The organism is Limosilactobacillus viscerum (genome assembly GCF_947387525.1).
Lineage (GTDB): Bacteria > Bacillota > Bacilli > Lactobacillales > Lactobacillaceae > Limosilactobacillus > Limosilactobacillus viscerum.
On the sequence record NZ_CANDNW010000010.1, the window covers coordinates 1 to 50711 of the forward strand.

At 44.8% G+C, this 50711-nt stretch carries 50 protein-coding genes, 6 tRNA genes, 1 rRNA gene and 2 pseudogenes; 50 read left to right on the forward strand and 9 right to left on the reverse strand.

Features of this window, described 5'->3' with window-relative positions:
* Positions 1–132: 132 nt before the first annotated feature.
* The 9 genes from rrf (at position 133) to tpx (ending at position 4871) form a co-directional block, all read left to right on the forward strand.
* Positions 133–249: ribosomal RNA gene (gene rrf, locus QOS07_RS04210) — 5S ribosomal RNA — on the forward strand.
* A gap of 5 nt (positions 250–254) precedes the next feature.
* Positions 255–327 (forward strand) — tRNA-Asn (locus QOS07_RS04215).
* Positions 328–372: 45 nt separating this feature from the next.
* A tRNA-Thr gene (locus QOS07_RS04220) sits at positions 373–445 on the forward strand.
* A 156-nt stretch (positions 446–601) separates the two neighbouring features.
* Positions 602–766 carry a transposase domain-containing protein gene (locus tag QOS07_RS04225; RefSeq protein ID WP_283587807.1) on the forward strand — a complete coding sequence of 55 codons (165 nt, stop codon included), beginning with the start codon at positions 602–604 and terminating at the stop codon, positions 764–766.
* Between the two features lie 111 nt (positions 767–877).
* Positions 878–1135, forward strand: coding sequence for a PhzF family phenazine biosynthesis protein (locus QOS07_RS04230; RefSeq protein WP_283587760.1), 258 nt, complete (start codon positions 878–880; stop codon positions 1133–1135).
* Positions 1136–1140: 5 nt separating this feature from the next.
* Positions 1141–1743, forward strand: coding sequence for a sugar O-acetyltransferase (locus QOS07_RS04235; protein ID WP_283587761.1), 603 nt, complete (start codon positions 1141–1143; stop codon positions 1741–1743).
* 214 nt (positions 1744–1957) lie between these two features.
* The gene (locus QOS07_RS04240; RefSeq protein ID WP_283587762.1) at positions 1958–3220 is read left to right on the forward strand and encodes a M20 family metallopeptidase; all 1263 of its coding nucleotides are present in this window, start codon (positions 1958–1960) and stop codon (positions 3218–3220) included.
* Positions 3221–3379: 159 nt separating this feature from the next.
* Positions 3380–4177, forward strand: coding sequence for a PhzF family phenazine biosynthesis protein (locus QOS07_RS04245; RefSeq protein WP_283587763.1), 798 nt, complete (start codon positions 3380–3382; stop codon positions 4175–4177).
* A 199-nt stretch (positions 4178–4376) separates the two neighbouring features.
* Entirely contained in the window at positions 4377–4871 is a 495-nt protein-coding gene (gene tpx, locus QOS07_RS04250) for a thiol peroxidase (RefSeq protein WP_283587764.1), read from the forward strand.
* A 98-nt stretch (positions 4872–4969) separates the two neighbouring features.
* Here tpx and arsC read toward each other — a convergent pair whose 3' ends face one another.
* Positions 4970–5371 (reverse strand): arsenate reductase (thioredoxin), encoded by a 402-nt coding sequence (gene arsC, locus QOS07_RS04255; protein ID WP_283587765.1) that lies wholly within the window; start codon positions 5369–5371, stop codon positions 4970–4972.
* Between the two features lie 90 nt (positions 5372–5461).
* Between arsC and QOS07_RS04260 the strand changes: the two genes are divergently transcribed.
* From QOS07_RS04260 to QOS07_RS04285, 6 genes and pseudogenes are all read left to right on the forward strand, one after another.
* Complete coding sequence (locus QOS07_RS04260; protein ID WP_283587766.1) at positions 5462–6256, forward strand: Abi family protein; 795 nt, start codon at positions 5462–5464, stop codon at positions 6254–6256.
* Positions 6257–6306: 50 nt separating this feature from the next.
* Positions 6307–6594, forward strand: coding sequence for a cupredoxin domain-containing protein (locus QOS07_RS04265; protein ID WP_283587767.1), 288 nt, complete (start codon positions 6307–6309; stop codon positions 6592–6594).
* 97 nt (positions 6595–6691) lie between these two features.
* Positions 6692–6961 (forward strand): annotated as a pseudogene (locus QOS07_RS04270) (MerR family transcriptional regulator); the annotation flags it as partial.
* A 14-nt stretch (positions 6962–6975) separates the two neighbouring features.
* On the forward strand, positions 6976–7302 hold the full coding sequence (locus QOS07_RS04275; protein ID WP_283587768.1) for a putative quinol monooxygenase: 327 nt from the start codon (positions 6976–6978) through the stop codon (positions 7300–7302).
* A gap of 102 nt (positions 7303–7404) precedes the next feature.
* Positions 7405–8154, forward strand: coding sequence for a DUF3642 domain-containing protein (locus QOS07_RS04280; protein ID WP_283587769.1), 750 nt, complete (start codon positions 7405–7407; stop codon positions 8152–8154).
* A gap of 155 nt (positions 8155–8309) precedes the next feature.
* A pseudogene (locus QOS07_RS04285) lies at positions 8310–8744 on the forward strand (GNAT family N-acetyltransferase).
* A 58-nt stretch (positions 8745–8802) separates the two neighbouring features.
* Here QOS07_RS04285 and QOS07_RS04290 read toward each other — a convergent pair.
* Both QOS07_RS04290 and QOS07_RS04295 read right to left on the reverse strand, forming a co-directional pair.
* On the reverse strand, positions 8803–9942 hold the full coding sequence (locus tag QOS07_RS04290; protein WP_283587770.1) for an iron-sulfur cluster-binding domain-containing protein: 1140 nt from the start codon (positions 9940–9942) through the stop codon (positions 8803–8805).
* Positions 9943–10006: 64 nt separating this feature from the next.
* A complete protein-coding gene (locus QOS07_RS04295) occupies positions 10007–11377 on the reverse strand; it encodes a GHKL domain-containing protein (RefSeq protein WP_283587771.1) in 1371 nt (456 codons plus the stop codon).
* Between the two features lie 33 nt (positions 11378–11410).
* Between QOS07_RS04295 and QOS07_RS04300 the strand changes: the two genes are divergently transcribed.
* The gene (locus QOS07_RS04300; protein ID WP_283587772.1) at positions 11411–11983 is read left to right on the forward strand and encodes a zinc ribbon domain-containing protein; all 573 of its coding nucleotides are present in this window, start codon (positions 11411–11413) and stop codon (positions 11981–11983) included.
* Here the strand turns inward: QOS07_RS04300 and QOS07_RS04305 are convergent.
* Positions 11976–12728 carry a response regulator transcription factor gene (locus QOS07_RS04305; RefSeq protein WP_283587773.1) on the reverse strand — a complete coding sequence of 251 codons (753 nt, stop codon included), beginning with the start codon at positions 12726–12728 and terminating at the stop codon, positions 11976–11978. The two genes, QOS07_RS04300 and QOS07_RS04305, sit on opposite strands and share 8 nt — an antisense overlap.
* A gap of 194 nt (positions 12729–12922) precedes the next feature.
* Between QOS07_RS04305 and QOS07_RS04310 the strand changes: the two genes are divergently transcribed.
* The 10 genes from QOS07_RS04310 (at position 12923) to QOS07_RS04355 (ending at position 21963) form a co-directional block, all read left to right on the forward strand.
* Positions 12923–12995, forward strand: a tRNA-Asn gene (locus QOS07_RS04310).
* A gap of 326 nt (positions 12996–13321) precedes the next feature.
* Entirely contained in the window at positions 13322–14821 is a 1500-nt protein-coding gene (locus tag QOS07_RS04315) for a peptide MFS transporter (RefSeq protein WP_283587774.1), read from the forward strand.
* Positions 14822–15008: 187 nt separating this feature from the next.
* Positions 15009–15091: transfer RNA gene (locus QOS07_RS04320), tRNA-Tyr, on the forward strand.
* 11 nt (positions 15092–15102) lie between these two features.
* A tRNA-Gln gene (locus QOS07_RS04325) sits at positions 15103–15174 on the forward strand.
* A 57-nt stretch (positions 15175–15231) separates the two neighbouring features.
* Positions 15232–15858 carry a histidine phosphatase family protein gene (locus tag QOS07_RS04330; RefSeq protein WP_283587775.1) on the forward strand — a complete coding sequence of 209 codons (627 nt, stop codon included), beginning with the start codon at positions 15232–15234 and terminating at the stop codon, positions 15856–15858.
* A gap of 45 nt (positions 15859–15903) precedes the next feature.
* Positions 15904–16551: a hypothetical protein gene (locus QOS07_RS04335; RefSeq protein WP_283587776.1), complete on the forward strand. Its 648-nt coding sequence runs from the start codon at positions 15904–15906 to the stop codon at positions 16549–16551.
* A 103-nt stretch (positions 16552–16654) separates the two neighbouring features.
* Positions 16655–18055: a DHA2 family efflux MFS transporter permease subunit gene (locus QOS07_RS04340; RefSeq protein ID WP_283587777.1), complete on the forward strand. Its 1401-nt coding sequence runs from the start codon at positions 16655–16657 to the stop codon at positions 18053–18055.
* A gap of 67 nt (positions 18056–18122) precedes the next feature.
* Positions 18123–19367, forward strand: coding sequence for a carboxylate--amine ligase (locus QOS07_RS04345; RefSeq protein WP_283587778.1), 1245 nt, complete (start codon positions 18123–18125; stop codon positions 19365–19367).
* A gap of 198 nt (positions 19368–19565) precedes the next feature.
* Positions 19566–21215, forward strand: coding sequence for an aspartate-alanine antiporter-like transporter (locus tag QOS07_RS04350; protein WP_283587779.1), 1650 nt, complete (start codon positions 19566–19568; stop codon positions 21213–21215).
* 25 nt (positions 21216–21240) lie between these two features.
* Positions 21241–21963 carry an aspartate/glutamate racemase family protein gene (locus QOS07_RS04355; protein WP_283587780.1) on the forward strand — a complete coding sequence of 241 codons (723 nt, stop codon included), beginning with the start codon at positions 21241–21243 and terminating at the stop codon, positions 21961–21963.
* A gap of 14 nt (positions 21964–21977) precedes the next feature.
* Here QOS07_RS04355 and QOS07_RS09600 read toward each other — a convergent pair whose 3' ends face one another.
* Complete coding sequence (locus QOS07_RS09600) at positions 21978–22046, reverse strand: four-helix bundle copper-binding protein (protein ID WP_408613310.1); 69 nt, start codon at positions 22044–22046, stop codon at positions 21978–21980.
* An 88-nt stretch (positions 22047–22134) separates the two neighbouring features.
* Between QOS07_RS09600 and QOS07_RS04360 the strand changes: the two genes are divergently transcribed.
* The 9 genes from QOS07_RS04360 to QOS07_RS04400 all read left to right on the forward strand — a co-directional run bounded on the left by QOS07_RS04360 (position 22135) and on the right by QOS07_RS04400 (position 33684).
* On the forward strand, positions 22135–22836 hold the full coding sequence (locus QOS07_RS04360; RefSeq protein WP_283587781.1) for a GntR family transcriptional regulator: 702 nt from the start codon (positions 22135–22137) through the stop codon (positions 22834–22836).
* An 84-nt stretch (positions 22837–22920) separates the two neighbouring features.
* Positions 22921–24387: a nicotinate phosphoribosyltransferase gene (locus tag QOS07_RS04365; protein ID WP_283587782.1), complete on the forward strand. Its 1467-nt coding sequence runs from the start codon at positions 22921–22923 to the stop codon at positions 24385–24387.
* 12 nt (positions 24388–24399) lie between these two features.
* Entirely contained in the window at positions 24400–25227 is an 828-nt protein-coding gene (nadE, locus tag QOS07_RS04370) for an ammonia-dependent NAD(+) synthetase (protein ID WP_283587783.1), read from the forward strand.
* Between the two features lie 18 nt (positions 25228–25245).
* Positions 25246–27420, forward strand: a complete 2175-nt coding sequence (locus QOS07_RS04375; RefSeq protein WP_283587784.1) for a Tex family protein — start codon at positions 25246–25248, stop codon at positions 27418–27420.
* Positions 27413–27865, forward strand: coding sequence for a SprT family protein (locus tag QOS07_RS04380; RefSeq protein ID WP_283587785.1), 453 nt, complete (start codon positions 27413–27415; stop codon positions 27863–27865). The genes QOS07_RS04375 and QOS07_RS04380 overlap by 8 nt, the downstream gene beginning before the upstream one ends.
* A gap of 51 nt (positions 27866–27916) precedes the next feature.
* Positions 27917–28002, forward strand: a tRNA-Leu gene (locus QOS07_RS04385).
* 143 nt (positions 28003–28145) lie between these two features.
* Positions 28146–30095 (forward strand): glycoside hydrolase family 2 TIM barrel-domain containing protein, encoded by a 1950-nt coding sequence (locus tag QOS07_RS04390; RefSeq protein ID WP_283587786.1) that lies wholly within the window; start codon positions 28146–28148, stop codon positions 30093–30095.
* The gene (locus QOS07_RS04395) at positions 30079–31029 is read left to right on the forward strand and encodes a beta-galactosidase small subunit (protein ID WP_283587787.1); all 951 of its coding nucleotides are present in this window, start codon (positions 30079–30081) and stop codon (positions 31027–31029) included. Before QOS07_RS04390 ends, QOS07_RS04395 begins: the two co-directional genes overlap by 17 nt.
* 204 nt (positions 31030–31233) lie before the next feature.
* Positions 31234–33684 carry an MMPL family transporter gene (locus QOS07_RS04400; RefSeq protein WP_283587788.1) on the forward strand — a complete coding sequence of 817 codons (2451 nt, stop codon included), beginning with the start codon at positions 31234–31236 and terminating at the stop codon, positions 33682–33684.
* Between the two features lie 50 nt (positions 33685–33734).
* On the opposite strand, the gene QOS07_RS04405 is transcribed toward QOS07_RS04400, so the two are convergent.
* The gene (locus tag QOS07_RS04405; RefSeq protein ID WP_326521327.1) at positions 33735–35498 is read right to left on the reverse strand and encodes a cell division protein; all 1764 of its coding nucleotides are present in this window, start codon (positions 35496–35498) and stop codon (positions 33735–33737) included.
* A gap of 183 nt (positions 35499–35681) precedes the next feature.
* On the opposite strand from QOS07_RS04405, the gene QOS07_RS04410 reads away from it, so the two are divergent.
* The 3 genes from QOS07_RS04410 to QOS07_RS04420 all read left to right on the forward strand — a co-directional run bounded on the left by QOS07_RS04410 (position 35682) and on the right by QOS07_RS04420 (position 38249).
* On the forward strand, positions 35682–36632 hold the full coding sequence (locus tag QOS07_RS04410) for an AEC family transporter (protein WP_283587790.1): 951 nt from the start codon (positions 35682–35684) through the stop codon (positions 36630–36632).
* 65 nt (positions 36633–36697) lie between these two features.
* Complete coding sequence (locus QOS07_RS04415; RefSeq protein WP_283587791.1) at positions 36698–37381, forward strand: 2,3-bisphosphoglycerate-dependent phosphoglycerate mutase; 684 nt, start codon at positions 36698–36700, stop codon at positions 37379–37381.
* Between the two features lies 1 nt (position 37382).
* Positions 37383–38249: an alpha/beta hydrolase gene (locus tag QOS07_RS04420; protein ID WP_283587792.1), complete on the forward strand. Its 867-nt coding sequence runs from the start codon at positions 37383–37385 to the stop codon at positions 38247–38249.
* Positions 38250–38337: 88 nt separating this feature from the next.
* On the opposite strand, the gene QOS07_RS04425 is transcribed toward QOS07_RS04420, so the two are convergent.
* The 3 genes from QOS07_RS04425 to QOS07_RS04435 form a co-directional block, all read right to left on the reverse strand.
* Positions 38338–39678 carry a C1 family peptidase gene (locus QOS07_RS04425; RefSeq protein ID WP_283587793.1) on the reverse strand — a complete coding sequence of 447 codons (1341 nt, stop codon included), beginning with the start codon at positions 39676–39678 and terminating at the stop codon, positions 38338–38340.
* A gap of 226 nt (positions 39679–39904) precedes the next feature.
* Complete coding sequence (gene rpiA / locus QOS07_RS04430) at positions 39905–40588, reverse strand: ribose-5-phosphate isomerase RpiA (protein WP_283587794.1); 684 nt, start codon at positions 40586–40588, stop codon at positions 39905–39907.
* A 16-nt stretch (positions 40589–40604) separates the two neighbouring features.
* Positions 40605–40895 (reverse strand): GNAT family N-acetyltransferase, encoded by a 291-nt coding sequence (locus QOS07_RS04435; protein ID WP_283587795.1) that lies wholly within the window; start codon positions 40893–40895, stop codon positions 40605–40607.
* A gap of 129 nt (positions 40896–41024) precedes the next feature.
* On the opposite strand from QOS07_RS04435, the gene QOS07_RS04440 reads away from it, so the two are divergent.
* The 12 genes from QOS07_RS04440 (at position 41025) to rplA (ending at position 50593) form a co-directional block, all read left to right on the forward strand.
* Positions 41025–41561, forward strand: a complete 537-nt coding sequence (locus QOS07_RS04440) for a dCTP deaminase/dUTPase family protein (protein ID WP_283587796.1) — start codon at positions 41025–41027, stop codon at positions 41559–41561.
* A 14-nt stretch (positions 41562–41575) separates the two neighbouring features.
* Positions 41576–42949 carry a DNA repair protein RadA gene (radA, locus tag QOS07_RS04445; protein WP_283587797.1) on the forward strand — a complete coding sequence of 458 codons (1374 nt, stop codon included), beginning with the start codon at positions 41576–41578 and terminating at the stop codon, positions 42947–42949.
* A 26-nt stretch (positions 42950–42975) separates the two neighbouring features.
* The gene (locus QOS07_RS04450) at positions 42976–44124 is read left to right on the forward strand and encodes a PIN/TRAM domain-containing protein (protein WP_283587798.1); all 1149 of its coding nucleotides are present in this window, start codon (positions 42976–42978) and stop codon (positions 44122–44124) included.
* Positions 44125–44699: 575 nt separating this feature from the next.
* On the forward strand, positions 44700–46112 hold the full coding sequence (cysS, locus tag QOS07_RS04455) for a cysteine--tRNA ligase (protein ID WP_283587799.1): 1413 nt from the start codon (positions 44700–44702) through the stop codon (positions 46110–46112).
* Between the two features lie 13 nt (positions 46113–46125).
* On the forward strand, positions 46126–46539 hold the full coding sequence (locus QOS07_RS04460; protein ID WP_283587800.1) for a Mini-ribonuclease 3: 414 nt from the start codon (positions 46126–46128) through the stop codon (positions 46537–46539).
* Complete coding sequence (gene rlmB, locus QOS07_RS04465) at positions 46529–47275, forward strand: 23S rRNA (guanosine(2251)-2'-O)-methyltransferase RlmB (protein ID WP_283587801.1); 747 nt, start codon at positions 46529–46531, stop codon at positions 47273–47275. The genes QOS07_RS04460 and rlmB overlap by 11 nt, the downstream gene beginning before the upstream one ends.
* Positions 47276–47615: 340 nt before the next feature.
* Entirely contained in the window at positions 47616–48194 is a 579-nt protein-coding gene (locus QOS07_RS04470) for an RNA polymerase sigma factor (protein ID WP_283587802.1), read from the forward strand.
* Positions 48195–48267: 73 nt separating this feature from the next.
* Positions 48268–48417 carry a 50S ribosomal protein L33 gene (gene rpmG, locus QOS07_RS04475; RefSeq protein ID WP_283587803.1) on the forward strand — a complete coding sequence of 50 codons (150 nt, stop codon included), beginning with the start codon at positions 48268–48270 and terminating at the stop codon, positions 48415–48417.
* 12 nt (positions 48418–48429) lie between these two features.
* Positions 48430–48606, forward strand: coding sequence for a preprotein translocase subunit SecE (secE, locus tag QOS07_RS04480; protein ID WP_283587804.1), 177 nt, complete (start codon positions 48430–48432; stop codon positions 48604–48606).
* A gap of 103 nt (positions 48607–48709) precedes the next feature.
* Entirely contained in the window at positions 48710–49255 is a 546-nt protein-coding gene (gene nusG / locus QOS07_RS04485; protein ID WP_283587805.1) for a transcription termination/antitermination protein NusG, read from the forward strand.
* A 122-nt stretch (positions 49256–49377) separates the two neighbouring features.
* Complete coding sequence (gene rplK / locus QOS07_RS04490; protein WP_222258981.1) at positions 49378–49803, forward strand: 50S ribosomal protein L11; 426 nt, start codon at positions 49378–49380, stop codon at positions 49801–49803.
* A gap of 94 nt (positions 49804–49897) precedes the next feature.
* Complete coding sequence (gene rplA / locus QOS07_RS04495; RefSeq protein WP_283587806.1) at positions 49898–50593, forward strand: 50S ribosomal protein L1; 696 nt, start codon at positions 49898–49900, stop codon at positions 50591–50593.
* Positions 50594–50711 lie beyond the last annotated feature (118 nt).

A 50711-nucleotide genomic window follows, 5' to 3' on the forward strand; every position in this document is an offset into this window, starting at 1 on the left:
TGCAGTGATGCATGGAGCGGACCATTACTAATCGGTCGAGGACTTAACCAAGGCAAAGCGGTTAGGTTTGTTGGTGGGATTAGATATTGTTTAGTTTTGAGAGCGCAAGCTCTCGTCTCAAGCGAGACGAAGTGTGGTGATGATGGCTTGAAGGATACACCTGTTCCCATGCCGAACACAGAAGTTAAGCTTCAACACGCCGAAAGTAGTTGGGGGATCGCTCCCTGCGAGGATAGGACGTTGCCACGCGTTATTCCGGCATAGCTCAGTTGGTAGAGCACCTGACTGTTAATCAGGTTGTCGTCAGTTCGAGTCTGACTGCCGGAGTTGTTGAAGCTGTTGACTGGTTCAGTTAGCAGCTTTTCTTTTTATGCCGACATAGCTCAGCTGGTAGAGCATCTCCCTCGTAAAGAGAAGGTCGGAGGTTCGACTCCTCTTGTCGGCATTCTTTATTTTCATGCTTTTGTATCGATTTAAATCGTTGATATAAAAGCATTTTTATTTTCCTTAAAACATTAAAAACGTATTTAATGTAAGCAACCAGTAACAACTCGTCTAGCCTAAACGGTCACTGCAGTGCCTCCTATACTGAGATTATCCAATCAGTGCGGTTTTCTATACTTTAGTAGCAACGGCTAAAATGAATCAGTTAAATCCTTATCGCTACTTCAAATATTTATTTGAGGAGCTACCCAACCGCAAGACGGTAAGTCTTGAGGCTTATTTGCCATGGGCAAAAGTAATTCAAGAGAATTGTCACCAATAAGTAGGGCGATCGTGATCCAAGCTTGAGGATCACGACCGCCTTTTTCAATACGTGTCGTTATGGTGTGCTTACAGTAAATTAGTAAAACTGGATGGTCTCTTGCAGCATGCAATGGCACGCAGTCAAAAGGACGATTGTGTTTCCCGGTCCTTTGCGCCGAAGCTATCTGTTGCTGAAGACCCAGTTTGCGGAAGCGGTCATTGTCATATTATCCCGTACTGGGCACAACAACTAGGTAAAAATCACCTTGTTGCTTACCAGGCCTCACAACGTGGTGGAGTTCTCTATTGTGATTGCTGGGGTAAACAAGCCACGCTCGCTAGTAAGGCAGTCCTGTATTCAGAAGGAAAGTTAAATATCAAGGAGTAATTGTAATGAAGTTAGCAGAAAAATTTGCCTATATGGCAACGGGGAAACCCTATAATGACCTGGACCCACTATTGGTGCAGGCCCGTGACCAGGCAACTGTAAATACTAATGCAATTAATAATGAAAGTGATCCGGCCAAAAAGGAACAGCTGATTAGGCGATTATTTGGCAGTACGGGTAAAGCACCATTTGTAAATCCAAACTTCCGCTGTGAGTTTGGTCGTAATATTCATGTTGGTGATCATTTCTATGCCAACTATGATTGTACGATCCTGGATGGTGCTCCGGTAGAAATCGGTGATAACGTTTTATTTGGTCCGAAGGTTGGGTTGTATACCAGTAACCACCTTTTTGATGCCGGTGAACGAGAACGTGGTGGCTGTATTGCAAAATCAATTAAAATTGGTAACCGTTGTTGGCTGGGAGCTAATGTTTCTGTTACCCCGGGGACAACAATTGGGGATAATACAATCATCGGTGCCGGAAGCGTAGTCACTCATGATATTCCGGCAAACGTCATTGCGGCTGGTGTACCCGCTAAAGTGATCCGGGCAATTACTGATAAGGATAAGACCGGCTTTGATCCCAATAATCCACTGTATTTGTAATGAAGATCGCTATCCATTAATTTAGGGCTGTTAAGCACTTCTTGAGTTAATCTGTGATTGGACTGATGATAGAAGTCCCGGTAATGATCTTGCTAGTTGATGTTGCATCATGAATTAAGCAAATCCATACTGGTTCTTGCAATAAAAAAATTGATTTGCTAACCTGTGGATAGTCATGACGAATACTATTAAAACCGGTTGTTTGGAGTATCCGATGCAAAATCAAATTAATGATTTTCTTGAAGCTAACCGTCAACAAATAATCAACCTTACTTCTGAATTAATCAAAAGCCATAACCCCCACAATCTTGAAGATACCCGACCAAGCATGAAACTCGTTCAGGACTATTTAGCGTGTTACCAGCTTTCCTTTACGTCCCTTGCTAAACAAGCAACGATGCCTAACTTGGTTACCACTCTTAATCCGACCAGAAGTGGGCGCAAACTACTTTTCAATGGACACCTTGACTGCCTACCTGTTGGCAATCATGAAGCTTGGTCTCCCGAACCTTTTAGCGGTGCCATTAAGGACGGCAAGATCTTTGGCCGTGGATCGGCGGATATGAAAGCTGGAGTAGTTGCAATGTTAGTGGCCTACACATATCTTTCATCAATTCCGGACCGGCTTAACGGCCAATTAAGCTTGATGCTAGTTTCAGATGAAGAAACTGGTTGGGGGCGGGGAAGTTATTATGTCCGGCAGCAAATGCCTGAATTAAAAGGTGTCGATGGGGTATTGCTAGCTGAGCCAACTCATCCTGAAACAATTGCCTTCTCTTCTAAGGGGTATACAGAAATCAAGATAACGGTTAACACTTCAGGAGCAATCGCTGGTTACGAAAATCTCGGAACCAATGCAATTGTTGTAGCATCTAACATTATTCAACGCCTGCAAAGCTTTCCAGCAATCGCTGTTCAATTACCAAGTCCTGTTCAGAAAGTTATTAATACACCTGAACGTAGAAAGTGGTATGAGAAACGAGTCGGTTCTGGAATGGCAAATCAGCTAAAGAAGACCACCCTTACTGTTAGCAAGTTCCAAGCTGGCGATTCTACGAGTATGATCCCATCTAACGCCACTTTTAAGCTTATGATGGTAACACCGCAAAACGTAAATCGGCAGAATATCTTAGCTCGACTACGCAGAATAATAAATAAGTATCCTGGCGCTAAGATGAACGTTATCGGTGGGGATGATGCAGATATCAGTGTACCCGGCGGAAAACTTTATAATGATTTACACGATGCAATTCTGTCAGTTTCCCAAATCGATGCTCAACCAGTTCCAGAAATTGCCATATCAGATGCTCGCTATTGGAGATGGGATGGAATTCCAGCATTTTGGTACGGTTTCAATGGTGAAACTGTGGGAATGGCAAATGAGTATATTGAGATTGACCAATTATTTAAGCTAATCAAAATTTACATATTAACAGCCATAAATTTTCTGAAGGGTAATGAAGACATTGAAAAATAGGGATAGCGGCTATTCGCAATAAGTAACTACTTTTTAATTTTTTGTAGGAATAATGGCTATAATTAAAGTTAATCTAACTAAGCAGAGAGAAGGAGTTCTATGTCAATAAAATTCAGTCAAGCTGATGTTTTTACTGGAGTACCTTATTAAGGAAACCCAGTGGCGGTAATCATTGATGGGGACCAATTAACAGACTCAGAAATGCAGAAAATTGCTAATTGGACGCACCTTTCAGAAACTACCTTTATTTGTTCCCCAACTAATCCGGAAGCAGATTATCGTTTACGAATTTTTACTCCTCATGAAGAATTACCATTTGCTGGGCACCCAACTGTCGGTTCTGCCCGAGTAGCGCTTAATAACGGCATTAAGCCTGCTCATGAGGGCTACTTAGTTCAGGATTGTGGTAAGGGACTCGTTAAGATTTACATTGACGGTGATCAGCTTTCCTTTGCTTTACCAACGCCCAAGATTACCTCTGTAACAGATGAATTAAATGAACAGGTTGCAAAAGCACTTGGTTTAAGCAATACGTCAAAGGTCACATTAACTGAAATGGTTGATGTTGGGGCAATTTGGCTAACAATGGGACTAAAGTCTGCTCAAGACGTTTTAAGCCTGGATCCTCAAGATGAACAACTAGTTAAATTGCTACCTACCGGAACTACTGGTGTGACTGTATTTGCACCGCAAGAATCAGCAGACAGTGATTTTGAAGTTCGCTCATTTGCACCAGTAGAGGGAGTGCATGAAGATCCTGTTTGCGGAAGCGGTAATGGTGCGGTGGCAGCTTTAATTAAAAGCCATCATTTGTTAAATAAGCAAAAGTACATTGCTCATCAAGGGCAAAAGATGGGCCGAAACGGTATTATTAACGTTAACTTAAATGGTAATAACCCAATTCTCGTCGGTGGTCAGGCGGTCGAATGTATCACTGGTCAGCTTCGCCATTCATAATAGAGCACCGCATCATCAGTAGTGTGAAAGAAGCCTTGTTGATCCATCATTATTGCCTCCATAATACTTTTATTCTCTATTATATCTGTGGGCTAAAGAATTGTCGTGACTTTTCTAAAATCATGGGCTTAAGCAGTGATTTTTGATGGTGTTTTGGTTATACTAGACCTAATCAAATTTAGCAAAGGAGTGGCTAAGCATGGAAATCACGATTAATGGTGAAAAACGGCAACTAGTAGGTAACCCACCGGAAGTCGGTGATGAATTCCCACATTTCAAGGTTTTTGATAAGAACGGTGCTAAGATTAAGACCCGCCAATTACTTGGTAAGGTTACTCTCTTAAGCGTTGTTCCCGATATCAACACTCCAGTATGTAGTATTCAAACCCAGCGTTTTAATTCAACGATGGACCAGTTCCCAGATGTAAACTTCTTGACTATTTCAACCAACACCACTGAAGACCAGCAGAAGTGGTGCGCCGCTGAAGGAGTTAAGAACATGGAACTGGTTTCTGATAAGGAAGAATCATTCGGTTATGAATCAAAGCTACTGATTCCCGATGAGGGCGTTCTCGCACGGTCAGTCTGGATTCTTGATCAAGATGGCAAGGTTGTCTACCGGCAAATCGTAAGTGAGTTGGTTGATGAACCGGATTACGAAAAGGCAATTGCCGAATTAAAGAAGTTAATGTAAAAGAGAACAAGAGGTCCAGAGTTCGTTTATGAGCTCTGGACCTCTATTTGTGTACCGTGTTGGTTGCTTTTGATCGATAGAAAGACTTACACCAATTTTTAACGCAATTCTAAAATCCGCTGCTTAATCTCATCCCTAACCTGGCGAAAGGTCACTAACCGTTCCGCTAAGCTGCCGGTTGCCTGTGCGGGGTCAGGGAGGGGCCAATGAATTCCCATTGCTTGTGGTGGCAGGACTGGGCAGCGGTCACGGGCATCACCACAGAGCGTGATAATTAAGTCGGCATTGTTAAAAAAGGTCGGGTCAATTAGCGTCGACCGTTGCTTGCTAATATCGATCCCATCTTCGGCCATCACCCTAACTGCTAGCGGGTTTAGACCATGGACTTCGACACCCGCACTCCGTACATCGTAATGGTTGCCGAGTAAGGTCTTGGCATACCCCTCGGCCATTTGGCTCCGGCACGAATTCCCAGTGCAGAGAAAGTAAATCTTTTTCATTTGCGCAACCTCCTAACGCTATTTTCACTTACTAGCCAGGCAGGAGTCAAGCCGGCTTGGTATAATTAACTGAAAAGGGTGGCGAAGGTAATGGATAATAATGTTGAAGCACAAGTTAAGCAATTGAATACCCGCGGCATCACGGTTAATGACCTAGAATACTTTGCCCGACAAAGCCAGGCTTATGGTTACCACGAAATTGTTGACCAGTATTTACCACACTTTGCAGGGCAAAAACGGTCGATCGACTTTAACGACATTGCCGACCTTTACCACTTAGACCAGCAACTAAAAAATGTGATGATGGTCAGCCTGCAATTATTTGAGCAATCCTTTAAGGTGGCTTTAGCCGCTGCTCTTCCTGCAATGCGGCATGGTGAAATTTTCAAGGAAGCATACCGGTTGGAGGATGGCCGGGTGATCCGGCGCGGCGACCTTAAAGCCCGTATCCGCCGGATCAAACAGCACTACTTAGAACCCTTCGCTGGCTACCGGCAAGCATATAACGGTGAAATTACTCCTTGGGTCCTGGTTAAGGAAATGTCGTTTGGGGTGGCAACGAACGCCTTCTTTTTATTGGGGAGCCAGGTCCAGACCCAGGTCCTCGCGCGTGTGTTTAAGGCACCATTATCGGTGGAAGGGTTTGACAAACTACTTGCGGATGTCCGGCTGTTTCGCCGCCGGGCGGCCCATAATTATCCCTTGCTCGGCATTAAGTCTGCTAATGGTCGGTCCTTTTACCGGTTAATGTTAGCCGACCTGGCCTTATTAAAAAATCAGGCGCCATTTCGATATGCAAAGGAAGACTTTCAAGCGATTAGCACCCGCTACTTAGGCGACCACCCGACAGAACGTGACTTTTTGCGATCAAATATAGAGCCATAGTTATTACTGCGAGTTATACCAATATAAAAATGCAAAAAGGAGTGAAGATCATGAGTCTATTTTCAAACAAGCAAAGCAAAAAAGTTGTTGTTGCCGCTGCTAATGGCGGGTACAAGCCGGCAGTTGTGAAGTTTAAGACGGGCAAACCCGCCGCAATTGATTTTGTACCCAAGGGTGACATGGGGTGCATGAACGAGGTTGTTTTCAAGGACCTCGACATTGACGTGAAGTTAGATGGCAAAAAGCGGGTGACCGTTGATATCCCAACCGACCAACCGGGCACTTATAACTACGCCTGCGGAATGGATATGTTCCACGGAAAGGTGATCGTCGAATAGGTCAGTTAAGCAACGATCCAACTTTCCGGTGTATTCATTCCTATGCCAAGCTCGAGGCAGGCAATTTTACCGTTTTGGTAGGTCACAATAAACTTGGCAAAAGTGGGTTGAGATGATCATCTGTCTACGGCATTCTGGGGTATCGGTGGAGAAGTTAGTTGAATATGTGGAGCTGTTGAAGCAAGGGGATGCAACCCTGCAGGCTCGGGAGAACCTGTTGGTGGAACAACGTGACTTGCTGCTAGAGAAGCAACGCAACCTTCAGCGGTCGATTGACCGACTCTCCCATAAAATTTCTCTCTACCAATCTGGTGAGATCAGACAGAACAAAAATTACTTTGAAGAATATCGGATTATGGACGATTAAGAAGGAGCCTAAAAATGAGTTTAACCATTAACCTTTACTACACTGGCAAGAATGGCAGTGCCCGGCGCTTCATGGAAGAAATGGAGAGCAGTGGGATTGCGGACCGGATCCGTCAAGAAGAGGGCAACGAGCGGTACGATTACTTCTTCCCAGCAAACAATCCCGAGACGGTTCTATTAATTGACCGTTGGGCGGACCAAGCGGCAATTGACCGTCACCATGCTTCGCCGATGATGCAGGAACTGGCCCAGTTACGGGAAAAGTATGACTTACACATGAAAGTGGAACGGTATATTTCAGCAGATGAGCCTAGCAGCGATGATAAGTTTATTCGTAAATAATTACCGACGATGAAAAATTAAGCAGTTTATAGAAAATTAATAACCTTCCGCGGGAAAACTATATAATAAGAGGTGGATTTTAGGAAAAGAAGGTTATTAGTAATGAAAAAGTATCAACGGCTTGCCAGTCTGGTCGCGGTCGCTTTAGTTGCAACATCATTGACAGCGTGTGCTGCAAAGCAGTCCTGTCAATCGTCATCTAACAGTTCATCGACGGCAACAAGCCAAAAGACGGCAGATGGAATTGTCGGCTCCTTCCAAAATACGGGGAAGGGGACCGCAATTAACCTATATGCTAACGGGACTGGCCGTTATGTTTATGCCGACCCGGTTAACAGCGACACCAATGACCAGTTAACCTGGCAAAAGACTGGCGATAACGACTATACACTTAAGTTTGATGACAGTGATGTCACCAGCCCAATCACTGCCCACCTTGATGGTAACCGGCTAACCTTAACTGGGGACAGCAACTGGTCGACCGACACGATGACCCGGGCTAATGGTAGTATTAACCTCGATAAGTACCTGTCTGACCACCATGGCGGTAGTGGTAATAGTAGTCAAGGCAATTCCTCAGTTGATCCAAAGCGGGTCGGTGCGATGGCCTTCCAAGCAACCTACGACGGGATGCCCGGCCGGGAAACCTTCAGCTTCTCATCTAATGGTGATACCTATTCCTTTGGTGAAGGACCATCAGCTGACGGGGCAATCGAATACAAGATTAAGGGGAATAACGTTACTTACTGGAAGGCTAGCGACCCAAGCAATAAGACTACGACAACAGTTAGTGCCTTAGAAAGTCAGACCGATGCTGAACAGATTAGTGGCATTGTTTCGCATACCAATTAGTACAGACGTTAAATTACTTACAAATTAATAACGCTCGCTTGCAGTCCCCGGATTGTGAGCAAATGAGTTGGGCATCAACCATCTTCTACTAGGGCCTGCCAGAAATGGGGCATGAGGAAGCTGGTTGGTGCCCATTATTTTTAGGAGTTTTTCAGATGAAGGTTGAAGTTAAAACATTAGCCGAGTTATCAAGCCAGGAGTTCTGCCGAATTGTTGAGGAACGGGTCTGCGTTTTTGTTGTGGAACAACAATGTCCCTACCAGGAAGTGGACGACCAGGATTATGGTGCCCACCACCTCTTATTAAAAAATGATCGCGGTCAGCTGGTTGACTACACCCGGATTATGGATAAGGATGCTGACCGGGCAACTTTTGGCCGGGTCCTGGTTCCAAAGCAGTTTCGTGGTCACCAGTATGGCCGTCAGCTGGTTCAAACAACGATTGACCATACTAAACGGCTATATCCGGGCAAGAAAATCCAGATTTAGGCCCAAGGCCATTTACAAAAGTTCTATGAATCGTTTGGCTTCAAGCCGGTCTCTGCAGTCTATTTAGAGGATGGTATTCCCCACCTTGATATGGTGAAATAATAAAGGAGCACCAACGTCCAGAAACTAGAACGGTGGTGCTCCCTATTTATATTAAATTTTAGCCAAATTGGTTGGCGTAGTCATGAACCGGAACTTCAAGTGTGAGGTCACTAATCGGGTAGGAAACGCAGGTGTTGAGGTAGCCAAACTCTGCATCAGCAGCCCGCCGGTGGTCAAATTCAGCAGGAATAAATGCCTTTCCGCTAACGAGGCGTGAACGGCAGGCCGAACAGACACCGGACCGGCACATGGATGGAGCAACGATACCAGCCCGTTCTAAAGCAACGAGTAGTGATTCATTGGCTGCCGCTTTAATCGTGGTCAATTGGTCACGGGTGATGACAGTGAGCTTAAAGTTCTTATCCTTAGCAGCGGCTGGGTAGTCAGCAAAGTCATAGGGACTAGCGTTATTCCCATTTAACTCATGCCGAACACGCCCCGGAGCCAGGTGAAGCTGATCTACTTCCTTCATTGCAAACTGGTACATAACCGATGGACCACTGATGAAGATTGAGTAGTTGCCGGCTGGTGCATACTTTTTAATCAATTCCTTGGTGATAAAACCGTGCTCATAGCCGGTCACATCTTCGTCACTGAGAATATTTACCAGCTTAACCTTGCTAGTTTGGTCAGCAATCTTTTGCAGTTCGTCCCCCAGTAGGATATTATCGTGGGTCCGACTACCGTATAGGATTGTCAGGTTAGCATCAATTGTTCCATCAAGGATAGCACCCGCCATGGAATAGAAGGGGGTAATCCCACTACCACCGGCGAGGGCCACGATATTTTCTTTATCCCGGATAGGCTCGTAGAATAGTTGACCAGCTGGTCCAGAGGCAACAACGCTGGTTCCAACGTGCCAGTTTTTCCAGATAAATGGTGTCACAAAGCCGGTTGGCACTAGCTTCATGGTAACAATATATTCTCCGCGAAGTGCTTGGACTGGCGTTGAACGAATGGCGTATGGTCGTGTGACATAGCTGCCATTAATGTGGAGGCGCAATGAAATGTATTGCCCTGCTTGGAAATAGGCCAGCTTGGTAGTTCCCTTGTTAGTGTCAGGAACCAGCACGAAGCTTTTAGCATTTGGACCGTGGTTGATAATTTCCTTAATTTTAAGATACTGGGTTTCTGGATGTAACGCTTTTGCTAAATGAAAAAATTTCCTGATAACCATTAAATAAAAAATGAGGTTCAAAGTTCATTTCCGAACTTTGGACCTCATTGGTATAGGAGGAAGAAACCATTATTACGGCTTCTTTTTATTGCTTTTTCGGTAAAATAATTCGTTGTTCAAACCAGTGCTTATCAGAGCTCCGGTCATTGACTGCTTGGGGATACTTGCCCAGAATAATCCGTAAATTACGTAGGCCAATATGGTGGCTAGCACCAAGGTTAAAGTTAACCGAATTGATATCTAGGCGGTCGAGGTCAATGCGGTTTTCCTTCGTTGAATTACCAACCACAATGAACTGAGCGTTGTCATTTTCGTATAAACAAAGGTCGACTTTCTTTTCCGCTGATTCTGCAGCTGCATTAATCGCGTTATCAAGCAGGATAGAGAGGATTCGAATTGCGTCAATTTGCGCTAATGTTTCAGTGAGGTCAATTGGCTCAACCACTTCGAGAATTGGTGATAATTGCTTATTGATGGCCTGGTTGATTTTACCGTATACTACCGACTTAATTCCGGAATTCTTAATGTTCTTGAGGTTGCCAAGTAAGTGCGTCGGGAGGTTGATGATTGAATCGGTCGAATCAGTTAGCCGCTCCAATTCGGCTTTGGCATAGTCAAGGTTGTCGGTATCCAATGCACTCTTCAAACTGTAAAGTACGTTCTTATAGTCATGCTTGAAGCGCCGCATATCATCGTACATTACTTCAAGCTGGCTGGTATAACTCGCCAGGTTATTTAGTCGGACTTGCGCATAATGCAATTCTTCGCGGCCTTGCAGCAGTCTTCCGACCACATACAAGATTGTCAGTACCAGTATGTAATATAGGGTGGCCGAGATAATAGCAAAGAGGTTGATATTCTTGACGTGCAAGGCCCCACTAATCATTGCCGGGTTGTACTGGAAAAGGTAGAAAAAGTAACTAAGTGGGACAAACAGTAAACTCAGAAGATACTTTAACCCACTGTATTGATAGTAAACAATTTTAAAATACGGTACGAAAAAACGCCGGGATAACTGTATAATTAACAGGGCGATTAGGTATATGATTGGTACCAAGAAGAAAAAGAGGAGTGCACTGAATTGGGGAAAATTAGTGATAACCAGCCTGGCTCCAACTAAGCCAACAAACGAGGCAAAGTAGTAAACGACCAGTGAGAAGCCAAACTGGGCAACTACCGTTGAAAAGCGCTCTTCGTTAGGGTTGTTAAAGTAAAAAATACCAAGTGCTGAAACAACGGTAAAAAGTATGTCATTGAGAAAAAGATTGGGCTGTAAGAAAATTAGGACGATCCCAAAGATTAGGTAGTAATACAATGGGACCCGCGTCTTAGTAACATGGCGAAAAACACCCCAAAATAAGAGCGGGTAAAAGATGATCGTCTTAATTAAAAAGGTGATTAGGTAACTGGTGTTTGGTGCCTGGATAAATGGATTGTTAATGTTGAAAAAAGTCATTTGCTCAAATCCCCAGTAAGAAAGGTACAAATAATGAAAAAACAAATTAGTAAGACTTGCCCTAAATGCGGCAAACTGAATTCAATTCACGAAGGATATTGTACTAATTGTGGGGCTAAATTACCAGCAATTGGTGATAAGACGGTCGGCTATACGCAGCGAAAGTCGCGAAAACAACCGATGATTGTTTTTTCGTTACTAGCCTTGTTCCTAGTTGCTGGAATCGTGTTGTTTTCGATCCAGCAAAATCAAAAGGTCCTGCGCACTTCATCCGTTAACGTAATCCCAATCAAAATTGAATTTTTCAACCAGCATAACCGGCAAGTAATGGTTCGCTATATTAAAGGAAAGACTAGAAAATCCCGTAACGGTTACGCGAGCGGGACGTTGGTGGTATCAAAGAAGCTAAAGCATGACCATGGGCAGGAAGCCAGCTTCTTTGATAGCCGGGCCCGAAAGTCACTCGTGATTAACTCCCAACCAAAGATGACGTTCTATTATAAGAACCGTTACGGGAAATTTAATGACTATGGAAATTGTAAGGTAGCGGGGATGCCGGAGATTCGTCAGTTTCGGATGATTAAGATGGATTCTGGTGCTAATTAATTTTGGTGTCAGCAACTTCCGCTAGCTGGTTCAAGAGTTTGGTGTTCTTCAAGCGGGAGAGTGGACACGGCTTGCTGACACCCTTTAATAGGACGGTGTGGTTATGGGTGTTAATTTCAGTAACCTTTGAAATATTAATTAGGCACCGTCGATGACTACGGAACAGCATTGGCGATTCCTTTTCAAGGGTTGTCAACGAACCATGAACGGTAATTCGCTGGTTGTTTGCTAGTTGCAAAAATGACTGGTGTGAATTCTGGGGATTAGGAGTGAAGTAGAGAATATCTTCAAGACTAATCCTGGTGTACCCAGTGCCAATTTTTAGCAGGATGGTTGGACGGGCAAACCGCCGCAACTTGCTGTGGATAGTCTTGAATGCCCGTACTAGGTGTTCCTTTACATCATCTTTATCCTTAGCGATAAAATCGAGCGCCTCGGATTGGTATTTGTAAGTAACGGGGAGAAACTCATCGTGCACCGTAATAAAGATGATTGTGGCGTACAGGTCATGTTTTCTAATTGTCTGACTAAGTTTTAAGCCTGCTTCCTTGTCGCCATCGATTTCAAGGTCGAGGAGGAAGACGTTATCAACACTGGGGGATGGGAGACTACCTGCTAACTCATTAACCTTGGAGTAAGATTTGAGAGTTGAAATAGTTATTCCTTGTTCCTTTGCAATTTCATTAACCATTTTTTCGAGGTTAACTTGTTCAATCCACTTATCTTCAAGAATAAAAAGGTTCAAATTGGGCACCCCCAGGAGAATTTTAATTATTAATCTGATAATAATTAAAATTAGCCCTTAAGACCATAGCATTTAACCGCTAAATTAATAAAAACGCATTTTAATGAACTTTTAGTTCTTTGACAGATAATCACTGAAAAGATCTTGACGACGAAGGGTTACTTTCGATATAATCATAATTGTTGATTAGTTATTCCGGCATAGCTCAGTTGGTAGAGCACCTGACTGTTAATCAGGTTGTCGTCAGTTCGAGTCTGACTGCCGGAGTTTACTGAGGCGCTGGCCTGAGGGCTGGCGTTTTGTTTTTTAAACGACTGGGATAAAATGTTGTTTTAAATTGTTAACCACTGGTGATTGCTTTGCTTTATTAAGTTAAACACGGCAGTCACCTTTTTTATTAAAGCAAAGCGTGAAAACTTAACGAAAAACTTATGCAAATCCGTCTTTTTTCTCATCAAAATCTTATCTTTTGATTGACTGCTGAAACCGACACGATTATAATTAATTTATTCTGAAATTTTAAAAGATAAATTTAATTTTTGGAATGAGTATGTAACATAATTAATTCATTACAAGGATTTTGGAGGAATTATATGAGCAAAGAGAGAAATGTGGATACAGCATTCTTTGGCCAACCTCGAGGTCTCTCTACTCTGTTCTTCACCGAAATGTGGGAACGGTTTAGTTACTACGGAATGCGTGCCATCCTGCTATTCTACATGTATTATGCAGTTACCAAGGGTGGTCTGGGAATGGACCAAACCACCGCTGCATCAATCATGTCAATTTACGGATCATTAGTTTACTTGTCCGGGGTTGTCGGTGGTTGGCTGTCAGACCGTGTTTGGGGTTCACGTCGGACCGTCTTTATCGGTGGTGTCTTGATCATGTTTGGTCACATCGCCCTGTCACTGCCATTTGGTGTTTCTGCACTTTACGTATCAATTGCTTTAATCGTTATTGGTACTGGTTTGTTAAAGCCAAACGTTTCTGAAATGGTTGGTGGCTTGTACAGCCCAGAAGACCGGCGTCGTGATTCCGGTTTCAGTATGTTCGTCTTCGGTATCAACTTAGGTGCCGCCGTTGCACCATGGGCTGTTCCGTGGGCTGCTAATGGCTTCGGAATGAATCTCTTCCATGGCGAAATGAACTTCCACGCCGGGTTCTCACTTGCGGCTATCGGGATGTTCTTCGGCTTGATCCAGTACGTTATTGGTGGGCGGAAGTACCTTTCTAAGGATAGTCTTTACCCTGAAGACCCAATTGAAAAAGATGACTTACGGCCAGTTATTATTTGGTCATTAGTTGGTGTCGTTGCCATTATTATTATCCTGGGTCTGTTGGCTGCACTTGGTCAATTAAACATCAACAACATTATTACGTTGATCACTATTATTGCCATTGCACTGCCAATCTACTACTTCATTATGATGTTAAATTCCAAGAAGGTTACTAAGGTTGAAAAGTCACGGGTTATTGCCTACATCCCACTGTTCATCGCTGCTGTTATCTTCTGGGGAATTGAAGAATCAGGTTCTGTTGTTTTGGCACTGTTCGCCCAACAACGGACAATCTTGCACATTGGTGGTTGGCACTTTGCGGCCGCTAATTTCCAGACATTGAACCCATTATTCATCATGATCCTGACACCGGTATTCGTTACCCTGTGGGACCACTGGAAGAACCAACCAAGTGCACCTGGTAAGTTTGCTGCTGGTCTGGTTTTCGCTGGTTTATCGTACGCCTTCATGGCATTACCAGCATTGATTCACGGTACTACTGCTGGTCGGGTTTCACCATTCTGGCTGGTTGGTTCCTGGTTCATCGTTGAAATTGGTGAAATGCTGATTTCACCAATTGGCCTGGCCGTTACTACCCGGTTAGCACCAAACGCCTTTAAGTCACAAATGATGAGTATGTGGTTTATGGCCGATGCCGCTGGTCAAGCGGTTAACGCCCAAATCGTTAAGTACTACTCATCATCAACAGAAGTTCCATACTTCCTGACGATTGGTTTGGTAAGTATCATCTTCGGTATCATCCTGATGTTCTTTGTAAAGAAGATCCATGGATTGATGGGCGGCGTTGATTAATTATCTAAGAGGTTGAGTTTAGCTCAGCCTCTTTTTTGTTTTAAAGGCATAAGTAAATTAGCGATGGGTGAACTGACACCTGGCTAATTGTACTTTTTAAATTTTAAATAAAAAAGTACTTGCAATTGGGACGGATATTCGGTATTATAATAAACGTTGATTGATGACATATCAGTTTAACGTTGATGGAGGAGTAGCGAAGTCTGGTTAAACGCGACGGTCTGTAAAACCGTTCCTTCGGGTTCGGCGGTTCGAATCCACCCTCCTCCATATTTTATTATTGGGCTATAGCCAAGCGGTAAGGCAACGGTTTTTGGTACCGTCATGCGCTGGTTCGAATCCAGCTAGCCCAACTGGCAAGAGGTTATCAGGTTTTCCTGATAACCTCTTTTGTTTTTAGGAGCGATATGATGACTGAAATATACTTAATCCGACACGGACAAACCATTGCCAATAAAATGGGACTAAAACAAGGAACTATTGATGACGAACGAACGTACTTAACGGCAACCGGTAAGCAAGAGGCTGCTGTATTAGCAGAAAAACTTAACCTGGGAAATAATTTGACGGCGCTATATGTTTCACCGCTACATCGAGCGCAGCAAACCGCACAAATCTTAAACCATCAGCTTAACTTACCGCTAATTATTGATGATCGATTGCGGGAAATTTCTTATGGTGATTGGGATGGTCAGAAAAATACGGACCTAAAGCAGAAATACCCGGAGCTATTTTATCCCTTGGCAGGAGTAGTACGGCCAGAGTATGTTTCTATTTCCCATGGTGAAAGCTTCCAGCAGGTTGAGACACGGGTTCGTTCCTTTACCAAGGAGTTAACTACTAAGTATCCTCACGGGCGAATAGTAGTTGTTACGCATGGCTTTACAGTCCGTTCATTTGCGGCAATCGTGACGGGTGCGTGTGGAATGGATATCTTGGAGCCAGATAACTGTAGCGTTTCAAAAATAGTAGTCGAACCGGCAAAAATGAAAATGCACTTGGTTTACTATAACCGGGTAGTTAACAGCCACTTTTGATTAGTTGTGCTAGCATTAAGGAAAAAGTAAAGAGGAGTAATTTAGATGCCAAAACAGGGTCAGTTTGCCAAGTCAGCACGCCTTAAACAACTTAATAATTTTAAAGCAAAGCGTCACCAGGGGAAGGGCAACACGATTAATAATGACCAGCTAACTGACTACTTAGTTGTTCGTTTCGCGCTAACAGCCAAGAGACGGGTCCCACAGTCGGCTCAGGAAACCACCCAACGGTTCTTGATTGAAATTGCGGACCAGTTGGTTGCAAAACAAGGGAAACTGGCTAAAATAGTCCCAGAACTAGTGAATCGGCTAAACGCCCAAGTTCCTTGGCAGTTTTTTAAGCAGGTGACGGATAACTGGAACTTGCTGCAAAAGTTTCTGGTAAAGGAAGTCCCAGCAGTCCCATTAGCCAGCAGGGTACGGATTAGTGACCAGGTTACACCAGCAGAGCTCAACCAGCTAGTCGCTACGGTCCTAGCAGAAAAAGGGGCAATGTCAACCTTGCTTAACCAGACTAAGATTGACCCGGCAAAGAAGAAGCAGACAACTCAACTACTGTTACTGACCCTGTATCAAGGGGGACAAATTGACTGGCCAAAAGTTGCTGCATTATTATCACCGCTACCATATCAGCCAGATTCCTCGCTGGACCAGGTAACTCAGGACTGGTTACGTACCTTGAGCAAGCAATAAGTTCTTGACGCGCTTTCAATAGATTTGGTATAACTAAAACGATAACCAGGCTGTGGTGGAGCAATCACCATGGCCCTTTTTTAGTGAAAAGGGGGAAATTTGTGTGGCTGAAAAAAGTAAACATACATACTTAGCAATTATTTCATTAGCGTTATTAACCTTTATCGGAATTCTAAACGAAACCTCGATGAACGTTACCTATCCAGAACTTTCCCGGGAGCTGGGTGTTTCACTAGATACCATCCAGTGGATTACGACGGGTTACCTGTTAATGGTGACGGTGACGATGGGGACAACTGCCTATCTTCTGCGGCAGTTTGCGGCACGGAAGCTACAGTTGACCGCGGTCTTAGCCTTTATTATTGGCGACCTAATGTGTGCCTTAACGCCGGACTTTGCTATGCTGCTAACTGGCCGGCTAATTCAGGCCATTGCCACCGGCCTATCAACGCCAATCCTCTTCCACCTGATCTTTACGGAAATTCCCCGGGAACGGCTGGGTTCCATGACCGGCTTTGCGGGAATGGTGATTTCCTTTGCACCGGCATTGGGACCAACGTATGGTGGCTGGATTTCGGCGATAACCTCCTGGCGAATGATCTTTTGGATTTTACTGCCTTTTGTCCTGGTGAGCTTGGTGCTTGGTCAGCTATTTATTCGTAACCAACCACTGGGTAATGATAAGCGGTTTAGCTATGGGAGCTTGCTGAGCCTAGCAGTGGCATTGTTCTCAGTTGTTTATGGCTTTTCAACGATTGGAAAACAGGGACCTAGCTGGCGGCTAGTACTGTGGCTAATCATTGCGGTGGCTTCCTTTAGTGTCTTTGTCTATGTTAATAACCATGGCAAGTCGCAGTTATTTGACCTTCGTGTTTTCAAGAGCAAGTCACTACGCCTGTCGACTTTGACCTATTTCAACTTGCAATTTATCAACATTGGAATTTCACTAGTAATTCCCTTGTATGCCCAGTATGTTCTGGGGGCCTCATCAACGATTGCTGGTTTAGTCCTCTTACCTGGGTCGGTGTTTGGTGCCTTCATTGCGCCATTTGCAGGTCGGCTCGCCGACCTGCAGGGCTTTGCTAAGCCGGTAACCTTTGGTGGCTGTTTACTGCTAGTAGGGACGCTATGTTTTTCCCTCTTCCAACGCCAGCTAACACCTTTCCTGGTGATGCTTTTCTTCGTAATTCTCCGGATTGGGTTTAACTTTGCTTTCGGGAACACGATTTCTAATGCTTCAATCCTGGTTGATGCTAAGAATAGTGCGGACGTTAATTCAATCTTTAACATGGTTCAACAATTTGCCGGTTCATTGGGGACGGGCTTCTTAGCCGCAGTTCTGGCAGTCTTTCAAAATAGTGGAAGCGGTAGTATGCGGACCCGTACTTATACTGGTGGACGGGTTGACTACCTCTTCTTACTGGCAATGGCGGTAATTGTCGTGCTCGCAATTATTACTAATTACCGGATGCAAAAGCTGGCCAAAGTTCGAGCAAGTAAATAAAGTATGGTAGAATAAGAGCTTGTAATAAGGAGCGTTGTGCTTAGTTTAATAGAAGGAGTGAGACAAAATGAGCGAACAACCATTTGTTCCGCTGATTTTAGGAAGCGACTTTAATGCCTATGGAATGGCCCGGTCAATGTATGAAAAGTATGGGGTGAAGTCCCACCTGTATGCCCGTGCTGAATTGGCACCAACCCGGTTTTCGAAGATCGTCGACCTGCACTTTGATGCAAACCTACAAAATCCGGAAGTATTTACGAAGACCCTGGTTAATGCGGCCAAGCAGTATATTAACCAGGGGAAGAAGGTTGTTTTAATTAGCTGTGGGGATGACTACACTGAGCTGGTCAGCAAGAATCGTGCAGAATTAGCTAAGTACATGGCAATCCCATATGCCGACTATGAATCAGTATCAAAGCTGACGAACAAGGAAGAGTTTTACAATATCTGTGAAAAGTATGGTCTGCCATACCCAAAGACTGATATTTTGAAGCCAGATACGGATTACAAGAATTACAAGTCACCATTTGAATTTCCGGTTGCACTGAAAGCAGCGGATGCGGTTGAGTGGCATAAGGGGAACTTTGAAGGATACGAAAAGGCCTACATTATTAACGATGCCGACCGCCTGCAAAAGGTTTTAGAAACTATTTATGAGCATAGCCCGTATAAGGGTGACTTGATCCTTCAAGAATTCATCCCGGGTGACGATAGCAACATGCGGACAATTAACTGCTATGTTGGTAAGGACCACCAGGTTAAACTGATGAGCCTGGGGCACCCGCTCTTGGAAGAATGTGAACCGGCAAACGTGGGCAATTATGTAGCAATTATGCCGGCGTACGACAAGCAAATTTACCAAAACATTAAGAGCTTCCTGGAAAATGTTGATTTCACCGGTTTTGTCAACTTCGATTTGAAGTATGACCGGCGGGATGGCCAGTTTAAGGTATTTGACCTCAACCCCCGGCAGGGACGGAGCAGTTTCTTTGTTTCGCTGAATGGTCACCAGCTAGCAACGTTCCCGGTTGAGGATTATGTGTTTGATAGTCTAAAGGACCAGGATACAATTTATGCAAACCAGGATCCGGCAAAGTACCAGTTATGGTTGAGTGTATCGAAGAAGACCTTCCTGGAATATGCAAAGGATAATGAGATCAAGAAGGAAGCGGAAAAGCTGATTAAGGAAGGCCGGTATGGCACGACTTACAGCTATTCCAAGGATATGAACCTGATGCGCTGGATTCTAGGGAAGCGGATCGATTCAGTTTCACAGAAGAACTTTGAAAAGTATTTTGTGATGAAAAAATAGTACTAAACGGACCAAGTTAGGTCTGTCTGTGGAAAAGGACTAGCGCGAAGATACGTTAGTCCTTTTTTTAACGTCAACATTGCATCCTAGTTGCGGTTTATTAACATTCAATGACAAGTCGTTAATGATTGTTGAATTGGCTACCCGGCAATGTGATAATATGGCTGGAATTATTAAATACGAAAGAGATTAAGGTTGATGACAGATACAATCATTCATTTTATGGTTGAGAACCAGACCTTCACATTGTTCATTTGTGTTGCGCTTGGTTTCGCCATTGGGAGTTACAAAATTGCGGGACGGTTTAACATCGGAGCTACTGTTGGTACGCTGGTAGTAACTTTAATTGTCGGCCAAATCGGTGCCTTTCCCCGGAATGAAATGCTAGGGACTATCTTCTTTGGTGCCTTCATGTTCTCAGTTGGTTACCGGATCGGCCCCCAGCTGCTAGTCAGCTTAAAGCTATTTGGGGTACGGATAATAATTGCCAGTCTTTTCTGGATGCTGGTTGCTTTCTTCGTATCCTGGGGACTTTTCGTTGCCTTCAAGATTGGCCCAGGTGTTGCCGCCGGGGTTATTTCCGGTTCGTTGACCCAGTCTGCAACCGTGGCTAGTTCGTTACAGACAATTGGCTCATTACCGGTTAGCAAGGCGGTAAAAGCCACGTATGAGGCCCAATTGCCGGTTGCTTACGCCCTGACCTACGTTTTTGGTACGCTAGGTGTCATTATTTTCTTACGGGACATCGCACCAAAAATGATGGGGATCAAGATTGAAGAACAGGGACCACTGATGGCACGGAAATACCACTTCCACGCCAAGAACCCTAACCCGACTTGGCGACGGACCTACCTGGTTTCTGAGGGATCACCACTGGTTGGCAAAACGATTGTTCAGTTTAACCGCTGGTCTAACTACCACCTGATTGCGCTGGCTGTTTTCCATGACCACCAGATGACTGACCACCTGGAATATGAGATTAAACCAGGGGACTTAGTTACAGTGATTGGTTATGCGGTTCACTTTGACCGCCTACATGGTATTCCCAAGATCAAGGAAGTTTTGACGCCAACGAATGCGCCAAAAGAACGAAAATTTGTCCTGGGAAAGAAGTTTAAACCGGTTCAGTTAGCAATCCTTCGCCAACACGGGGTCTTTATTAACATCCAGGACCCTAACACGGGAAATGAACAGCTGATTAACCAGTTGCGGCCGGGAAATGTTATTTCAATTACTGGTAATACCTCCCGGACGGCATATATCCTTGAAAAAATGGGGCAGTGGCACACTAGTGAGAATGCAGTTAACTATACCCTGTTTGCACTTGGAATTGGTGGTGCTTCCCTTTTAGGGATTGTTGGATTAAAATTAAATGGTATCCCACTCCAACTTGGTAACGGGACGGCGGCGTTAATTATGGGACTAGTCCTTAGTTCCTGGATCAACCGTCACCACGATTACAAGTCAATCCCTGAAACCGTTACTTCATTTTGCCAAAGTGTCGGCCTGACGATCTTTGTGGGAACGGTTGGGCTACAGTCCGCGCAGGCGTTTACCTCGGCGGTCCAGTCACTTGGTATTGGGGTCTTAGTAGTTGGAGCGATTATCACGATTGCGCCGCACCTTTTGACGCTGCTTTTCGGCCGTTATGTTTTACGGATGGAACCATTAGCTTTAATTGGTGCCCTGTCTGGTGTCGGGACGAGTGCTGCTTCAATGAGTGAAGATGTTCAAAAGGCCGGACCAGAGGGTGGTGCGTACTTTGCCGCAGCATTTACGCCTGCATTCGTGGTTGGTAACATTGGTATTACCCTATTAGGGCCGATCTTCGTGGCACTGTTGGCCTGAAGATGGGAGAAAGGCGGATTAATTCATGAAAAAGTTCTTTACAGTTCTTGGTGGAATGGGGACGTTAGCGACGGAAAGTTACGTCCGGATTTTGGATAAGCGGACCCCCATTCACTGTGACCAAGACTACCTTGACTACATTGTGGTGAACCACGCAAGCGTCCCCGACCGGACAACCTGGATTCTGAATCACAGTAAGCCCAACTACAACCTAGACTTGATTGAAGATATCAAGCAGCAGAGCTTGTTAAAGCCGGCTTTCTTTGTGCTAATTTGTAACACAGCCCACTATGCTTATGACCAACTGCAAGCAGCAACCGACATTCCGATCCTTAACATGCTGGAAGAGACGGTTAAGGAAATCAAGCGGATTAAGCCTGATGCTAAGAAGGTTGGCTTGCTAGCAACTCGTGGGACAGTGGAATCTGGCCTGTACGATGGTTACATTAAGAAGGCAGGATACGAGGAAATTAAGCCAACACCAGAGCTTGTCGATATGACGGAGGACTTAATTTACCATGATATAAAGGAAAAGGGTCATTCTGACGGCAAGAAATTCCATGAATTGGTTCGGAAGATGGTTGAAGAAAAGGGCGCCGATGTGGTAATCCTTGGTTGCACAGAATTGTCATACGCCCAGGAAATGAATCCCGAAACCGAGTTCCCAGTTGCTGACTCACAGTCGATTATTGTCGACCGGTCCCTGGAGAAGGGAATGGAACTTGAAGGTCGGACTAATAACAAATAGATAGATGATGAAAATTAACACTCACGGCATGCTTTAATGCACAGCCGTGAGTGTTTTTGTTTGATAATTGAACTACTGGTCAGATGATTGGTCTAGTCAATTTGAAACGTGTTAAAATAAAGCTGTATATGTTACCGCACAGTTCTTATTGCTATCAAGGAGGAAAAACTTATGGGTTCACCGGTCTATATTCAAATCCATAATCAGCTAAGGGAAAACATTGAAGATGGAAAATGGCATGTTGGCCAGAAAATTCCCGCTGAACGTGAATTAGCAAGCCACTTTAACGTTAGTCGGATGACCCTTCGCCAAGCTATTCAAGCACTGGTTGACGAGGGAATCTTAGAGCGCCGGGTTGGTTCTGGTACCTTTGTTGCCAACCGGAAAGTTCAAGAAAAAATGGCGGGGGTCACTAGTTTCACTGACCTGATGTTAGCAGCGGGGAAAACCCCTTCGAGCAAAACCATTTCGTACCACTTAACAGTCCCGTCACAAACGGAAATTGAAAAATTAAAATTGCCAGCAGGTGAACAAGTACTGCGGATGGAGCGGATCAGGTCAGGAAATGGTGTCCCAATTTGTTATGAAATCGCGACGGTTCCAGCAAAATTAGTTGAGAAGTTCAGCCGTGAAGAAATCACTTCGTCATTTTACCGCACACTGGAGCAAAAGGCCCACCTATACCCGGGGCACGCTACCCAGAATATTTCCGCTACTAAAGCAACGGAGCGGATTGCAACCTACTTGCAGATCAAGCGAGGGGACCCCCTGTTGCGAATGACTCAGTTATCTTACTTGCAAGATGGTCGTCCGTTTGAATATGTTCACACCCAGTACGTTGGCTCACGTTTCGAGTTCGTTCTTGAAAAATAGCCTTTATTATACAAACTAATGTTGTTATATTAATAACAATACAAAACAGGCAACTACGTGTTTTTTCGAAGGGAATAAAAAACAATGAATTACGATTATCCAGATGATAGCCTCGCTTTACATACCGACGCTTATGAATTAAGTATGATGCAAACCTTTTGGAAGCAAGGACTAGGCAACCGTCGTGCTGTCTTTGAGGCTTTCTTCCGGAAGATGCCATTTAAGAATGGTTATGCTGTATATGTTGGTTTAAGTCATGTTATCCGCTATATCAAGAATCTTCACTTTACCGATAGTGATATCGCGTACTTGAAGACAACTGGTCAGTTCGATGATGACTTTCTGGAATTTCTTCGCGACTTTAAATTTACCGGTTCATTACGGAGCTTTGAAGAGGGGGACTTTGTCTTTGACCACGAGCCAATCCTTCAAGTTGATGCCCCCATTCTCCAGTGCCAGTTAGTTGAAACGGCGATCCTAAACATCCTCAATTACCAGATCATGATTGCGACGAAGGCGGCACGAATTCGGTCGGCAGTTGGTGACCAGGGCGTGATGGAGTTCGGAACCCGTCGTGCACAAGAACTTGACGCTTCATTGTGGGGCACTCGGGCGGCTTACATTGGGGGCTTTGATGCTACTAGTAACGTTCGTGCCGGGAAGTTGTTTGGTATTCCAATCTCTGGTACGCACGCTCATGCATTGGTTCAGGCCTACATGAATGATTACGATGCATTTAAAGCTTACGCGCAAACCCACCGTGACTGTATATTCCTGGTTGATACCTTTGATACGTTAAAGAGTGGGGTACCAAACGCTATCCGGGTTGCTAAGGAGTTTGGCGATAAAATTAACTTTAAGGGTGTCCGGATTGATAGTGGTGACATGGCATACCTGTCCAAGCGTGTTCGGACGATGCTTGATGAAGCTGGCTTCCCAGACGCAAAGATCTTCGCTTCTAATGGCCTCGATGAAAAGACTATCCAAAACCTAAAGATGCAAGGCGCCAAGATTGACGTTTGGGGGATTGGTACCAAGCTGATCACGGCTTATGACCAACCAACGTTAGGTGCAGTCTACAAGATGGTTTCATTTGAAAACGAAGAGGGGAAGATGGTTGATACCATTAAGATCTCTAATAATGTTGGCAAGATGTCAACGCCGGGCAAGAAGCAAGTCTGGCGGATTAATGACCGGGTTGATGGCAAGAGTGAAGGGGACTATATTACTCTGAATAATGAGGACCCACGCAAGTCCAGCACGCTGAACATGTTTAACCCGAACTTCCCACTCCAGCAAAAGGACGTTAGTGATTTCACGGCACGGCCGATGCTAAAGGATATCTGGAAAGATGGTCAGTTTGTTTACGATGAACCAACACTGGAAGAAGTGCGGGACCACCGTTCAGCCAGCCTGGCTGCTTTGTGGGATGAATACAAGCGGGACCTTAATCCGGAAGTTTACCCGGTTGACCTTTCACAACGCTGCTATGACAACAAAATGAAGCTAATCCACAAGGTTAACATGTACGTTAAGGAACTTGGCAAGTAAGGAGTAAGAGCGATGCGTAAGTTACAGGAAAAGATAATTAAGGCGTTGAAGGTCAGTCCGCAGATTGACCCCGCCGAAGAAGTTAAGAAGCGGGTCAGGTTTATTGATGATTTCTTACAAAAGACAGGGATGACTACCCTGGTCCTCGGGATCTCCGGTGGTCAGGATTCAAGTTTAGCGGGCCGGCTTTGCCAGTTGGCAGTTGAAAAGCGGCGCCAAGAAACCCCGGATGGTTTATACCAATTTATTGCGGTACGGTTGCCATATGGTGAACAGGCTGATGAGTCTGATGCAATGAAGGCGATCAATGACTTCATTAAGCCCGACCAAACGCTGCGGGTTAATATCAAACCATCAACTGATGCAATGGTTAACTCGGTTGAGGAAGCTGGCGCTAAAATTAGTGACTTTAATAAGGGAAATATTAAGGCCCGTGAACGGATGATTGTCCAGTATGCGATTGCGGGTGCCAACCACGGTACTGTTGTTGGGACCGACCATGCTGCCGAAGCGGTTACCGGCTTCTACACCAAGTTTGGTGATGGTGGTGCTGATATTACCCCACTTTCTGGTCTTGACAAGCGTCAGGGTAAGGCCCTGCTTGAATACCTTGGGGCACCTAAGTCACTGTATGAAAAGGTGCCAACTGCCGACCTTGAAGATGACCAGCCAATGCGGCCCGATGAAGAAGCACTGGGCGTATGCTACGAAGACATCGATAACTACCTTGAAGGCCATGAAGTGGCTGATAAGGTTGCAGAAAAGATTGAAGCTTGGTACTTACGCACCCAGCATAAACGCCACCAGCCAATTACCCCCCTGGATACGTGGTGGAAGTAGTTTTAGACGGAGGATTTAATGGATCAACAAACAGTTCAATTAGTTAGCCAGCAATTACCAAAACTGCGCCAAAAGCAGGTTGAAGCAGCTTTAAAGTTAATGGATGAGGGAAATACGATCCCCTTTATTGCCCGTTACCGGAAGGAAATGACGGGTACCCTGGATGAAGTTCAGCTACAAGAGATCCGTGATGAGTACCACCATGTGACCAGCCTGCGTGAACGCCAAGAGACGGTTATTAACAAGATTAATGAGCAAGGAAAGCTGACCCCAGCACTGGAGAAGCAAATCAAAGAAGCTACCGACTTACAAACGGTGGAGGACTTATACCTTCCTTATAAGCAAAAGCGGCAGACCAAGGCTCAAAAGGCAAAGGCCCATGGCTTAGCTCCACTTGCCAACTGGTTGTTAACCTATCCTGATGGCGACTTACAAGCAAAGGCGGCCGAGTTTGTTAACGATGACGTTGCTGACGCTGAGGTAGCATTAACCGGTGCCCATGAAATTTTGGCGGAGGCAATCAGTGAAATGGTAACGGTCCGGGCCTGGCTCCGGAATTACACCACCAACCATGGTAAGCTTGTTACCACGGTTAAGAAAGGTGGCGAGGAGAAGGACGAACTGAAAACTTACAAGCAGTACTACGACTTCGCGAGTCCAGTTAAGGACCTTAGCTCATACCAAGTTCTGGCGATTAACCGTGGGGAAAAGGAAGATGTGCTGAGTGTTAAGGTGGCAGTCGATGAGGCAGCAGTCCTTAACTACCTCAAGTTCCGCCTTATCCGCACTAGCAAGAAAAATGATGCCACTGCCTTTATTGAAGAAGCAGCTGCTGATTCTTACAAGCGTTTCTTAGGACCATCGATTGAGCGGGAAATCCGCCGGCAGTTAACAGATGATGCTGACCAGCAGGCAATTAAAGTCTTTGGTGAAAACCTCTACCACTTACTAATGCAGGCTCCAATCAAGGGGAAGGTTGTTCTTGGCTTTGACCCGGCTTACCGGACTGGTTGCAAGCTAGCGGTCCTTGATGAAAATGGTAAGTTTTTGACCAAGGCAGTTATTTATCCCCACAAGCCGGCACCCGAGAAACAGCGGGCAGCAGCCGAGGGTGAATTCCTAGACTTGTTGGAAAAATACCACGTTGAGATGATCGCTATTGGTAACGGTACCGCAAGCCGCGAATCGGAACAATTTGTTGCGGCGGCCTTGAAGAAGGTTAACCGGCCAATTTACTACGTGATCGTCAATGAAGCGGGGGCATCAGTTTATTCTGCTAGTCAGGAGGCCCGTGATGAGTTTCCCGACCTTCATGTTGAACAGCGGAGTGCCATCAGTATCGGGCGCCGCCTCCAGGACCCACTGGCGGAACTGGTTAAGATTGACCCACAATCAATTGGGGTTGGCCAATACCAGCATGATTTACCAAAAAAGGAGTTAAGCGGTGAACTTGATGCAGTGGTTGAACGGGCCGTTAACCGGGTTGGTGTTAACCTCAACACGGCTAGTTACCAGCTATTGACTCAGATTTCTGGTCTGAATAAGACGATTGCGAAAAATATCGTTAAGTATCGTGATGATAATGGTCGTTACACCAACCGCAAGCAATTAAAAGACGTTCCACGCTTGGGTCCCAAAGCCTACCAGCAGTCTGTTGGTTTCCTACGAATTGTTAATGGGGAGAACCCGCTGGATAACACTGACGTTCACCCAGAAAGTTACCCAATTGCGGCTAAGATGATGGAAGAAGCTGACGTTGCAGTTGCTGATCTGGGGACGCCCGCAGCAACCAAGCGGCTAAAGAAGCTAAATATCGCCGACTTTACTACTGATAAAGCTGGTGAAGCAACGGTTAATGACATTGTTGACTCCCTGCAAAAGCCTGGCCGGGACCTTCGTGATTCGATGCCTGCACCACTACTACGCCATGACGTAATGACGATTGAAGACCTTAAACCGGGGATGCAGCTTCAGGGGACAGTTCGGAACGTCGTTGACTTCGGCGCCTTTGTTGACATTGGCGTTAAGCATGATGGGTTAGTTCACATTTCTAAGATGACAAAGAAATTTACTAAGGACCCACGTACGGTAGTTTCGGTTGGTGACATTGTTGATGTATGGATTGACAGTGTTGACCTTAAGCGGCAACGGATTCAGCTGACAATGCTCAAGCCAGCGGATGCTGATGACTAATGAAGAGTTGCAAGCACTAACTGAAAAGTGGTCGTTAGAGTACTTTAACCGTCCATTTAAGCACCGTGTTTTCTTCAACCGGCGATTACGGACGACGGGCGGTCGTTACCATTTGGATGATGGCCATATTGATATTAATCCCTTAATGTACACGGAATTTAGCCTAAATGACTTAAAAAAGGTGGTTCTTCATGAACTGTGTCATTACCACCTTCACCAGACGGGACAGGATTACCGTCACCGGAGCAGAGCGTTTAGGACACTACTAGCGCAAGTAGGTGGTTCACGGTATGCACCGGCAACCAGTAAGGCGCAGCCCCGGCGGCGTTACCGGTGGATTTACCAGTGTACTGGGTGTGGAATTATCATTGGTCGCCAACGCCGGTTTAACACCCGCCGTTACGTATGCCGCCGGTGTGGACAACATTTTCGGTTAAAAAATTAAAAAAAGTACTTGTCAACAAGTAGGTGTCTTGATATAATACTATTTGTTGATGCGGCCATGGCGGAATTGGCAGACGCGTAAGATTAAGGATCTTATGGTCGTTTTAGACCGTGGAGGTTCAAGTCCTCTTGGCCGCACTACTAAAAACGTTCGACTAGTTTTCTAGTCGGGCGTTTTTTTAATTTCTTAATTTTACTAAAATTAAGAAAAGTTTACTATCTTCATCAAAATGAAAGCGCTATACTTTAACTGTACAGTTTTGATGAGGAGGTTTTCTTTAATGGATGCAGATATCAAATGGTTAGATGATCCGGAGACATTCCGGGTCAACCAATTGCCGGCGCATAGTGATCACCGCTTTTATGGTAACTATGCGGAGTGGGCACACCATGCCAGTCGATTTGTTCAATCATTGGATGGCCAGTGGCAATTCAAATTTGCCAATACCCCGGCAGAACGGCAACCGGAATTTTATAATCCTGCCCTTGATTGCAGTGATTTTGATGAGATTGCGGTTCCCAGTGAAATTGAACTGAGTGACTACGCGCAAAATAACTATATCAATACGCTGATGCCATGGGAAGGGAAAATTTACCGTCGGCCTGCCTATGCGGTTGATGGTGAGAATAAAGAAGAAGGTTCATTCAGCCAGGGGGAAGATAATACCGTGGGAATGTACCGGAAGACGTTTGACCTTGCCCCAAGCCTCCGTGGAAAAGAAATCCGTGTCCGCTTTGAAGGGGTCGAACGGTCGATGTACCTGTGGCTAAACGGTCACTTTGTTGGTTATGCGGAAGACAGTTTTACACCATCTGAATTTGATTTAACCCCATACATCCAAGATGAAGATAACGTTATGGCGGTTGAAGTGTTTAAGAACAGTACTGCTTCCTGGATTGAAGACCAGGACATGTTCCGCTTTTCCGGGATCTTCCGTTCAGTCGAATTATTGGCACAACCAGTTACCCACGTTGAGGATATGACTATCAGGGCAACTGTTGATGATAACTACCAGGACGGACATTTCGGCCTTCAGTTACAACTCGATGGTGAAGAAGGCGGTAGTGTCCGCGTGCTGGTTAAAGATGCAGATGGTAATACCGTCGTTTCCACGGAAAAGGCGGTTGCTGAAAAAGTAACGATCGATGACGTGGCACTTCAGGGGGTTCACCTCTGGGATAATCACCATCCGTACCTCTACCAGCTGCTGGTTGAAATTCGTGATCAGCAGGGACAGTTAGTTGAACTAGTTCCATACCGTTTTGGCTTCCGGCGGATCGAGATTAATGCCGATTACGTGGTCTTGCTAAACGGCAAGCGGTTAATCATTAATGGGGTTAACCGGCACGAATGGGATGATCACCGTGGCCGGTCCGTAACCATGGCGGACATGATAAGTGACATTCGGACCTTTAAGGAAAATAACATCAACGCCGTCCGGACGTGCCACTATCCAGACCAGCTTCCGTGGTACTACCTTTGTGATGACAATGGTATTTACATGATGGCCGAAAATAACCTTGAATCGCACGCTACCTGGCAAAAGATGGGGAAAGTTGACCCATCATATAATGTGCCAGGCTCCGTTCCGCAGTGGAAAGAAGTGGTCGTTGACCGGGCACGGACTAATTACGAAACCTTCAAGAACCACACTGCAATCCTATTCTGGTCACTAGGAAATGAATCCTTTGCTGGTGATAACATTGCTGCCATGGGCCGTTTCTACAAGGAACACGATGACAGTCGATTGGTTCACTACGAAGGCGTTTGCCACACCCACGACTACAGTAAGCAAATCCCAAGTCTTGATAAGACGACTTACTTGCCAGCTGGTGGTACTAAGGACTACCGAGACCAGATTTCTGACGTTGAAAGTTGGATGTACTTACCACCAAAACAGGTTGAAGAATACCTAAAGAACAATCCAGACAAGCCGTTCATGGAGTGCGAGTATATGCATGACATGGGTAATTCTGATGGTGGAATGGGTTCATACATTGAACTACTAGATAAGTACCCACAATACTTTGGTGGCTTTATCTGGGACTTTATTGATCAAGCCCTCCAGGTTAAGGACCCCGTTAGTGGGAAAATGGTAATGCGTTATGGTGGCGACTTCGATGACCGTCACTCTGACTATGAATTTTCAGGCGATGGCTTGATGTTCGCTGACCGGACACCAAAGCCGGCAATGCAGGAGGTACGGTACTACTATGGCTTACACAAATAAATTACACGTTATCTATGGTGACGGGTCACTCGGTGTTGGTGGCGATGGTTTTCACTACATCTTTTCTTATGAACGGGGCGGCCTAGAATCATTGAAGATCAATGGCAAGGAATGGTTGTATCGGACACCGACCCCTACTTTCTGGCGGGCAACGACTGATAACGACCGGGGGAGCGGCTTTAATATTAAGTCTGCCCAGTGGTTAAGTGCCGACTGTTTCCAAAAGTGTACGGGAATTAACGTCCAGGTTGATGACCATGACTTTGCGGGGCTTCCACTTGATAATGACCATTACAGCAATGATGAGACAGCTGATCAGGTGGTTATTACTTATACCTTTGCAACTTTGACGGTTCCATCAACCACGGTAACGGTTGAATATACCGTAATGGTTGGTGGCCCAATTAAGGTTCATGCCCACTATACTGGTAAGGAAGGCTTACCAGAGCTGCCAGTCTTCGGGATTCGGATGATAATGCCAAGTGCAGCGACTGGCTTTAAGTACGAGGGATTATCTGGTGAAACTTACCCTGACCGGATGGCTGGTGCCATGCACGGTACGTTTGATGTCGAAGGCTTGCCTGTTGCTAAATACTTGGTTCCCCAAGAAAATGGGATGCATATGGCAACTGACTGGGTAAATATTACCCGGGAAATTACCCAAAACAATGCAGACCACTCACAGGAACCATTTAGCATGAAGGTTGCTAAAGATCAGGATCCTTTTGCTTTTAGCTGCCTGCCATACACCGCAGAGGAACTGGAAAATGCTACTCACCTTGAAGAGTTACCATTAGAGCGGCGGACAGTTCTGGTTATCGCCGGTGCAGTTCGTGGTGTTGGTGGAATTGACAGCTGGGGTGCCGATGTTGAAAAACAATACCACATTCCAGCTGATCAAGACATCGATTTTAGCTTCATTTTGAATGCATAATAAGATAATTATTGAAGGGAATGTCACCCATTTAATGTGGTTGCGACATCCCTTTTTTATTGAATAAAAGTAAGCCAATTAAGCGTTTTCTGTTCATCTTTACGACAAATGAGCGAAAATGTTGCTTGAAACTACACCTTTCCAAGTTTTAGAATTTAATCGTTTCATTATAAGAATTTTTAAGGAAAGGAAGTAGCAGAGAGCTTGAAGAAATTATTCCATAACCACTTTTTTGCATTGCTCGCGTGGGTTGTAATCCTTGTGATCTCACTGGTTGCACTACCAGACGTCAACCAGTTAACCCGTTCTCACTCGCAGATTACTTTGCCAAAGAGCACCCAAAGCCAGATTGCTCAAACAATCCAACAGAAGCATTGGGGTCATCACGTCAACAATACCTATCAGGTTGTTGCTGTTTTTAATAATGGTGACAAGAAGATGTCTACCAAGGACCAGGAAAATGTCCAAAAGACGATCAACCACTTGCAAAAACATGAGGACAAGTATGGTATTAAAGCTATCATGGGGCCAAATGACAATGCGGCAACCCGGAAGCAACTGATTTCAAAGGACAAGTCGACGGAACTGGTTCAGTTGAATATCAGCAAGAAGCATGGGACGCTTCAACAAATCAATAACCAGTTATCTTCAGCCGTTAAGACTAACGGGGTGAAAACCTACATTACTGGTGCTGATATCTTAAATGATGACTTTTCTGGTGCGGTTCAACAGGGGATCAAGAAGACCGAAGTTATTTCCGTTATCTTTATCTTCGTCGTTTTGCTGATTGTTTTCCGTTCACTAATCACACCGTTGATCTCCCTCCTCATGGTCGGGATTTCCTTCTTAACGTCATTTAGTATCGTTACTAACTTGGTTGATAAGTTTAACTTCCCATTCTCTAACTTTACCCAAGTCTTTATGATCATTGTGCTGTTTGGGATTGGGACCGACTATAACATTCTCTTGTACAACCACTTCAAGGAAAACCTTGGAAAAGGGATGGAAAAGTGGGAAGCAACAAAGGATGCCCAACGCAAGGCTGGCCGGACAATTCTATATTCTGGTTTCTCGCTTTTAATTGGGTTTACTTCACTGGGACTTGCCAGCTTCTCAGTCTACCAGTCAGCTGTTGGGGTCGCCGTTGGGGTTGCCGTTTTACTGGTTGTTCTCTTAACGCTAAACCCATTTTTTATGGCAGTTTTAGGCAAGAAAATGTTCTGGCCGGACAAGCGGTTCACTGGTGAATCTAACAGTAAGATTTGGCACCGGATGGCTAATAACTCAGTTCACCACCCAATTGTCAGCCTGATCCTCGTATTTATTATCTTGTTGCCAATCGGCCTTTCTTACAAGAACCACCTCAACTACAACGATGCGGATGAAATTAGCAATTCGACTCCTTCTAAGAAGGGGTTCAATGTCGTTGAGGACCACTTCTCAAAAGGGACGGCTGAACCAGTTACTGTCTACATTAAGTCCAACCACCGTTTGGATAACGAAAAGGACCTCTTGTTGATTGACCGCCTTACGAACCAGTTGAAGGGAAGCAAGGATGTCAAAACTGTTACTTCCGTTACCCAACCGGCTGGTTCAAAGGTTAGCCAACTCTACGTGAATAACCAATTGAAACAGTTAACTGGTCAGCTTGGTACAGCACAAAGCAGTTTGTCACAACTGACTTCCGGGATGGCTAGCCAAGCTGCAATGCAGTCAGCATCGATGGGTGCAGCTGGTGCATCGGCAATGGCTCAACAACAAGCAATGATGTCTGGAATGGGGCAGATGACTTCTGGCCTTCAACAGGGTGGCGACTACCTAACCGGTTTGCAAAACTCTGCTGCTGGGAATACCTTCTACATCCCACAGAACCAAATTAATAATCCAGAATTCCAACAATCAATGAATACTTACTTGTCACAAGATAAGAAGACGGCACAGATTACGGTTATCCTTAATTCAAACCCTAGTGGCAGCCGGGCAACTAATGCGGTTAGCTCCTTAACTAATGTTGCTAAGTACTCGTTAAAGGGAACGAACTTGAATAAGGCAACAGTGGTTGTCGGTGGCCAGAGTTCCAAGATTAACGACACCAAGAATGTTGCCGGTGGTGACTTTGTCCGGACGGCAATTATTATGATTGTCGGAATTGGTCTGGCACTGATTTTTGTTACCCGGTCGCTACTGCAACCAGTTTATATTTTGGGAACGCTGGTTACTGCCTACCTGGCTTCCTTGTCGTTTACTCATGTCTTAACCCGGGTAATCCTTGGTCGGCCAATGTTGACGTGGAACACGCCATTCTTTAGCTTTATTATGGTGATTGCCCTTGGGGTGGACTACAGTATTTTCCTGATGATGCGGTACCGGAATACTGATAACAATAAGTACCTGCCAACGGAGCGGATTGTAATGGCCGCTTCGGCAATCGGGACTGTTGTTATTTCGGCCGCCATCATCCTGAGTGGTACGTTTGCATCATTGATCCCGTCTGGAATTCCAACGCTGATCGAAGTTGCAATGGTCGTAATTATTGGGTTAATCCTCTTGGTCATCATGATCCCAATCGTAATGCCAAGTACGATTCACTTATCCTACCCAATGCGGTCAACAATCCATGACAACCAGGAAAAGCGGAAAGCAAAAGCTGAATAGAATTATAAAAGCCTGCAAACGTCAATTAGTGACGCCTGCAGGCTTTTTTATTAAGCAGTGATAATTTCATGGCACTTTTTTGGCAACCAGCGAATACCGCGATAAGCACCGTATAGGGCAAAGATAACCAAACCGGTCAAAGAAATGATTAGCAGGGCAGTAAACCATCCGGACTGGTGGAAACTAAGAATGGCGGTATTGTGCCCCTTATGCTGGTGGACGTAAGGGGCACCGACGCATGAACGCCGGTAGTGGGTTAACTGACGTCCATTGACCGTCAGCCTTGACTCATGGTAGGTAATAACTGGTAAGCGAACCTCACCGTCCTTCTTGGCATTCCATGACAACTGGAGTCGACCACCAGGTAGGACAGTATGCTTAAAGTCATTGGTGTGGTGGATAATTTGGTTTTGGTACGCGTAGGAACAAACATATTTCTGGTTCAAATACTTCTTTGGAATCGGCAGGTAATCAGGTGCCCGCTTTTCAACCTTAAGCAGTAGTTGACCAGGATAAGCGGTATGGGTTGAACGGCGAAGACTTTTACTATTGTTGGTAACCCATGAAAGGGCAGTAGAAGTGTTCAGTACCTCATCAGATTCATAGATAGCTGTCCGTCGAAAAACAGAAGTTGTTGTTGGGATAACTACTTGAAACAGGGTGAACAATAGGAGTCCCGTTACCAACCGCAGCCGTAGCTTATCGTGCGGCTTTTCATAAATGAGTTGCTGGCAGCTTATCGCCGCTCCAGTTAGGATTAAGGGGTAGGCAATAACTGTAAGTCGGTTGGGAAATTGTAGGGTGGTCTGCAAGGCCGGGACTGCTTTCTGCATTGCTGTCCAGGGGAACCAGGTTGAACTGATAAAAAGGATAACGGCTCCCATAACGGTAACCACTGTATTAACTAACGACTTGCGAAGGTTAAAAAGAACGTAGACCAGCTGAAGGGCAAAAAAGATCCAGCAGAAGTAAATCAGGTAGTCCCGGGTACTGCTAAATTGGGAAGGCTTCAGTGAATTGATCTGCATGTCAAAGGGTGCCGGCTGGGCGATATGGTTATGCAGGTTAAGCATTAATAGTGCTCCCCACACATTACCCGTTAAGATAATTGTTCCGACCACGGCTTTACAAGTATCCCGGATCATCTGACCACGGTTGGTAGTTAAGACTAGTCCGATGATAAAAAATGGAACCAGTGTCAGCGTAAAGAAGATGGAGCTCAACAAGTGAATTTGGATGATGATGGTCATCAGTGCCATTAATGGGAGCCAGTGAACGGGGCGCTGATGGTCCTGGATCATTGTAATCCCAACCATGATGCAATAGGGCGCAAGGGCCGCTCCACATGCATTCATATTTTGCGCAAGTTCCCACCGTGGTAACCAACCAATGCACAGAAAAATCAAACTAATTAAAAGAGCAACGCGCCGGCAGGACTTAACCTTGCTGGCCAGCTGGTACATTCCAACGCCACCGATGAAATAAACTAAGAAACTAGAGATTACTTGGTAACGGAACCAGGTACCCCCTAGTAGGCCAAGGAGGATACCATTCAAGTAGGCGAATAATGGACCGTAAACGGCATTAATAATCCGACCACTCTGTTGGAAAGAATAATTGCTTTGGAAGTAGCTCCAGTTCCCTTGCTGGATCTGCTTGGCGGCATCGTAAAATCGGTTAAAGTGGAAGATTGAATCAGTCCCCAGAATTACCCCGTGTGAAATAATTTGCGGATACATGATAATATATGTCATCACTGCAATTGCGAGGTAGGGCAAGGCCCAGTTGATAATTTTTTTACTCTTCTCTTTCATCATTCATCTCTCTTTTTGTACGATAGAATTTAAAACAATTATTTTCATTATAATCCATTCGTTACTGAAAAGGGCGAAGAATATTGAAAGGTTTTACTGGAAAAAGAAGTGAAAACAGTAATTCCGTCCCTGGTTTCATGTTGTAAAATAGAAACTAACTTTTACGAGAAAGCAGATGGGTAAATGTTATCAATTTTTCTTTCGGCAATTTCTGGAGTGCTGATTATTTTGATCATGGTCGTAGTCGGCTTCGTAATGAATGAGCGGGGCTGGTTCAATGAGCAGTCACCGAAAATTATTTCACGTTTGGTGACGCAGGTATCGTTGCCGTGCTACATGGTCACGACCATCATGCATGACTTTTCTGCCAACCAACTGAAAACGCTGCTGCCGGACCTCCGTTATCCAGTAATTTCAATGCTGATCCTTTTTGCCTTGTCCTTTGCGGTTGCACGGGCAATCGGAATTAAGCGGTCGCACATTGGTCTTTTTTCATCAATGTTCTTTAATTCCAATACTGTCTTCATTGGCCTGCCGATTAACCTGGCACTTTTTGGCAGTTCATCAATTCCATATGTTCTGGTGTACTACATGGCCAACACCACTTTCTTCTGGACACTAGGTGTGTGGTTAATTCAAAAGGACGGGGTGCATGAAGCGAAAATCGACCCGTTAACTGCTATTAAGAAGCTCTTTTCACCACCACTACTTGGTTTTATCCTGGGGGTAATCCTGGTAATACTCCATGTTAGCTTACCTAAATTCATTATGAGTGACCTGTCATATATTGGTGCATTGACGATCCCAATGTCGATGATTTTCATTGGGATTGCGATTTCCAATGCTGGCCTTAGTCGGATGCGCCTTTCACGGGATGCCTGGGGAATTCTGCTCGGTCGTTTTCTCTTTGCTCCAGCCCTAATGGCATTGCTTGTTTTGCCAAGCTCAATGTCACCCCTGATGAAGCAGGTCTTTATTTTACAGGCAGCCATGCCCGTGATGACTAATGCGCCGGTTGTTTCTAAGCTCTACCATGCGGATTCAAGCTATGCCGCCATCATGGTTACCGAAACCACGGTTCTCAGTGTTATCGTCATCCCAATTTTAATGGTAATTATTAAGACATTCCTGTAGGAAAAGTTTGATAATTTCCCGGGAAATACGCTATCATTAAAGTGGCAAAAGGGAGTGCAATATTAATGGTAAACTTAGTAATCGTGCGTCATGGACAAAGTCAGGCTAACCGGGATAATATTTTTACCGGTTGGACTGATGTCCCATTAACTGATAAGGGAATTGAACAGGGAATTGCTGTTGGTAAGGCATTGAAGAAGACTGGTATCTTATTTAGCGATGCTAATACTTCCTATATGTCCCGGGCCATCAAAACTACCAACATTATTTTGGATGAGATTGACCAATTGTACATTCCAATCCATAAAACTTGGCGGTTAAATGAACGGCATTACGGAGCACTTTCCGGTCGGAACAAGGCGGTCGTTAAAGAAGAAGTTGGTGCCGACCAACTCCACCGCTGGCGGCGCGGCTATACGGAGGTACCACCGCAATTGACCGAACGGCAACATGACCGGCGCTATGACCGTCTTGGGATTGAGATGCCGCTCAGTGAAAGTTTGGCAATGACTCAAAAGCGGTTACTGCCATTCTGGGAAGACCAGGTAGCACCACGTCTTCTTGATGGTAAGAACCAGTTGATTGTTGCCCACGGCAGTTCTTTGCGGGCACTGATTAAGTACCTTGATAAGATTCCTGATGATGAGATTGATCAGGTTGAAGTGCCAAACGGCAAACCGATCTGGTACCAGTTTGATGAACACTTACAGGTCAAAAATAAAACATTTATAACAATGGATGGTGAATAGGATGTCAATTCATGAAATCGAAAACAATCCCCAGTTAAAGGGGCAGGTGCGGTTAATCGACAACGTTACCTATGCAGCGGTTGATGGCCGTCCCCTAAAAATGGCGCTGCTGGAGCCATGGACGCAACGCTTCCCACTCAAGTACCATCCCGAACCACGGCCACTGATTGTCTTTGTGCAGGGAAGTTCCTGGCGGGTTGGCAAGATGGGAGAAGAAATTCCACAACTGGTGCGGTTTGTAAAGGCCGGATACGTGGTGGCAACTGTCCAGCACCGGAATACACTAGATGGTTATCCATTCCCTGCCTTTCTTGAAGATGTTAGGACTGCAATTCGCTACCTTCGTCGGCGGGCAATAAAATTCGCAATTGATCCGGACCGGGTTGCTATTTGGGGAACTTCGTCCGGGGCAAATGCGGCAATGCTAGTGGCCTTGACGGGTGATGACCCGCGGTATGCAGGGCACCTGTACCGGACTGAATCTGACCGGGTGAATGCCGTAGTTAGTTGCTTTGCTCCAATGGATATTGAGGATACGTTCGACTATACTGCTGCGGTGCCCGGAAGCGAGTTGCTAAAGTTCTGCCTGCTGGGGATGGATAAGCAAAAGTGGCCCACGATTGAGAAAGAAATGAGCCCACTATACCAGGTAAAGTCAGGACAGGAGTATCCACCATTCTTGCTCTTGCACGGTGATGCTGACAAGGTGGTCCCTTACCACCAAATGGAAGATATGTACCATAAGCTGGATGAAGAAGGATACGATGTTGAGGCTTACCGGGTTAAGGGTGCAAACCATGAAAAGGACTTTTGGAGTGATCGGGTTTACCAGATCGTTCAAGATTTCCTTGACCGGACAGTTAAGTGATTTGACTGAGATTAGCATATAAAAAAGCAGCGATGAAAAGAAGCCATTTTCGTCTTCTTTCCATCGCTGCTTTTTAATTCTTTATACCTTAAGCTAACGTTCCCATTGGGTCCCACGGCTTGAGCACAATCGGATCTTGTGCTTGTTCCTTAAGAAGCTTATCGGACAGGTACTTCTTGTTAATAACAATTTGGAAGCAGTACTTGTCCATCCATTCATCGCTCATTACAAAGTAGCCCTTGTGGCCAACCTTGTTTCCCCATGAGTTTTCAACCTTCCACTTAGTTGGTTGACCATCAACTAGGTCGACACCAGTCAATACCATTGCGTGGTCCATCATGCTTTGACCATAGTCCAACATGTCTGCCTTAGACATATCAAGGTCAACGTCAAATAATTCATCGTATTTGTAAGTGTTGAGGGCCATGATACCAAGCTTGGTTTCAGAATACTTTACCACGTCGGAACCGAACCAGACACTTTCGCCGGCTTTAAGCTGGTCAATAGCGAGCTGCTTAAATTCATCCATTGGCAGGTTTAGGTGCTTGATTTGCCGACCGCCGACAACATTTCCTAACATGTCGATGGTGTAAGTTCGGTGGTATTCCTTGTCATCAGTCGGTGCTTGAATGATGGAAACATAATCATCAAGGTTCCAGCCAACGTACTTCTTAAAGAATTCCAGTGGTGTAATGTTAGCATCACGGTGGTATTCATTATTCTTCTTTGTCCGGTATTCAAAATCAAAGTGGGTAGCTGGTTCACCAAAGGCGTAGGCTAAAATCCGGTAGACTTCATTAAGCATCTTTTGCCGGGCAGCGTCTAATTCCTTGTCACTAGCCTGATCATCGTTGACCATCTTTCGTAAGATAACAGCATCATGACGGAGCTTGTTATTTAAGACATCATTAATTCCACGGGAATTACTAGAGTTGAATGATTCCGGCATTGCAGACTTTGGCATTACTCCGTACTTAGAAATTAATGCACAGAGCATGTCCCACTGACCACCATCGCTTTGGGGAGCAGCCATCAACCAGGAAACTTTCCGGCTGTCAGCAGCCTTATTGGCGGTCTTAATGACGTTTTCGTAGAAGTAGTTGGCCTTTTCAAACTTGTCCCAGAAGAACTGGTAAGATTGGGAAAGTTCAAAATCATCTGGCAGGTTAAACTTAGCTTGCATGTCGTGACGCATGGTGTTTAATGCGGCAAACATCCAGCAGCGACCAGATTGCTTTTGGTCAGCAACGTTCCCTGTCTTCAGGTCGATTGAAAAATGGGGAGTGTCATCGGCAATGGAGTGCCAGTCAAAACTAGCATTGCGAACACCGTTCTTGGTGACGGTTCGCTCTAAGACCTTACTATCGCGACGGCTGTTGTAGTCAGCACGAAAGTTGGCAATATCATCATTTGAAATTGAAAAACTCATGGACTGAATCCTCCTTAAGATTGTTAATTACTATTATAAAGCAAAGGGGGGTGTGACAAAACCACTTAGTCCTGTCACACCCTTATTTTAGTTCTTAATATTACACAATAATCACGGGAAAAAATAAGTCCCGTAAGGCTAAACGAGGACAAACGCCGACCCATTTTCTGTGCCAACAGCTATTTTCGTTTACCTATCGGGACTTTAAGAAATTTCCAGCTTCTTTTTAACGGGCATGCAATACCTTTGGACCATCCTCAGTACCAACGATGACATCGTTAACCCGGTTTAAGAAGAGACCACTTTCAACGACCCCAACCATGTGGATGAGTTCGTCTGCTAGTTGCATTGGGTGGTCAATTTCACCAAGGTGGAGGTCGATGATGTAGTTCTTTTCATCAGTTAAGAACTTTTGGTCGCCATCCATCCGCCAGCTTGGCTTGTAACCCTTCTTCTCCATCCGGTTAAATACCAACTGGGCACCAAATGGGATTACTTCAACCGGCAATGGGAACTTGCCTAACTTGTGGACTAACTTGCTTTGATCCACAATCCAAATCTTTTTATCAGAGGCGTTAGCAACGATCTTTTCCCAAAGAAGGGCGCCACCGCCACCCTTAATACCTTGGAAGTCATCACTGACTTCATCGGCACCGTCGATGCACAAGTCGATGTGGTCGACATCATCAATATCCTTAATGGTGATGCCCAAATCACGGGCCTGTTTGGCGGTCCGACTAGAAGTGGTAACCCCCACAATATCAGTCAGGTTGCCTTCCTTGATTTGCTTACCAAGTTCATCAACCATGTAACGGACCGTGGAACCAGTCCCTAGTCCAACGATCATCCCTGACTTAATGTACTTAACTGATTCTTTACCAGTTTGCGCCTTCAATTCGTCTTGATTCATTAAGAAAAAATCCCCCTTAATCCATCCGGTCTTCCGGCAATAGTAATTCTTGGTATTCAGGATGTTTCTGGAATGCGACCTTAGCGTAAGGACACATTAACTTAACCGTCAAATCTTGTTCCTTTGCATACTTAACGAACTCTTTAACCAACTTACCGGCGATCCCTTGTCCCCGGAAGTCAGGGTTAACAAATACTCGTTCAACGACAACTCGGCCGTCACTCAATGGTGGAAAAGTAATTTCACCGATCAGCGGGTGCGACTTGTCTTGTGCAATAATCCGATTTCCATCAACTTTAAATTCCATTATAATCACATCCATTCAAAGTTAATTTTCGATAAAGTCATCCGAAAAGTCAAGCGAACTAATACCATTAGAATTTAATCTATCCTATAATATTAAGATAGCATTTAAAGCAGACGAGGTGAATAAAAAGTGCAACGTGGATTTGAAATAATTTCGGCGAAAAAGGATCAAGGGTTACGGCTACCAAAACGCCAAACAGCACAGGCGGCAGGATATGATTTTGAAGCATCAGAGGACTTTACCCTGCCATCAATCTGGAAGGGTAATTTCATCAAGGCATTATGGACATTGCACCAGCAAAAGAAGTTGACTGATGACGATTACCAAAGTGCGGATGCTTGTTTAAAACCGTATTTAGTACCTACCGGGATTAAAGCCTACATGCAGGAAAATGAATTTTTGCTGTTGGCTAACCGGTCTAGTGGTCCGCTGAAACGCCGACTAATCCTACCAAATGGGATTGGCATTGTTGATGCAGACTATTACAACAATGAGGGCAATGAAGGGGAAATCTTTTTCCAGCTAATTAACTTTGGCCTCCGCGACTACCACATTAAAAAGGGTGAACGGATTGGCCAGGGGATCTTCATGCCCTTCTTAACGGCAGATGGTGAAGAAGAACCCCATGCCCAACGAAAAGGCGGCTTCGGTTCAACGAAAAAGTAAGGGGAAGTTAGTACATGGCAAAGGTGAGAACACAGTATGTTTGCCAAAATTGTGGTTATAATTCACCACGGTACCTAGGACGGTGTCCAAATTGTGGCGAATGGAACTCACTAGTTGAAGAACAAGTCCAACCCAAGGCTGCTGCCACTAAGCGGGCAACTACGACGCTGACGGGGTTGATTGCTAAGCCACAAAAAATTAATGAAATTAACGCAAAGGAAACACCACGGGTCAAGACCAAGTTAAATGAGCTTAACCGGGTACTAGGTGGAGGAATTGTGCCGGGTTCGCTGATTTTAATTGGTGGTGATCCGGGAATCGGTAAATCGACCTTGCTCCTCCAGGTGTCGGGTCAGTTGAGCGATGAACACCACCGGGTACTTTACGTTTCCGGGGAAGAAAGTGGTACGCAGATCAAGATGCGGGCTGAACGCCTGGGAGTTTTAGGGGATGACTTTTACGTTTACCCCGAGACAAACATGGATAGTATTAAGGAAACAATTCGAAATCTTAACCCCGAATACGTAATAATCGACTCTGTTCAAACAATGCAGGCGACGGATGTTAGCTCAGCAATCGGGAGCGTTTCACAGATTCGCGAAGTAACTGCGCAGTTAATGCAAATTGCGAAGAGTAATAATATTACAATCTTCGTGGTTGGCCACGTGACAAAGGGTGGTGCGCTAGCCGGCCCAAAGATTTTGGAGCACATGGTTGACACCGTCCTCTACTTTGAAGGAGACCTCCACCATACTTACCGGATCTTACGGTCAGTGAAAAACCGGTTTGGTTCAACCAATGAACTGGGGATCTTTGAGATGCATACTAACGGCTTGACCGAAGTGAAAAACCCATCAGAGATTTTTCTTGAAGAACGGCTCCAGGATGCAACCGGCTCATCAGTAGTGGTTTCTCTTGAGGGAACCCGGCCAATCCTTGTTGAAATTCAGGCATTGGTTACGCCAACCGTTTATGGAAATGCACAGCGAACTGCTACCGGTTTAAGCCGAAACAGAGTATCATTAATTATGGCGGTCCTTGAAAAGCGGGCTAATTTGATGCTGCAAAACCAGGATGCCTACCTTAAGGCAGCCGGTGGTGTTAAATTGGATGAACCCGCCATTGACTTAGCAATCGCGGTTAGCATTGCTTCTAGTTACCGTGACAAGGGAACCCGGCCAGCGGACGCGTTTGTTGGCGAAGTCGGTTTAACAGGTGAGATCCGGCGGGTTAACCGGATTGAACAGCGGGTAGCAGAAGCACAGAAACTAGGCTTTGAACGAATTTTTGTTCCGAAGAACAACCTAAAGGGGTGGAACCCACCAAGTGGAATTCAAGTAATTGGTGTTTCAACCCTGCGTGAAGCACTGCGGTTAGCTTTAGGCTAATTGATCTATTTTAAGGAGGAATGCAAATGTTAAAACGGATAATTCGTCTGATTTATCTGGTAGTTGGCGCAATGGTTGGTTTCTATTACCTACCTTTATTATGGGATATTGCTGGCTGGCAAATTAACCCGTCATTGTTGGTATTTATGGATATTGCGATTGGTGCAATTATTTTCTGGTTATTATCTTTGCTATTCGTAAACCCAACAATTAAGGTTATCCACCGGGTTGAACATGATTTGACAAGTAAGAGCCCCTTATATGTTTTCTTTGGTGCCCTATTAACAATCTTCGGGCTAGTACTGGCTGTTTTGATCTCGATTCCTTTATGGCGGACACGGATTCCAGTTGTTAATAACCTGTTACCAATTCTGTTGATGGTCGCTTTTAGTTACTATGGTTTTAAAATTGGTACCTCACGGCTTGATGATTGGAAAAAGCTAGCTGATGCCCGGCGGAATAAGGAAAACAATGGCAAAGGGGAAGTAATTAAGCAGCAAGATACTAATTACCACCACTACAAGATCTTGGATACGAACATCTTAATTGATGGGCGCATCTATGACCTGGTTAAGACTGGCTTTTTGGAAGGAACGCTGCTGGTTCCCAACTTTGTCCTTTATGAATTGCAATACATCGCGGACTCAGGAGAGAGCATTAAACGTGTTCGTGGTCGGCGTGGACTTGATATCTTAAACAAGTTACGGAAGGAAAAAATTGTTCCGATTGAGATGTACGATGGGGACTTTGAAGATATTCCGGAAGTTGACAGTAAATTGATCGCCCTTGCCAAAAAGGTTGACGGGGTAATCGTTACTGATGATTACAATTTAAATAAGGTAATCCAGTTCCAAAATGTTGACGTGCTGAACATCAATAACCTTGCTAAGTCTTTACGTCCCCGGGTAATCCCTGGTGAAACACTGAAGGTGGTTGTCGTTAAGAAAGGGACCGAACGGCAGCAGGGTGTTGCATACCTTGATGACGGAACGATGGTTGTTGTTGAAGATGGCCGTTACTTCATGAATAAGCCAATTGATGTTGAAGTAACCAGTGCCTTGCAAACTGATGCCGGTCGAATGATTTTTGCTCGTCCGCTTCACTCCAAGAAGGGGATCAATGAACAAAATCCAGACGGTGGCAAGGCAAAGGATAAAAAAGATAGTAAAAAGTAATTAGGGAAAGACTTTTATTTCTCTAAACTACGATAAACAAGGGACTGTGACAAAACTCGGTTTTGCCACAGTCCCTTGTTTTAGCTCCGAATATTACAGAGATATCGCGTGACACAACCCAGGGCCTTAGTGTCTAGCTACGGACAATCGCTAGCCCGTTCCGTGCTAACGATCGTCCTATGCTAGCCATACAGGCCCTAACCGGGGTTGTGTCACAGCTCCCTTGTTTAGTGCAGTAATTTAAAACAAAAAAAGAGATAGCCTGGGAGTGCTATCTCATTAGGGAGTATTACGATAATCTTGGGGGAGATTTCGTAAAATTATTAATTTTTCGGTTACTATTGGGAGGAGTAATTGAAAAATAATAGGTTTCATTGTGTAGTAAAGATATTCATCTTTGCTACGGTTATTATAGTAACCGTAGAATGTGAAGAAATTATGACTAAAAGGTCAAAGAATTGTAAATTGGGGTAAAAAGATTGAATTTATATCTCGTACTGAATATCTGGATGAATGTGGTAGAATTATTGAGAAGCTGGTAGCTAAGGATTTTCAAACGATGGGAGTATCTAGAAATGTTAACAATTTACAATACTTTAACGCGAAAAAAAGAAGAATTTAAACCATTACATCCTGGTGTTGTTAATATGTATGTCTGCGGTCCCACCGTTTACAACTATATCCATATTGGCAACGCGCGGAGTGCCATTGCTTTTGACACCGTTCGTCGCTACCTCGAATTTAAGGGATATAAGGTTAATTATGTTTCAAACTTTACTGATGTTGACGATAAGATGATTAAGGAAGCAAATGCAGAAGGAATCACGGTTCCTCAACTGGCTGACAAGTTTATTAAGGCGTTCATGGAAGATACTACGGCAATTAATATTGAGCCGGCAACCATGCATCCACGGGCAACGGAAAATATTCCTGAGATCATTGCTTTCGTTCAAAAGCTGATTGATAACGGCTATGCCTACGAAAGTGATGGCGATGTCTATTACCGTGCACGTAAGTTTGCTCACTATGGCCAACTCTCTGGCCAGTCAATTGATGACTTGGAAGTGGGGGCCAGCGAACATGTCAGCGAGGATGAAATTGGTAAGAAGGAAGATCCAATGGACTTTGCCCTTTGGAAGGCAGCCAAGCCTGGTGAAATCAACTGGGAATCACCATGGGGGAAGGGTCGTCCTGGTTGGCACATTGAATGCTCAGTAATGTCTACCAAGTACCTTGGCGATACACTGGATATCCATGCTGGTGGCCAGGATCTCGAATTTCCACACCACGAAAATGAAATTGCCCAAAGCGAAGCAGCAACTGGCAAGCCATTTGTTCGTTACTGGATGCACAATGGTTTTGTTACGATCGGCAAGGATAACGAAAAGATGAGTAAGTCGCTGCACAACTTTATTACTGTCCATGACATTATTAAGACAGTTGACCCACAAGTATTGCGGTTCTTCATGGCAACAACCCAGTACCGGCGGCCAATCCAGTATAGTGATGCAAACCTAACGGATGCTAAAAATAATCTTAACCATATTCAGACTGCTTATGATAACCTTACTTACCGGGAAAAGGACGCTGCAGCCGGTAATGATGAGGCAGTTGATAAGCAATTAGCTGACTTTACTGACCGCTTTATTACGGCAATGGATGATGACATTAATGTACAAAACGGGATTGCGGTCGTTTATGAACTCGTGAAGGCGGCTAATACCTATGCCCAACGGCCAACCGTCAAGCAGGGTGCCCTGCAGGCATATAAGGATAAGTTAGCACAGCTCATCAGCATTTTCGGAATCAAGCTAGTAGCGCAGGATAATGAAATTGATGATGATAAAATTAAGGCGTTAATTGAAGAACGGAATGAAGCACGGCGCAATAAGGACTTTGCCCGGAGCGACCAAATCCGTGATGAGTTAAAGAAACAAGGAATTATCCTTGAAGACACCCCACAAGGGACACGCTATAAGAAGGAGTAATTAAGAGAAAACAATGGAAGAGGCAAATTACCAGCAATTAAACGGGATCGCATTAGCGTACCTAGGAGATGCGGTGTATGAAGTATTTATCCGCCAGCATTTGCTAAGCAAGGGCCTGAGTAAGCCGACCAAGTTGCAACACTTGGCGACCCACTACGTATCTGCTAAGGCGCAAGCGGCACTGATTGATTTGATGAAGCAAGACGAACTGCTAACCGAAGAGGAGTGGTCTTACTTTAAGCGGGGTCGCAATGCAAATAGTCATACTCATGCTAAGCATACCTCGGTGTTAACCTACCGGATTTCAACCGGTTTCGAAGCCTTGATGGGCTACCTTCAATTATCTGGACAGCAGGACCGACTTGCTGAATTGGCAGAATGGTGCATCAAGCAAGTTGAGGAGGGAAAAACAAAGCATGAAAACTGAAAACACAGATTTCATTATTGGCCGGCACCCGGCAGTAATGGCACTTAAGTCCGACCAGGAAATTAATAAAGTTTTTATCCAGTCCGGGTTGAAGGCAGATGCAATTGCAGAAATTATTAAGTTAGCAAAGGAACAGCACCTGGTAATTTCAAACGTTCCCAAAAATAAACTCGACCAAATGACTGATCACCAGAACCACCAGGGGGTCGCTTTGGCGGTTGCTGCTTATCACTATGCAGATATTGATGACCTTTTTGCAAATGCGGAAAAAAAGGGTGAGGATCCCTTCTTCCTTATTTTAGATGAACTTGAGGATCCGCATAACCTGGGATCAATCATCCGGACGGCGGACGCTGCTGGTGTCCATGGAATTATCATTCCACGGCGCCGTGCAGTTGGCTTGACTTCAGTGGTGGCCAAAACCTCTACTGGTGCGCTTGAACACGTTCCGGTTGCCCGGGTAACAAACTTAGTTCAGACGGCAAAGGAGCTAAAGGACCGCGGCGTTTGGTTATTCGGCACTGATATGAAAGGAAAAGACTACCGGACCTGGGATGCACATGGCGCGGTAGCACTTGTCATTGGCAATGAAGGGAAGGGCATTTCTTCATTGTTAAAGAAAAACTGTGATGAAATGCTGACGATCCCAATGGTTGGCCACGTACAAAGCTTAAATGCAAGTGTGGCAGCGGGATTGCTAATCTATCAAGGATTTAATTCTCGTCACCCGCTATAATTTTTAAGGAGCAGGAAGACAACGTTTTGTCTTTTCCTGCTCTTTTGCTTATCAAGCAGCCAATCATTGTTAACGCTTACAAAAATCATTTCTCTAAAGGATGCTGCCGGCTAGTGTAGTAGCACAGATGCGCCATTAGCGTTCGATTGGTTGTTTTTAATCCTCCAGTGGTATGTTGTCTCGAAAAAGGTGCTTTGGTAAATTATCAACAGACGCGTGGATTTTGCAATAAACCTGCACCGAACCATGGGGAAGGCAAATACCATGGTAACGGGAATCATTATGAAAATGATTGAAAATCGTGACGGGTCAATCGCAATTATTTAGGGAGTTATTACTAATGCGTTTGGATCAAAGAAAGGCACGAGAGGTAGAAGAAAGCTTATGTAAGTTGCAAAGCGAGATGGATGAAAAGCAGTTTGAGGAGCTTTTCCGTCGCTATCAGCCACTAGTTCGAAAACTGTGGCAACGGTACTTTGTTCCGGATCTTGAGTTTGCGGACTGGGAACAGGAAGCACGGCTGGTTTTGCTAAAGGTGGTAAAGTCATACCGCGGAACCACGCCGGGACAATTTAGCGGCTTTTTAAAGCAGAGTCTGGTTAACCGAATTCTAGACTTTTACCGGGCACGGCAGGCAACGAAGCGAATTCCCGCTGGACTGATGGCTTCATTGACGGAGGATTTCAGTGATTCGCTCCGTGATAAACGCATGGGCCAGCCAGATGAGATTAGCTTTTGCCAGCAAAGCTTTCATGAACTAGTCTGTGAATGTTCATCTTTTGAACGGGAGGTTTTATATGCTATCCATCAAGGCTATTCAACTGGTGAGCTGGCCGTTGAATTAGGGTGCAGCAAGCGCAAGATTCAGAGTGCGTTGAGCCGCACCCGGATTAAGCTATTAAAAATCATGAAACAATAAGCCTAATTTGTCACCTTGCTTGCTTTCCCGTGGTCATTCGTGATAACCTTATGACTGTGTGGAGGTGTTTAGTATGTCCCAGAAAAAAGTTGCCTTGGAATGTACCAAGTGTGGTGCACGTAATTACACCATTACTGCAAACCCTCAACGGCAAGAACGTTTAGAATTACGCAAATTCTGTAAACATTGCGGGGAATATACACTTCACCGCGAAAGTAAATAGGTGGAGGCAAACATGCACTTAATTCGATTTATCAAAAGTGTTAACCATGAAATGAAGCTGGTTGTTTGGCCAACAGCAAGGGAAAATCGGCGGGACACAACAATTGTTTTGTCACTAACTATTTTCTTCATCCTGTTCTTTGCTTTATTTGACTGGTTAATTCAAACATTAATGAAACTATTTGTTTAATGATAGTGGTAAAACAAATGGTGGTCTGTTATACTAACGGTGATGAAACTTCGTGGACTGACGAAGTTTTTTTATTTTGGCAAAATTAAAAGGAGGATTCATCGTGGAATCACATGAAAAACGTTGGTATGTGTTGCATACCTACGCCGGTTACGAAAACCGGGTGAAGAGTAACTTGGAATCACGGGCCCAATCAATGGGGATGCAAGACTATATTTTCCGGGTAGTCGTTGCTGAAGAAACTGTTCGTGAAGTCAAGGATGGTAAGGCAAAGGAAGTCGTAGAAAATACCTTCCCTGGTTATGTCCTGGTTGAAATGATCATGACCGACCAAGCATGGTACATCGCTCGTAACACCCCTGGTGTAACCGGGTTCTTGGGTTCACACGGTGGTGGCTCCAAGCCAACGCCATTACTTCCGGAAGAAGTAGAACGGATCATAAAGCGGATGGGTGCTGATATCACGGTCAGTGATATCGACGTTAAGGAAGGCGACACTGTAAAGGTAATCGCTGGTCCATTTGCTGATTTGACTGGTAAGGTAACTGAGGTTGACCATGAAAAGCAAAAGTTGAAGGTTAACGTGGAAATGTTTGGCCGGGAAACTTCTGCCGAACTTGGTTTCGACCAAATTGATACCGTTGAATAATTGATTATTGAATACGACGAGTAATTGTGGTATTTTATTAAGGTATGCTATTGACATACTGTGGGAGAGGTAAATTTTCTGCCTCATCATGACCACAACACGGACTAAGGAGGTTTTGTCTCGTGGCAAAGAAAGTAGCTAACGTTGTCAAGTTGCAAATTCCTGCCGGTGCAGCAACACCAGCTCCACCAGTAGGTCCTGCACTTGGACAAGCAGGTATTAACATTATGGGCTTCACTAAGGAATTCAACGCACGGACTGCAGACCAAAAGGGTATGCTGATCCCAGTTGTAATTACTGTTTACGAAGACCGTTCATTCGACTTCATTACTAAGACGCCACCTGCTGCTGTCTTACTGAAGAAGGCCGCTGGTGTTGAACACGGTTCCGGTGAACCTAACACGAAGAAGGTTGCTAAGGTAACCAAGGATCAAGTTAAGAAAATCGCCGAAACTAAGATGCAAGATCTAAACGCAGCTGACGTTGAAGCAGCTATGCGCATGATTGAAGGTACTGCACGCAGCATGGGCTTCACTGTTGAAGACTAGTTGTTAAGCAGTCCGGATGCACTATCAAAGTAGTGTGTCTCCGTGGGAGGTATTAACTCCGCTAGACCACATTTGCAAGGAGGAAAAACACAAGATGGCTAAGAATCGTGGTAAGAAGTACCAAGATGCGCTTAAAAAGGTTGACAGCAAGAAGGAATACGCTGTTAACGACGCAGTTCAATTAGTAAAAGATATTGACTTTGCTAACTTTGACTCAACGGTTGAAGTTGCATTTAACTTAAACGTAGACACTAAGCAAGCAGACCAACAATTACGTGGTGCCATTGTTTTACCAAATGGTACTGGTAAGGACCAAACTGTTATCGTATTTGCTAACGGTGACAACGCTAAGGCTGCTGAAGAAGCCGGTGCTGACTTTGTCGGCGACGACGACTTAGTTGAAAAGATCCAAGACGGTTGGTTAGACTTTGATGTCGCAATCGCTACCCCAGACATGATGCCTAAGGTAGGTCGTTTGGGTCGGGTCCTTGGTCCTAAGGGCTTAATGCCAAACCCTAAGACTGGTACGGTTACGATGGACGTAGCTAAGGCTGTTAAGGATGCCAAGGCTGGTCAAGTTACCTACCGGACTGACCGTGATGGTAACGTTGCCGTTCCATTCGGTAAGGTATCATTCGACACTGACAAGCTGGTTGAAAACCTGAAGACTTTGGATGACATCATCGTTAAGTCTCGTCCAGCATCAGTACGTGGTACTTACATCAAGCACGCTTCAATCGCCTCAACTTTTGGCCCAAGTGTTACGCTTGATTTAACTTCATTTGAATAAAATGAAATGAGCTGACGTTTACGCGTCAGCTTTTTTTATTACGCGGTTTGTAAAATTAAGTTAGAAAAATAAAAAAGTCATTTGTGATAGACTTTTGAATAACCACAAACAAAAGTAA

What these genes read in the sequence shown, in the direction of transcription:
- rpiA (WP_283587794.1), bottom strand. Translation starts at nt 40,588, where the DNA reads ATGAATCAAGACGAATTGAAGGCGCAAACTGGTAAAGAATCAGTTAAG.
- QOS07_RS04275 (WP_283587768.1), top strand. Translation starts at nt 6,976, where the DNA reads ATGAGTTTAACCATTAACCTTTACTACACTGGCAAGAATGGCAGTGCC.
- rplA (WP_283587806.1), top strand. Translation starts at nt 49,898, where the DNA reads ATGGCTAAGAATCGTGGTAAGAAGTACCAAGATGCGCTTAAAAAGGTT.
- QOS07_RS04300 (WP_283587772.1), top strand. Translation starts at nt 11,411, where the DNA reads ATGAAAAAACAAATTAGTAAGACTTGCCCTAAATGCGGCAAACTGAAT.
- secE (WP_283587804.1), top strand. Translation starts at nt 48,430, where the DNA reads ATGCACTTAATTCGATTTATCAAAAGTGTTAACCATGAAATGAAGCTG.
- QOS07_RS04450 (WP_283587798.1), top strand. Translation starts at nt 42,976, where the DNA reads ATGTTAAAACGGATAATTCGTCTGATTTATCTGGTAGTTGGCGCAATG.
- radA (WP_283587797.1), top strand. Translation starts at nt 41,576, where the DNA reads ATGGCAAAGGTGAGAACACAGTATGTTTGCCAAAATTGTGGTTATAAT.
- QOS07_RS04330 (WP_283587775.1), top strand. Translation starts at nt 15,232, where the DNA reads ATGACTGAAATATACTTAATCCGACACGGACAAACCATTGCCAATAAA.
- cysS (WP_283587799.1), top strand. Translation starts at nt 44,700, where the DNA reads ATGTTAACAATTTACAATACTTTAACGCGAAAAAAAGAAGAATTTAAA.
- nadE (WP_283587783.1), top strand. Translation starts at nt 24,400, where the DNA reads ATGCGTAAGTTACAGGAAAAGATAATTAAGGCGTTGAAGGTCAGTCCG.
- rlmB (WP_283587801.1), top strand. Translation starts at nt 46,529, where the DNA reads ATGAAAACTGAAAACACAGATTTCATTATTGGCCGGCACCCGGCAGTA.
- QOS07_RS04405 (WP_326521327.1), bottom strand. Translation starts at nt 35,498, where the DNA reads ATGAAAGAGAAGAGTAAAAAAATTATCAACTGGGCCTTGCCCTACCTC.
- QOS07_RS04365 (WP_283587782.1), top strand. Translation starts at nt 22,921, where the DNA reads ATGAATTACGATTATCCAGATGATAGCCTCGCTTTACATACCGACGCT.
- QOS07_RS04470 (WP_283587802.1), top strand. Translation starts at nt 47,616, where the DNA reads ATGCGTTTGGATCAAAGAAAGGCACGAGAGGTAGAAGAAAGCTTATGT.
- QOS07_RS04230 (WP_283587760.1), top strand. Translation starts at nt 878, where the DNA reads ATGGCACGCAGTCAAAAGGACGATTGTGTTTCCCGGTCCTTTGCGCCG.
- QOS07_RS04395 (WP_283587787.1), top strand. Translation starts at nt 30,079, where the DNA reads ATGGCTTACACAAATAAATTACACGTTATCTATGGTGACGGGTCACTC.
- rpmG (WP_283587803.1), top strand. Translation starts at nt 48,268, where the DNA reads ATGTCCCAGAAAAAAGTTGCCTTGGAATGTACCAAGTGTGGTGCACGT.
- QOS07_RS04240 (WP_283587762.1), top strand. Translation starts at nt 1,958, where the DNA reads ATGCAAAATCAAATTAATGATTTTCTTGAAGCTAACCGTCAACAAATA.
- QOS07_RS04265 (WP_283587767.1), top strand. Translation starts at nt 6,307, where the DNA reads ATGAGTCTATTTTCAAACAAGCAAAGCAAAAAAGTTGTTGTTGCCGCT.
- QOS07_RS04235 (WP_283587761.1), top strand. Translation starts at nt 1,141, where the DNA reads ATGAAGTTAGCAGAAAAATTTGCCTATATGGCAACGGGGAAACCCTAT.
- QOS07_RS04435 (WP_283587795.1), bottom strand. Translation starts at nt 40,895, where the DNA reads ATGGAATTTAAAGTTGATGGAAATCGGATTATTGCACAAGACAAGTCG.
- arsC (WP_283587765.1), bottom strand. Translation starts at nt 5,371, where the DNA reads ATGAAAAAGATTTACTTTCTCTGCACTGGGAATTCGTGCCGGAGCCAA.
- QOS07_RS04415 (WP_283587791.1), top strand. Translation starts at nt 36,698, where the DNA reads ATGGTAAACTTAGTAATCGTGCGTCATGGACAAAGTCAGGCTAACCGG.
- QOS07_RS04460 (WP_283587800.1), top strand. Translation starts at nt 46,126, where the DNA reads ATGGAAGAGGCAAATTACCAGCAATTAAACGGGATCGCATTAGCGTAC.
- QOS07_RS04315 (WP_283587774.1), top strand. Translation starts at nt 13,322, where the DNA reads ATGAGCAAAGAGAGAAATGTGGATACAGCATTCTTTGGCCAACCTCGA.
- QOS07_RS04345 (WP_283587778.1), top strand. Translation starts at nt 18,123, where the DNA reads ATGAGCGAACAACCATTTGTTCCGCTGATTTTAGGAAGCGACTTTAAT.
- QOS07_RS04355 (WP_283587780.1), top strand. Translation starts at nt 21,241, where the DNA reads ATGAAAAAGTTCTTTACAGTTCTTGGTGGAATGGGGACGTTAGCGACG.
- QOS07_RS04390 (WP_283587786.1), top strand. Translation starts at nt 28,146, where the DNA reads ATGGATGCAGATATCAAATGGTTAGATGATCCGGAGACATTCCGGGTC.
- QOS07_RS04335 (WP_283587776.1), top strand. Translation starts at nt 15,904, where the DNA reads ATGCCAAAACAGGGTCAGTTTGCCAAGTCAGCACGCCTTAAACAACTT.
- QOS07_RS04295 (WP_283587771.1), bottom strand. Translation starts at nt 11,377, where the DNA reads ATGACTTTTTTCAACATTAACAATCCATTTATCCAGGCACCAAACACC.
- QOS07_RS04380 (WP_283587785.1), top strand. Translation starts at nt 27,413, where the DNA reads ATGACTAATGAAGAGTTGCAAGCACTAACTGAAAAGTGGTCGTTAGAG.
- QOS07_RS04410 (WP_283587790.1), top strand. Translation starts at nt 35,682, where the DNA reads ATGTTATCAATTTTTCTTTCGGCAATTTCTGGAGTGCTGATTATTTTG.
- QOS07_RS04260 (WP_283587766.1), top strand. Translation starts at nt 5,462, where the DNA reads ATGGATAATAATGTTGAAGCACAAGTTAAGCAATTGAATACCCGCGGC.
- QOS07_RS04280 (WP_283587769.1), top strand. Translation starts at nt 7,405, where the DNA reads ATGAAAAAGTATCAACGGCTTGCCAGTCTGGTCGCGGTCGCTTTAGTT.
- QOS07_RS04350 (WP_283587779.1), top strand. Translation starts at nt 19,566, where the DNA reads ATGACAGATACAATCATTCATTTTATGGTTGAGAACCAGACCTTCACA.
- QOS07_RS04425 (WP_283587793.1), bottom strand. Translation starts at nt 39,678, where the DNA reads ATGAGTTTTTCAATTTCAAATGATGATATTGCCAACTTTCGTGCTGAC.
- QOS07_RS04420 (WP_283587792.1), top strand. Translation starts at nt 37,383, where the DNA reads ATGTCAATTCATGAAATCGAAAACAATCCCCAGTTAAAGGGGCAGGTG.
- QOS07_RS04375 (WP_283587784.1), top strand. Translation starts at nt 25,246, where the DNA reads ATGGATCAACAAACAGTTCAATTAGTTAGCCAGCAATTACCAAAACTG.
- tpx (WP_283587764.1), top strand. Translation starts at nt 4,377, where the DNA reads ATGGAAATCACGATTAATGGTGAAAAACGGCAACTAGTAGGTAACCCA.
- QOS07_RS04360 (WP_283587781.1), top strand. Translation starts at nt 22,135, where the DNA reads ATGGGTTCACCGGTCTATATTCAAATCCATAATCAGCTAAGGGAAAAC.